Here is a 55,352-nt window from a genome sequence, read left to right as displayed (position 1 = left end):
CTGGCTCGGCCTGGGCGGGGCAGACCTGGAGGAGCGCGCCGAGCACATCACCGCCACACTCGGCCTGGGCGTCGGGCTGGAGCAGGCCATGACGTCGCTGTCCGGCGGGCAGGCCGCCCGCGCGCAGCTGGCCTCGCTGCTGCTGTCACGCTTCGACGTCTTCCTGCTGGACGAGCCCACCAACGACCTCGACCTGGCCGGTCTGGAACAGCTGGAGCAGTTCGTCAACGGGCTGCGCGCGGGCGCGGCCGTGGTCAGCCACGACCGCGAGTTCCTCGCCCGCACCGTCACCCAGGTCCTCGAACTCGACCAGGCCCAGCAGCAGGTGCGCCACTTCGGCGGCGGCTACGCCGCCTACCTGCAGGAAGCCGAGCGCGCCCGCCACCAGGCCCGCGCGCAGTACGAGGAGTACGCCGACCGCAAGGCCGCCCTGCAGGAGCGGGCGGCCATCCACCGCTCCTGGGCGGACAAGGGCGTGCGCACCGCGCAGCGCCGTAGCCGGGACAACAACAAGTTCGCCCGCAGCACCCGGATGGAGAACAGCGAGAACCTGGCCGCCCGGGCCAAGCAGGCCGAACGGCTCATCGAGCGCCTGGAGAAAGTGGAGGAGCCGCGCAAGGAGTGGCAGCTGCGCATGCAGATCGCCGCCGCGCCCCGTTCCGGGACGGTCGTCGCCACGCTGCACGAGGCCACCGTCCGGCGCGGCGACTTCACGCTGGGACCCCTGACCTTGCAGGTCGACTGGGCCGACCGTGTCGCGATCACCGGTGCGAACGGCACCGGAAAGTCGACGTTGCTGGGCGCCCTCCTGGGCCGTGTCCCGCTCGCCGCCGGCCGCCAGTCGCTCGGCTCAGGGGTGGTGATCGGCGAGATCGACCAGGCCCGGGCCCTGTTCCACGGAGCCGAATCCCTCCAGGACGCATTCCGGACCGCTGTCCCGCAGACGGAGCCCGCCGAAGTCCGCACCCTGCTGGCGAAATTCGGCTTGGGCGCCGACCACGTCCTGCGCCCGGCGGACACCCTGTCCCCCGGCGAAAGGACACGGGCCGCACTCGCACTGTTGCAGGGCCGCGGGGTGAACCTGCTGGTGCTGGACGAGCCGACCAACCACCTCGACCTGCCGGCCATCGAACAACTCGAATCCGCCCTGGACTCCTACACCGGCACTCTGCTGCTGGTCTCCCACGACCGCCGACTGCTGGAAACGGTACGGATCACCCGACGCTTCCACCTGCACGACGGGACCCTCGCCGAAACCTCAGGGTGATCCGCACGCTGCACGCCTGTCCCGGCCTGCTCGGCGGCACTTCGGGTACCGCGACTACTCACGCCCGGGATCGTGCCCGTCGGCTGCTCGGCGCGTCCTCGCGGCCTGTTCCTCCATCAGGCGGCCGACTCCACCCGGCGCCTCGGGTGCCGATAGCCGGCCGGCCGCCGAACATTGCGGACCACGACCGCATCCGGGGCGCCCACCAGCCGGAACTCCCACCCCGCCTCGGGGCAGGCCGCCCCCGTCGCGGACGGCGCTGGTCGCCGGTGAGCCCCTGGCGAGCCCGAGTCACCGGTGCCGGACGAGCGGCGCACGATGCCGGCGGCTGGGGTCAGAGGTGGGGGAGGGCCTCCAACGTGACCAGAAGGTGAATAAACATGCTTTCTGGTTTTTGGGCGGTTTCGCTGTTGAGTCGTGTTGGTGCTGGGCCGGGTGTGGTGGTGCGTGTTTGTCTTGCCGCGCTCTCAGTTTTGAGGGGTTCGTTCATCGAGTCACGGAGTTCTGGATGCGACGCCTGGGTGTCATTTCGGCTACCGTTGCTTTTGCTTCGGCTGTGGTGTTGTCGTCGCCTGCGGTGGCGGACATGGTGGTGCCGCTGGATCAGCCCGGTGCGGTGGTGTTCAACAACGGTTCCGGGAACGTTACGAACATCGGTGACGGGAACAGCGCGGCGGGCCGGGACAACCTCGTCGGAAGCGGACACGTGGCGGGTGCGGGACACCTGGTGGGCCTGACCGCAGTGAGCCACAACTGGGTCGTGCGGAACAACCTCAATGTGTCTCTGACCCTGGCGTCGGTAACCGGTGTCGCAGGCTCCCCCGCTGTGAATTCGGTGATCCCCGCAGGAGGCACCAGCGGCGCATTCGCGCTCATCCCTGGAACTACCGGTGTCGCCGTGTACCGACAGACGGACAACCCCACGTTTCAAGTGACAGTGAACTTCGGAAACAACAACAGCGCGGCTTGCGTTGACAACAACTTCCCCCAGGGCATCGCCTGCTTCAGCACGTACGGCACGATCTCCATCCCCAACACCCTCAACGTCAACCCGGCGAATTGACGCAAGAGGAGCGGACACCCCGACAGGCCGAATTCCTCGATCCTGAGGACCAAGCTCCGGTGGGGCCCGGCGGTTGATCTGGACGATGGGCGACCCGGGACCACCATCACCTGCACCGGACCGGGCACCCCGTACCCACCGGAGCCCGGGAAGCAGCCGTCCCCGACGTGCCCTGGCCTGCGGTCACGGAACTCACCGGTTCAGTAGTGGTGACTACCGATCAGCCCGCGGCAGCGCCGTCCGGGTCGCCGACCGCCCCTGCGGGGACGGGTGAGCGGTGACGGCTCCTGGGCGGCTCGTACCCCGGCAGCCCATGGCCGTCGTTCAAGCCGGTGCCGAAGCCGTTGGCATAGGGGTCCCCGGTCCGGCGCCGTTAATACTTCCCAGGTTCGCCGAGGATGCCCAGCGAGCCGCTGCTGCCGTGGCTGGGGTTGTTGGCAAGCCCAGGGCTCGTAACGGGTGGTGACCAGTACAGCCCAAGATCGTTCACTGGTGTATGAACAACACCAAGCGCGTACTCGTCGCCCTCGCTCTTTCGGGAGCCGTCCTGACCATGTCGGGAGCTGCCCAAGCCGGGGCCGCGACGGCCGGCAGCACCAGCAGGACCGTTCCGGCTGACGGGATCAATTTCGGCCACATCCTCCACGGTCTGGGCCTCGGCGTCGGCGGCCAGCTTCTCGGCGACGCCAGGGGCCAGAACCACGCCAAGGGTCATTTCCTTCCCGCCGGCCACTCCGCGGTGGTGCCGGCCGCCATCGTCGGCGGTCTCCGGTAGCAGCAACGGCGAGCTCCCCTGACAGGACAGCCCTCACCGTCGGCTGGGACCGACCTCCAGACCTGGCCGGATCGGGTCCGGAACACAGGTGCGCAGCGGTGATGAGCGGCTCGCGTCACCACCCCGCGTAGGGTCCTGTGGCGGTTCGCGGCGGGGTTCGGGCCGGGCGTGTGAACGTTCTCGCTATCCCCCAGGAGTAAGTGCACGTAATTCCCCAGGCCCTGGTCTCAGGCGGGCGTTAGGTTGGCCAGCGTGAACGTGCTGGGGTGGAGCTATCGGTATGTGGGACCGCCCGATCTGCGGGCCCTTGTCCGGCCGGAGGCTGAGGGCCGATGCATCCACTCGGCGGCGGACTTCGAAGACTGGGCTTCGGCTCTGGCAGCGGTGGAGCTGGCCGAACCTTTCACGTTCGTCATCGACTCGGAGGGTGTGCTGCGGCTCGCCCCGCGCCGGAGCGAGCACGTGGTGTGTGCTGGCGGTGGCCCTGTTCAGAGCGCCGGGGAGATCAGCTTCCGCGAGGAGTCCGGGCAGTGGGTGGTCGCCGAGGTGACTAACCAGTCGACCGGATTCTGCCCGGACATCAGCTCGTGGCCGGCCGTCGCGAAGGCTCTGGACGCAGCCGGGATCAAGCACCCTTCCGGCTTCACCCACGAGGTGATGTTCCGGCGCTGTCCCTCCTGTACTCAGCTGAACATCGTTCGGGAGGCGGACTTCGTCTGCGTCTTCTGTGACCAGGACCTGCCGCGGGAATGGAACGTGGACGGGGCTGGGCGTTAGCGGACCGGGGGCTTGTCGGGCTTGTCGGTGGGGTTCTTGGGGCGCCTGCTGGGGCGGTAGCGACGACCGGGTCCGGGAAGGGGGATTCCCGGTCGCCGGGCGCACGATTGCTGGTGATGATCAAAGACCGTCCTCGCTGTTCGCTGACCAGTTCATAGAGGTCATAGGCCTGGGACGCTCCTAGCTGGCGCATGGCGAAGTCGTCGAGGATGAGCACGTCGAGCCGTACCAGTTCACGGATCCACTTGTCCCAGGCGCGGTCGGCATGGCCGCCGGCGAAGTCCGCGAGGATCCGGCTGGTCTTGGCGAATCGGACGTGCGCGCCCTGGCGGACCGCGAGATGACCGAGGGCCTGGGCGACGTGTGCCTTTCCGACCCCGACCAGGCCGAAGAGGATGGCCGACTCGCTGGAATGGAGCCAGCGCAGGGCTCCGAGATCGCGGATCTGGGCGGCCGGGAGCTTCGAGGAGGGCCGTTCCGTCGCTGCGGGGTAGACGCGGCCGGCCCCGGCGTCGCCCGGACGTCGTGCTCGGTGACCGCGGGTACGACCACGACAAGTCAGCCGTCGCGTGTGGGAGCTTGGGGTGCAACCGAGGGTCGTCTGCCGCGGGACCGAGCACGGTTCCGGGCTCTGCACCCGCCGCTGGGTCGTGGAGCGCGCATTTCGCACATCTGCACTGGTTCCGCCGCCTGCGGGATCCGGCGGGAGATCCGCGACGACATCCATGAAGCCTTCCTCAAGCTCGCCTGCTGCATCGTCTGCTGGCGGCGCCTGACGAAGCTCGTGCCTCAGTCCCCGCGGTCCGAGCTGAAGCCGCGGTCCTGAATCACCGGAAACGTCTTCTCCGCAGCGGCAAGCCACACATCGATCTCGTCGTGGCCGGACCGGATGGCGCAGATCAGCTCCATGAGGGCATCCAGCTTCTGCCTGCCGACGTTCAGGCGCAGCTCCTCAAGCGAAACTTCCTGGTACGGCATGCTCAGCTGCCACCAGAAGCGCATCAGGTAGCGACACTCCTGCGGCTCCCGGTCATCCGCGAGGCGACTGTGAACCACTGCTTGGACGCACTGCCGCTGCCCATCATCGCGAAAGCCATCCCGCAGGTCAGTCAAAGTCACGGACGGACAGTACCAACCGCGCTCACCAACAGGCGCCATGAGGTCATTCCGTTAGGAATTCTGCTCAAGTTGAACTCGTCTTGTCGTAGGTGCTGACGGACCCCTTGATTCCTGCGATATGACGTCGGGGTGCGATGCGCGCAGGGGGCGGGTTCACTGTGGCCAACGTTGCCTTCGCCGACCCGGACCACCTTGTGCAGACGGTCAGACGCGGCCTACGGAAGATCCAGTACCGGCCGCGGCCCATCGGCGGCTGCCTGGACGCGACCGGGCTGACCACTTCGTTGCCGTGATCGAGTTCGACACCGGCAGGTCGTGGCCGCATCAGCGGCCGCGTGGTCCGCGAGCGACGATCGGAGGAGCGTCGCCCTCTGGCAGGACGACCAGGAACCGCCAGAGTTCGTGGTCAACGTTCGCCAGTCCGATGGTCGCCGCTGACGCGAAAGCCTCGGCAGCGGGCCCGACACCCTCGGTCAGCTCGTCGATCCTCGCGTAGAACTGTGCCAGATCTGCGGAGCGGCCGTTGATCCACGAGCGAACCGTCGCCCCCGAACGAAGGGCGGCGAGTAGCTCATCGCGCATCGTGCCTGGAGCCGAATCCAGGACTCGGCCGTGAAGGCGCTCCTGGGCACATGGCTGGGTCGGGGCCGCGTCGGCCTGCTGACGGCACCGTCGACACGACTGCAGCGCGTCGGGAACGAAAAGATGCAGGTAGAGAGTGGTATGCCGTGCCGATATGCCACACAGCGTCCCGCGCGCGCCTACCGCGTGCTCGACACCAGGGGCCCCGTTCACCTCGCAAGCACCGAAGCGAGCCGGCTCCCGTGCTGCTGCGAACGACCAGCCATCATTTGGGACCTGGATCACGCGGACGAGCATGCCACAGCCGCTCCTCCATCCCGTCCTGCCGCCGACATCACGAGTTCAACCTGAGTATCGGCGTCTCATTTAGGGTGTCCGGTGTCCGGTGTCCGGTGACCGAGTTCGAAGTCGACCTTCTGCGCATGCGTACCCGCGAAGGCGTGGCAGTGGCGCGGGCCAAGGGCAAGCTCATGGGGAAGCAGCCCAGGCTCACGCCCGCCGGCAGTCCGGCCTGGTCAAGCAGCACCAGTCCGGCGAGCACACCATCGCCGGCCTCGCCGAGCTCTTCTCTGTCAGCCGCGCCACCGTTTACCGTGTCCTTGAGCGCCACCAGGTCACGAAGTACGACCCGGCTGACCGCGACCAGAACGGCCACTACGCGGGGTCGGCTTGGAACTCGTCCGGGCCATGCTCCGCGACAACGGCGCCTGGTGCCGCCTGGAGGCGGCGGGAGCGTTCACGGTGCACGTCGGCTGGGACCAACACCTCTACCTCGGTACCGCACCAGGGGCCGGGCTCCTCGCTGTTACCTCGCACGCGGAAGCCGTCGCGTGCGGGTCAGCGAAGTGCGGTAACGGCGTTCATGACCAGCGCGCGGGCGTCTGCCCCGTAGACCGCCATGCGGCCCAGCTGCTCGAATGCTTTCAGGTAGAGCCCCACTTCCGAGGGCTGGGTGATGTTCACCTCGGCGGAGAGCAACTCCACGGAGACGAACTTGTCGTCGTAGACGTGGAAGGTCTCCAGCGGCCACACCGTGCGCGGCTCGACAGAGCGGGGAATCACCCCCAGGGACACCGCCGGCAGGGCGCCGGCCGTGAGCAGGTACCCGAGCTGGGCGGCCATCGCGTCCGCGTTGCCCATGCGGTAGTAGAGGGCGGATTCCTCGACCACGAGGACGGCGCGGCGGCCCTGGTCGTGGATGATGCGGGACCGGTCAACGCGCGCCTGCGCAGCCTCCTCGCCCGCCTCCGGGTAACCCCGGAACCGGGCGATCGTGCCCAACAGGCCACCCGCGTACCCGTGCGTCTGGAGCAGACCGGGCACGAGCGTGGACGAGTAGATCCGGAACAGCCTCGTCTCCGCGAAGACCTTCGGCCACGAGTTCTGGAGCTTGCTCAGCTCCTGCACCTGGTGACGCCACTCGCTGTACATCGACTCGGCGTTCATGGACCGCACGACGAGATCCGGCGCCTCATCGGGGCGGCCGCAGGCCCGGCACCAGTGCCGTATGTCCCGGGCCGAAGGAGCCGTACGGGCGTTCTCGATCCGCGACGTCTTCGAGTGGTGCCAGCCACAGAGCGTCGCCAGCTCGGCGACGGTCAGCCCCGCGCCCCTGCGGAGATCGCGCAGCCGGGCCGCCACGGCGACGCGGGCGGCCTGCGCAGAGGACGAGGGGGATGCGGGCATGGGTGAGACCGTCCGTCAGATCTTGTACTCGGCGTGCGGGATGGCGCGGGTCCATACCGACTCGAAGGCTTCGGTGCACAGCTTCGCCGAGACCGGATCGTTGGTGATCTCCTCGCCGAGCGACGACCCGTCGCCCGCGAAGTGGTTCCAGTGGACCCACTTCCCATCGAAGAGCCAGAAGTCGTTCCCCGGCAGCGCGATGTCCGAGGCCCGGCGGCGTGCGAGCCACCGGACCTGTTCGCCGACCGCGACGTTCGTGAACGTCCCGTCGTACAGGAAGCGGGTGTACTCGCTGACCGGCTCGGAAACGATCCGGGCCCGTCGAATGTCCACGCCGCGGGCGACTTCGCCGGCGACCATGTCGAGCCACGGGCGCCACCATGAGGGCCGGTTGGCCGGATCATGGCGGTAGCCTGCCCGCCACTCTGCGAAGGGTCCGGCCTCGTAGTCGACGGCGTACGAGTCGCGCATCTCCAGGTGGTAGGCCGTGGTGCAGCCGGCCATCAGTTCATCGAACGTGGGACTCCAGGACATCGCACGCCTCCCTGACGATGTGCAGCATGCGGGCCGGGATGCGGATCACCGCTTCTCCTTCGGGGATTCCGACCGCGTGGCCCGGTACTTCGGTGGCCGCGCACTCGGCCTCCAGCTTCGGGCCGGGCTTCCAGCCCTGGAGCACGAGTTCCCCTTGCTCGATGTCGGCCCAGACGGTCGGGCTCTGCTTGTCGCCGGTGTTGGGGTCGATCCCTACGAACAGTAATGGCATGCCAGCCTCCCGATATCGGCCTGTGCACTTCTGTGCACCAGCGTTGGGGCCATGAGGCGGCCGGTCAAGGCTCCGATGTGGCCAACTACCGGGGCCGAATGGCTAGATGCACAGATCTGCACATGGCTGGCTGCGCGACCACCGGTTCCGTCACGCTCGGTGCACCACCAGCTGACGACGGTAGGGAGACCCGCCATGGAAGTCCGGGAGTCCGGCACCCTCATGGGGTTCGATCACGAGGACCACCCGCTTCTGCACGAGCAGGTCCGCGACGCGGCGACCGGGGCTCAGGGTGAGTTGATGGCCGTCGTCCGGGAGCCGGTGGGCTTCGTGGCAGGCAGGCAGACGTGGGCTCGCACGGCGTACATCCGGGGCTCGGACGGCCGGGAGGTCACTGCGGCCCCGCAGATGCTGGAACTGCTGTGACCGCGGGCCGCATCTGCGCGAGCTGTCAGCGCGCGCTCGGCTCCGACTTCGAGACGATCACCGGTCACTCGATGTCCGGGGCCCGACCGGATCAGCACCGGCACCGCCGCGGCGACCCGAAGTGCCGGCCGCTCACCGAAGCCGAGCGCGAGCGCGGCTACTGACGCCCGGCCGCCGGTGCTCCGCCGTATCCCGGCGGCAGGGTCCCCCCACCACCGTCCACACCTTCACCCCCTCGACCCGGCCGTGGTGGGCGGCGTAGTGCCCGCGCCTGGATGGGAGGAGCGGACGGCCGCCGCGATCGAGCGGGCCGGCTTCGTTGTCGACGGGGAGCTGTGGACGTGATCACTACCGTGTTCTGTGAGACGGCGACGGACGTCACGACCTGCGAGGCCTGCTGGCGGAAGCCGGTGGACACCGCCCGGGCGGGACCTGCTGTGCATCCCGTGTGCCGAGGCCGGATACCTCCCGCGGGTGGTTCTGTTCCCGCCGCTGGGCCTCTACGGGCTGACGGCGCGACGTCTGGCTTTGTAGTCGGGTTTCGAGAACGTCTGTTGTCCGGCCGCAGGAACACTCGCCTCATCCGGAAAGTGATGTCGTCGCATTCCGGGAACCTCGGTGCTTGTTTCGGGATCGTGGTTGTGCTCACGTGCGCAACGCAACGGCCTTGGCAGGACACGCTCGATCCACAGCCCCGCCCGGGATCGGCCGGACAAGTCCTGGCTAGTCGTCCACGGCCCCCGGGGCCAGGGCCGGGGCCGGGAACGCGAAGCGGGCCTCGGCGCCTGACCACCAAACTCCGATGGCGAAGACGGCGGTGGCCTCCAGGAGGGCAGCGCGATCGAGCCCGCCGCAGGGCAGTGGCGTGCAGTCCATGGAGGTGATGATCTCTGTCACCCGTGTGGCGGCGCCGGGATGGTCGGTGCAGAACGGGACCGCCAGTGGGGACCCTTCGAAGGCCGGCCGGTCCAGGGTCCAGATGCTCTCGTGGCACACCCCGAACGCTTTCACCACATGGGCGTCGGGGGCGGCGTCCGCGATGAGGCGGGCGACGGAGGTGGTGCCGCCCGTGGTCAGGGCCGGACCGTCCTCGCCCGGCGCCATGGGAACGGTGCAGTCGATCACCGTCCGCCCGGCGAGCTGGGGGGCAAGTTCCTTGGCCAACTGCGGCGCGGCGCCCGCCGGCACGGCGAGGAGTACCACGTCCCCGTGGGCCGCGGCCTCGGCGAGGTTGCCGTGCTTGGAGGCGCCGGTGAGCAGGGCGGTGCGGGAGGCCGCCTCGGTGTCCCTACCGCCCACCCGAACGTCATGGCCGGCGCGTACCCAGGCCGCGCCGAGGGCAGTGGCCATCGCCCCTGTACCAAGAATGCCGATGCGCATGTGCGTGCTCCTGTCGTCCGTGTCGCGAGATGTGCGAGGTGTGACGGAAAGGACGCTAAGCGCGCCGATGCACACCACACGGTGTGCATCAGGCCGGGCAGGATGATCGCATGAGCGACACGGCGGCAGAGGCAGACGGACAAGACCTGGGCGAGGACCTGGGCGGCGGCGAGTACGCCGCGGACTGCCAGGCGAGGGTGGCCTTCGAGGTCCTGTCGAACCGCTGGGACAGCGTGATCGTGTACATCCTCGGCGAGAGCGGGCCCATGAGGCCCCGCGCGCTGGTCATCCGCATCGGCGGGATCAGCCCCAAGGTCCTCAACGACGCCCTGCGCCGCCTTGAGTACAACGGCCTGGTCGTACGCCAGGCGTACGCCGAGGCGCCACCACGCGTCGACTACTCCCTCACCGAAGCGGGCCTCGCGCTGCTGGGCCCGATCCGTGCGATGGGCGCGTGGGCGGGACGCTACACCGAAGCCGTCCTGGCGGCCCAGGCCCGCTTCACCCCCCGGGAAGATCGCCTGGACAGGAGCTAGCCAGGACGTTTCACTACCGGGCGGCCCGCAGCTTCCGCCGGACCCCGGCCCGCCGCTCCCCGGCGCCGCCGCCCACCCCGACCTCTGGCCGTCCGCCCGTGTAGCGGCCGAACTCCCCGAGCAGCACGGAGCCCCCGACGTGAACCGCATGCGCCGGGGGCTCTTGTACACCTCGTTGCAGAGCCGGTTGGTTCAGTGCCCGCAGGATGGCTTCGACCACCAGCCGCATGTCTCGCAGTAGTCCGCGCGGAGGATCCTCAACAGGGTGCTGATCACTGGCCGTTCACTTCCTCGCGAACCACGTGGACCGTGCACACAATCCCTTCCGGGCCCCTTTCGACCCGATCGACCCCGGCGGACGACGAAGACACCGACGAGTGCGTCCCGTTTGCCGTTTGCTCAGCTGTGGGTCTGCGCGTGGAGAGCACGCGCCATGGGCGAGGACCCGTCGGTGACGAAGGAGCGGATCTGTGCCAGGTAGGCGTCGCGGTCGATCTGGCCGTCACCGTCCTCGTCCAGCGCGTCGAAGGCCGCACGGGCGTTGTCGGCGGGGTTGCCCAGGGCATGGCGCAGCCGGGTGAACTCCGCCCGGTCGAGGTGTCCGTCGCTGTCGGTGTCGGCCAGGTCGAACAGCGATCCCAGAGCCTGCCTGCACACCTCGTCGAAGGCCTCCCCGCCCGCCCACGCCTCGTACTCCGCGAAGGTCACCCGTCCGTCCCGGTTCGCGTCCATCGACGCGAACACCCGCTCGTGCGCGGTGCGCGCCAAGGACAGGAGCGGGTCGTCGCCCGCCCGGCCCAGGGCCGCTGCCGCGCGTTCGGGCCGGGCAAGGTACTCCGGGCGGGAGATGACCCCGTCGCCGTCGACATCCAGCATCGAGAAGATGTGCCGCTTGGCCGTGATGGTGTCCACCCGGACCCTCGTTCCTACGCGAAGCCGAAGAAGCAGCGGGCACTGCTCCCACCCCGGAAACGATCATCCTGGCGCCAGGTCACCACCGCTGCCGCGCCGGCCGATGGGCGCGAGTCCGGCGTCGCTTCCGGGCGGGTGGTCTGACGGCGTGGCGGCATGAGCAAGAAGAAGCCCCAGGGAAGGCCGGGGCGGCCGGCGGTACGTCATCGGTGGCCGTCGGCAGGCCCCGGTGGGCACGGCGTCCCGGGGCCTCCACTTCGCTGACAGCACGGCCCTCGGGCGGGTCTACTTCTGTGCGCGCATCGTGTCGATGCGGCGGATGGCGGTGGTGTGCAGGAGGTGTACGAGTGGCTGGACGCAGTAGAGCGTCTTGCCCAGCCAGAGGGGTGTCAGCTGTGGCTCATGTGTCGTGAGGAACGTGTGAGCCCGTCCTAGTGCGCGTTTCCAGTGGTCGCCTGCGAGGTTCCGTTCGGCTGCCGCGGCGAGGCCGATGGCCGAGTAGGCGGTTTCCTCGGCTGTCGAGGTACCGGCTCCCCAGCCGCCGTCGCTGTTCTGGGTGCGGGTGATCTGTGCCGATGCGTCGGTGGCCAGGGACCGGGCCACTGGGTGATCGATTCTGGACATGACACGGGCCATCTCACCCAGGGCGTAGGTCGGTGAGAGGTGCCACTTGCAGGCCCTGGCGCGCTGCTGTGTGGTCTGGGACTGTAGCCAGCGCAGCACCGGGAGCAGTCGGTCACGGTCTTGTTCGAGGTCGAGGAGCGCGGCCATGTGGATGTTGGTGGTCAGGGAGGGGTCGTGTTCGAAGAGGAAGGTCCGGTAGGCGTCCGAACCGGGCTCGATCATGAAGTCGAGGGTTGCGGCCTTCGGTGCGGGCCGGCCGGTGATACGGGCGGCGACGGCCGCGCATGCGGTGCTGTCGGTGTCGCCGGGGATGGTCGTGCCGGAGCCGACGGTGCACAGCAGCCCTGAGGGATGGTGCAGGTCGCGGGAGAGCTCATCCAAGGCCTGGGGTGGGCAGGGCGGGTCCTGTGAGGTGCCGAGCTCGTGGTGGAACATGACCGTCCACGCGGTGACGAAGTGCGGCACCCGGTCCAGGTAGGCGGTGTCCGCAGGAACACGCGAGTGGAGGTATTCCCGGAGCTGGGCCAGCCGGCGGCCGTCGAGCGGCCGGCCGCGGCGTTCGCATTCGAGGAGGAAGACCGCGGATGCGCCGGGGGAGTTCGCGATGGATCCGTTGGGGGCCTGGAAGGCCTCCAGGAACCGGGCCAGGTCGACGGCGGGATCGTCGTACACCCGTTCGGCGCAGTAGCCGGCGATGGACAGCGACGGATTGTAGAAATCCGGCCACGTGCGCATGCGTTCCCACTTGGCGCGCTCACGGTCGATGACGGCGCGGACGGGGGCCGGGTGGACGGGGGCCCTCCAGCCCCGTGCGGTGCTGATGCGGTCGAGTACGTCCACGAGCCCGCCGAACGTCAGCGTTTCCGGCCCCGGCGAAGGCGTTGCCGCCACCATGCCCGGCAGGGAGCCGTCCGCCCGGTCGGCGATATGGTGCCGCCCGGCGTTGCGGAGCGCGACGGCGGCGGCGTAGGTGGATATGTAGGCGTCGAACCAGGACCGGTGCGGCGGTGCTCCCCAGGTGTGCGGGGTCGTGGTGTGCGTGAGCAGCCAGTCCACGCACGGCGCCTGCTGGGGTCCCGGGACCAGGGAGACGGCTGCGATGTCGTACACGGACGGTGACAGATCGACGAGTTGCGTCACTTCGCTCTTCACTTCGCCTGCTCCGTCCCCTCTTCCCGGACGCATCCCGTGTTCGCTTCGCCGCCGGCCTGAGTGATGCCGAAGAGATCATCGAGCGTGTGGAGGTTCGCGGCGATGTCCGGCCCGTGGTGGTAGCGCTCGCAACTCAGGTGCCAGTCGTAACTGCCGCGTACCAGCGTCCGTAGATGGGTGAGGCCGTGTTCGGCGCCGCGTGCGGCATCAGGCGGGAGCTGCAGGGAACGGACGAGATCGGGCAGCTCGCGGCCGGCCTTGAGGAAGTCCGCGACCCTGTCGTCGATCATGGCGTGAACTCGGTCCACCGCCTGCTGGGGGGCCAGACCCCGCTCGGTCTGGAGGACGATCGCCAGGTTGTTCAGTTCCCCGAAGGCCGCCTCCCTGGTGTAGCTGAACAGGTCGTTGGTCCACATGAGGATGTCGGCGGCGCTCCACAGCAGGGTCTGGTAGGGGGTGCTGCAGTAGACCGTGTCGGGAACCCATACGCGGTGGATGTGGTGCTGAAGGTCGTGGGTGAAGGTGACCCAGCCGGTTTTGGCGCGGAGTTCGATGCAGGTGGCGATGTCCATCGGAGTTCGGGTGGCCCGGTGGATGGAGGCCCGCAGCTCGGCGCGGAACTGATCGGAGACGTGATCGTAGAAGCGTTGCCGCCACTGGGGCCCACTGTCAGGTGCGGTGCGTTTCCAGAGGTCGGCCAGTGCCGCCACGGCGGGGTTCGGCGGGTCCGGCATACCGGGGTCGTCACGGAGGATGGCGCGGAATTCGTCCAGGACAGGGGCCAGGAGGTCGGGGCGCAGACCTGCGGTGGCTTCATCGATCTGGTCTTCGAACACCACGGCCCAGGTGATCCAGTCGGTGAGCAGCTGCAGCGCGGGCCCGCTGTCGACGGTGGGGGCGTAGTAGGAGCACAGTTCGAGGCGGTAGCGCCTGAGACGTTCCGCGGCTGCTTCGGTGGTGACCAGGCCGAAGCGGCGGGCCCACTCCAGCGTGGCGGGGTACAGCCGGTCCTGCAGGGGGTGCTCCTGCGAGACGGCGAAGGGGAGATCGATCCTGGGGATGGTGATGTCCGTGGTCATTCGGCCTCCTTGCCACAGCCTTGCGGGCGGTTGGGGTGCACGAGGTCCCTTCTGTCGAGCTCGTACGAGGCGTGCAGGACATGCGGGTCGCTGACGGGAACGGTGCCCGGCCGCCCGCACCGGCGCCGACCAGGGCGCAGCCGGGTACGCACGGCGCGGCGCTGTGGCCGGGTCCTCATCCCTGCTGGTGCGCCGGCGGTGCCTGGCCGCTCGTTCCGGGGGTGGGCGGCGGGGAGGTGACGCGCAGTCGCAGACCCGTCGGTTGGAACGTTGTGCGCGGCTTGGGCGTCCGGAAGGCTGCCGGGTCGGGGTGTTCCAGGTGGTGGCGTTCGACGATGGTGGCCAGCGCGAGGACGGCTTGGGTGAGCGCGAACTGGTCACCGATGCATTTGCGGGCGCCCCCGCCGAAGGGCACGAAAGCGTGGCGCGCGGCCGGCTGCGCGGGGCCGCTCCACCGTCCGGGGTCGAAGCGCTCGGGATCGGGATACAGGTCGGGGCGGTGATGGATGAGGTAGGGGCTGAACACGATCGTGGTGCCGGCCGGGATCCGGTGGCCGGCCAACGTGGTGTCAGCGGTGGTGAGCCGCATCGAGAGCCAGATCGGCGGGTAGAGGCGCAGGGCCTCGGTGACGACGACGCGGGTCAGGGGCAGTTGGTCGGAGCCGGGGCTACCGGCATGCAGCGCGCGGCTCGCCTCATCGCGCACCTGGTGCTCGAGGTCGGGGTGCGTGGCGATCAGGTGCAGGGCCCAGGCCAGCGTCACCGCGGTGGTCTCGGTCCCGGCGAAGAAGAACGTCATGACCTGGTCGATGCATTGGGAATCCGACATGCCCTGGCCGTCGCCCTCGCTGTCGCGGGCCTCCAGCAGCATCGAGAGCATGCGGCCGGTGTCACCGCGGGTGCGCTGCTCGGCGACGTATGCGGCAATGGTGGCGTGAAGGCGTCGGGAGGCGCGGCGGTGCCGGGTGTTGGCCAGGGTGGGGAGGGCGTTGAGCCAGTCCGGCTGGAGCGTCCGGCGGTAGGTGCTGGCCACGAGGGTGGCGATGTCGGCGGTCGCCTGGTCCATGGCGGTGGGGTCCGGCCCGCTGCCGAACAGCGTCGCGATCAGAGCCCGGGAAGCGATGCGCGTGGTCTCGTGCAGGACGTCGATGACCTGGCCCTCCTGCCAGGTGCCGATGACCTCGTCGATCTGAACGGCCATCGTCCGGGCGTAGTCGGCCATGAGGCCGGGGCGGAACGCCGGCTGCAGGAGCCGGCGCTGCCGGCGGTGCTCGGCATGGGGGCAGCTGGACACGTTGTTGCCCAGGAACTCGCTGACCCGGTCGTAGATCGGGCCGCCCTTGTCGAATATGCGGTCGTTGACCAGGACCTGGTGCAGCAGCTCGGGGTCGCACACGACGATCGCAGGGTGGGAGCCCAGACGGATGGCGACGAGGCCACCGACCTGCGGGAGGGAGCGCAGAAAGCCCAGAGGGTCGCGCAGCAGCGGTACCGCGTGCCCGAGCAGCGGCAGCGCGCCGGCGGCACGGGGGATGGGTGTGGTGGGGGTGTCGGTCGCGGTCACAGCGCAGCCCTCAAAGTTCCGGTGCGGACAGGATCGGGTGCTCGGACGAGGAGTGGTGCGGCGGATGACGATCCGGGACCGCGGCCAAGCGGCCCGGGGGGACGACTGCGGGTGCCCGGCCGGGCCGGCCAGGCACCCGCAAGTGCGGGCGAGGGTGCGCCGGTGGTCATCGAACCGGGCCGATGAGGGAGGCGACGACCGAGCGCAGAATGGTTCCCGCGGCCGGGGGGAGGACGGAGCCCTCCAGCGCCTGCAGGGCCTGGCAGCGGCGTTCCTCGATCAGCTCCTCGATCCCGGTGCGGGCGCCGGTGCGCTCCAGCACGGCGCGGATCCGCGCCACCTGCCCCCGCCCGAGACGCGTTTCCTGGCACAGGCCCGTGAGCAGATCGCGATCAGTGCCGGTAGCCCGGCGCAGGGCCAGGGCCAGCAGCGCGGTGTGCTTGCCCTCGTGTAGATCCTCCGCCGCGGGCTTCCCCGTCTCCGGCGAATCGCCGAACGCGCCGAGCAGGTCGTCGCGCAGCTGGAACGCCTCACCCAGCGGCAGCCCGAACGCGCTCAGGGCCGCACACACGGCGCCGTCCGCTCCGGCCAGCACCGCACCCAGCTGCAACGGCCGCTCCACGGTGTACTTCGCGCTCTTGAACCGGGCGATGCGCAGCGCCGCCTCCAGGTCAGCGCTCGGCCGGCCGGTGGCGAGCAGGTCGAGGTACTGCCCGTACATCAGCTCCGTGCGCATCCCATCCAGCACCCCCGCCGCCGCGGCGAACCGTTCCGCACTCAGCCCGGCTGTGTGCAGCAGCTCGTCCGACCACACCAGGGCCAGATCCCCGAGTAGCACGGCCGCATCCACGCCCAGCTGAGCGGCCCCGGGGCGCCCCATATGACGGGCGGCGATGGCCTCGTGGGCACTCGGCCGACCCCGGCGGGTAGCGCTGCGGTCCATGACGTCGTCGTGAACGAGCGCGAAGACGTGGAACATCTCCAGCGAGGCGGCCACCTGTAACACCGCGTCCTCATCACCATCTCTCCCGGCCGCGCACCAGCCGGCAACGCACAGCACCGGACGGATCCGCTTGCCGCCGCCCAGCACCAGATCCCGAAGAACGTCGGTGACCTCCGCGGGAAAGCCCTGCGCGATCGCCTGACGCGCCTTGGCGTCCAGGAAGGCTGCCAGCCGCTCATCGACAGCGCTCCGCACACGGCCAGAGTCGAACGCGCGGGCAGCAAGCCCGACGGTGGTCCCGGACAATCGATTCTCCTTCGACGATCCAACCGGCGGGTACACGCGCAAACCCGATCAGGCGAACATCCCCTTCAACGCCACACGAAACGCTGGCACCGGGGGGCGCACGGAAGCACAGGGGTGCCTGAAGCGTTCACGCGACACGCGTGGCGTACATGCCCGCAGCCGGCGCGATGGCCGAACTTCATTGCGCACGCGCGACGGACGTGACAGTTCGACCGGACACGCTCGTGGGCACCTTCACGCCGTGATGAGCATCATGATCAAGGCGAACGTGAAGCCGAGGCCGAAGCACAAGCAGACCAGGGAGAGGAGGACGTACACGGCCGTCCGACGCCCTGAGCGGTGGGTGACCACCCTCGCGGGGTCCTGAGGGTCATAGGCGACTTGGATGGTCTCGGCACCGGTTCTTCCCAGAGCCATGCTCCGGCTGACGCCCGCCGTGTCCGTGTAGATGTACGTCCCCGACCCACGGAGCTCGCCGGGTGTCTCAGCCGCGTTCTCCGCCTCGACGGTGATGCCGCGCCGGGTCAGGTACCACCCCCTGCACGCCGACCACAGCCCCGCAGCACCGCCCGCGATTCCCACTGCTGAGAACAACCCGCCGAGCAGAGTGGCAACCGCCAGCATGAAACCGTCAATCCCGCCTACGCGGATTCCGAAGGCCAAGGCCACAGCGACGAGCACCAGGGCAACGGCAAGCGCTCCCCACCTGAAGGCGCGCCGCCTCCTCTCAGCCTGGGACTCGGTCAGAACGCGCGTGACGACCAGGCCGGAGCCGTCGACCACGACGTCCCCTTCGGCACGCTCGGGCAGAGCACGGTTCACGGCATCTGCGAAGGCCCTGGCGGCTGCCTCGCTCACACCGCCGACCCGGTGGACGGCCGGCGTCGCCCCCACCGCGGCGGTCAGCTCGACGGCGACGGACCGGCCCACGGCGCGTACCCGTTCGATCGCCGCCAGCGGAATGCTCAGCTCCTCATGCGGGCGGCTCAGAAGCAGCGCCCCACCGACGGAGCGGAGAACGGTCTTCTTGCTTCCCTGCAGAACAGGTATGGGAGATGTGATCGACATGATCATGATCGTAGGGCGCAGCGCAGCCCGCGGCTTCGGTATCGCCGTGATCGGGATGGCCCGGGCACCGCCCCGGTCGTCTGGAGGCTCACCTCGCCCCAGCGCCGGATCGACACGAGTACGAGGCGAAGCCGCGCGGACGTCGGTCCCGCACGGTTCCTAGGGTACGAGCACGATCTTGCCCTGGACCCGTCCGGTTTCGCTCAGCTCGTGGGCCTTCGCGGCCTCGGTGAGCGGGAGGGTCGCGGAGATCGTGGGCCGTATGCCGTGCGCGTCGACGAGCTCGGCGAAGGCGGTCAGTACGGCGGGGGTGGGTTCCAGGAAGAACTCCACGAACCGTACGCCGAGTTCGGCAGCGCGAGCCATGACCAGCGTGCGGTCCACGCCGACGCCGACAACGTCGACCAGGATGCCCCCCGGCTTGAGGGTGGGCAGGGAACGCGGGCCGTAGTCGTTGCTGACGGTGTCGAGCACGGCGTCGATGTCGCGCAGGGTCGAGAAGTCCCGGGCCGTGTAGTCGATTGCCTCGTCGACGCCGAGTCCGCGGAGGTATTCGTGCTTGGTGGCGCGGGCGGTGCCGATGACGTACGCGCCGCGGGCCTTGGCGATCTGTACCGCGAGGTGCCCGACGCCGCCGGCCGCGCCGTGGATCAACACCCGCTGGCCCGGCTGTACGTCGGAGAGGGTGATCAGGGCCTGGTAGGCGGTGAAGCCGGAGATCGGCAGGGCGGCGGAGCCGACGTGGTCGAGAGTGCGCGGCTTGGGCGCGATGCGGTCTTCGGTCACCACCACGTGGTCTGCATGACTGCCCTGCGGCGGGACGGTCCATCCGTAGACCTCCTCGCCCATCGCGAAGCGGGTCACGCCCTCGCCGACGCCCTCCACCGTGCCGCTGAACTCGTGGCCCAGGACGAACGGCGGCGGGCCGAAGAAGTCCACCTTGCCGATGCGGACCTTCCAGTCCGCGGGGTTCATACCGGTGGCCCGTACGCCCACGAGCACCTCCCCAGGGCCGGGGGACGGAGTGGGTGTCTCGGCGAGCTCCAGGACGTCGGAGCCGCCGATGGTCTGCTGGGTGATCACGCGTGTCATCGTCATGCCGAGCATTCTGCGCCAGATGATCATGAGAGGGAAAGGGTTTCGCCGCCCGGCGGTGTGCTGGCGTTCCTCGCATCACGACCCGGTGAACCTGCAGGTCACCGCAGTACTGACGGCAGCCTAGACCCGCGCACTCCTGGCGTAGCGCCGTCGCGCCACGTAGCGGAGCAGGGCCCAGATCGCGGCGCCGTTGACGAGGGCGCCGACCAGGACCGCACCGTAGAAGCCGGCTTCGGACCACATGTCGAGCTTGCCGACGGAAGTGTCAGGTGCCACCCAGTCCGCAGGGAGCGGGTCCGACTCCGAGGGGTAGTCCGTGGGCAGCTTCGTGGGCGGCTGCGAGCCTTCGTAGAGGGGCCCCTCGACTGGGGCCGGCTCGTCCAGGGCGGCCGCGGCGGGTCCGAAGGTGCTCAGCAGGAAGAGGCTGACCGGCGCGGTGGCCAGGATCGGCCAGACTCCGAAGAACCCGACATCCCCGGTCCGGCTGACGACCGCGACGTAGACCAGCATCGCGACCACCAGCGCCAGGTATCCCCCGGGCACCCACATCTCGGGCTTCGACCAGCGCCGCACCATCACGTTCCCCGTCCTGTTCCGCTTCGTTCGTCCTGGTGCCAGTCTCGAAGCCGCCGGGGCGCGCCACCTGAGTACGCCTACTTATCCTGGTGGGCTCTACGTACCTGGTCAGAGCCGTGCACGGCGATCACGCCTGATGCCCCGGCGGAGGCCACAGAGCCCATGAGGTCCATCAGCGCGGGCGGGTACACGTACGTCGGGTCGTCGAGCCGGCGCTGTGCTTCCAGGGCGCCCCGGCCATGGTGTCGATCGCCCGGCCCCCAGGTGGTGCCCGCCTGCGCCCTGGAGCCGGGCGCGGACGGGGCGGGATGCTGAGTCAGCCTTGTACCGGCTGTGGGCGGACGCGTCGTTTGTATTCGACGGTTTGTGCGGTCAGGACGCAGGTGGCGAGGACCGCGAGGAGGGCGCCGGTCCACATGGCGGCGGCTGAACCGCTGTCGCCGGCGCCGCTGATGGCGACGCCGCCGATGGCGCTGCCGGCCACGACGCCGAGGGTGATGACGGATGTGTGCACGGTGTTGACCAGGTTTCCGGCTCCGGCGACTGCGACGACCCGGACAACGAGTGCGGGGTTCATCGTGACGCCGACGAGGCCGACCAGGAGTACACCGGGCAGAGCGGCCCAGGGCAGGTGGGCGAAGAGGGCGAGGAGCACCAGCGAGCCGGCCAGGACGAGATGGCCGATGCGCAGCAGGGTGACCGCATGACGGTCCGCGTAGCGGCCCACCAGGTTGTTGCCGATGACGGTGCACAGGCCGTAGCCGAAGAGGATCGCGGTCGTCGCATGGGAGGAGAAGCCCGCGTCCTGCTCCAGCAGGGGGGTGAAGTAGGAGAACGCCCCGTAGGTCGCGCCGATGGTGAGCAGGCTGACGAGGTAGCGGCTCCACAGGCGGGGCGAGCGGAACTGCTGGAGCTCGTCGGCGGTGGCCTGCGCGGAGGCCGCGGGCAGGACGGGCAGGGTACGCAGGTCGAGCAGGCCGATGAGCAGGCCGGCGCCGCCGAGGGCGACGAAGCTCGTCTGCCAGTTCCAGGCGCTGGCGATGGCGTGGCTGACGGGCAGGCCGAGGACTGCACCGAGCATGAGCCCATTGAGGACGATGGTGATCGAGGACGCGATGCGGTCGGGGCTGGGGGCGAGCCTGGCGGCCATGGTCAGGGTGAGACCGAACACGGCGCCGCCGAGAGTTCCTGTCAGCAGGCGAAGCGCGGCGATCCACCAGTAGTCGTGTACCAGGGGGACGGCGGCTTCCATCACCGCGTAGGCGGTGACGACGCCCAACAGCGCAGTCTTGGGCGGGACCTTGCGCAGGGCCCAGGCGATGAGCGGGCCGCCGATGGCCATGCCGAAGGAGTAGATCGAGATGAAGGCGCCGATCGCGGCGGTCGAGGCACCGAGGCTACGAGCCATGTCGGGCAGCATGCCCATCGTCTGCAACTCGCTCATGGCTACCAGGAGCAGGGTGAGCATGAGCCAGTGGAGAGGTCGTTTGTTCACAGCAGGAACTCTTTCTGTATTTTGAAGTCCAAAATTTGGGCATGCCGAGACCAGGGCTTGCCGCCCTCTTCGCTCAGACCAGCAGGGAACGAAGCCCACCGAGCGCGATCCGGCGCAGCATCGCGGGAGTGACTCCGGTCTGCGCGGTCACCCGGAGGCCGGCGATGAGAGTGTTGACCAGGACCGCGCCTTCACCAGCGTCAGGGCCGTCAGGAATGCTTCCGTCCATGCGGCCGGCCCGGATGGCGTCTTCGAGCAGGCCGAGTCGCTCACGCAGGTCTCGCTCGAGGATCCGTGCGATGCGTTCGTCGCGCGCCCGCAGGTCGGGATTCATCAGGGTGTGCACGCCCATGCAGCCGGCGGCATGGCCCTCGTCGCGAGCGACGCGCTCCTCGTCGACGATCGCATCGACGAGCTTCCGGAGCCGGTCGCCACCACTGAGGGAAGTGTCGGTCAGGATCCCCGCCTGAAGCTCTCGCATGGTGGTCGCATAGTGCTCCAGCGCCCGCACGAAGAGTTCATCCTTGGACGTGAACGCGTTGTACAGGCTGCTGCGCCGCACATCAGCGGCCTCACAGAGCTGCTCGGTCGACGTATCGGCGTAGCCGTGGACACGGAACTGAGCCGCCGCCGCTTCGAGCACCGTCGTCTCGTCAAAGGATCGTGGTCTGGCCATGCGTGGACGCTACCACGTTCTGTATCTCGAAATACATAATGCGTCGGCGGAACCACCTGACGCTCCTACGCGGCGAGTCCCGCCGCAGCGGTGCCTACGAGGTTGGGCTCCCTCCAGACGCGGGAGCCGGCACTTGCCAGGGCGGTGACGGGGATCGATCCGCTCGGCGACGTCGACGGCGTCGTCCTGGGCGTCGGCCAGGTGCGGTGGCCGGTGGCCGGAAGCCGTTCCAAGAGGAGGCGGGCTTTGGTTTCCAGATGCTCGGCGTGGGAGGCGGCGGTGTGGCTTTGTGCACGGGTTGTGGTTCTGGCTCAGGTTCGCAAGCGTGTGCTTCTGGCCTAAGAACTAGCTGGTCTGCGGCTACTTCAGGAGCCGGAAGCCGGGTTGCCGACCCCACGCTCTGAGGAATTCCGCTGAACCGTAGGCGGCAGGCCACAGATCCGTCATCATCGCGATGACGCCTGGAAGGCCGGTCACGATCGGGACTTGATCCTCAAGAAGTTCGGCATTGGCGACGCCACCGATCACGTCCATGACAGCAGCGGTCAGCAGGGCCGTGACGACGTGGTCGACCGGCCTGTTGCAGAACGCCATGACGTCGACGGCGTGGGTCGGGGTGAAGCCGATGAGGGGTTCCTGGTCGACTTCGTCGGCATGCTCGGCCTCGAAGATGCCCTCATCGCCGACGCCGGGCCCCATGAGAGAGACCATGACAGGCCGGCGTCCGTCGATGTCCCCGGTTTCGGCAATGCCGAGGCTTTCCGCGTGAATGTTCAGGTCGTACTCGCCGACCCGCTTCTCCTCGAAGTGAGACGAGGAACGGACAAGGAGTTCCCGGAGCCGCTGGACGGCTACGGGTGGGACCGGCTCCGCCAACTCAATCACCAACACCGGACCGCTCATGGCGAGAGCCTAGCCAGCCTGGGCTTCCATCCCTCAACCGGTTACTCAGCGTGCCCTCACCACACAACCTGAGCCAGAGCCAGAGCCAGAGCCAGAGCCAGAACCCGTTCCCGTGAACAAAGCCATGCCCTCCACCTGCGAAGCGCCGCCCGACCGGGTGCCCAGGGCCGCACGGACCGCGACGCCTCCGGGCGCCGTCAAGTTCGGATGCAATCCGCCGCATGCCTTGACGGACGAGACCTGAAGCCGTGCCATGGGAGGACACGCCGCGACGGGGGATGACACGATGGTGGACGAGGGACACGACGGCGCCGGTGGCGAGCCCGAGAGCCACAATGAGGTTCCGCGGGGCGGAACACCGAAACCCCCGAAGGGAAAAGACAATTCGCTTGCCCACGTAGCGTGGATTGTCCTGGCGATCCTCGTCTTAGGGATGATCTTGAGCTCGTTCGGCGATTGCACCGGCAACTGCGTCAGCGACTTCGTACGGTGATGAGCTCTCCGCCGCGGCACGCGCGCCCGTCGTTGGTGCCGCAAACAGCTGACCGGTCAAGCTCGCCTGGCAATCGGTCAAGATCACCTGTTAAAGGATCCAAGCATCCCGGGACACGTCTATGCATTCGAAGGGGAGACCAGGCATGGCGTCCATCCCGAACGACGTGGCAAGGGGACGGGCTCGCCGGGTGAGGGAGTCCCGCCCTTCCCGAACACGCCACCGCTTCCTCCGCCCCCGCCCGGTGTGATCACTGGCTAGGCGCAGCGGACCTTGCTACCTCGACTCCCGCATAGGCCGGCGGGCACTCGAGGTCCGCACAGCGCACCGCTCCCGGCACGGGTCGGAACCTGGCGCCACAGCGGACGCGTCGTGCCTCAGCCCCACCGTCCGGTGTGTCAGCGCCTCACCTGGACAGTGGTCGTAGCCGGCCCGGCTCCCGCCTCGGATACCGTGTTCCTCTACGGGGTGCCATAAGGGATGTGACGCCCCCCACCGGAGGTAGTCAGCGTATGAGTTCAAAGCGCAGCAAGAATCCAGCCCTGCCCGTACTTGACGACGCATTCCGACTCACGTCGGTCAAGGAGGCCGAAGAGTCCACCCGGGACTTGGCGGCGCGGCTGGCCACCACCGAGCTGCGCCGCGCTTCCCACCCGGGCCGGGTCACCTGGGAGCCCACCGATCAGGCCGAGCCCGTACCGGTCCCGCCGACTGTGGTCGACGGTGACGGGGACCTGTGGCTGCGGGACCGGGGCACTGGCACCTGGACCATGCCCGAGTTCAACCCGAAGGAATTCCCTGCCCGCTGTGGCGAGGTTCTGACGTGGAACCAGCTTGCCTGCGAATTCGGCCCGCTGACCGCACTGGCCGACGACCGCCGCATCGGCGGCGGCCGGCGCTGACCGCGCCCCTGAATCGCCCGTTACGGCCAGTTGGGAGCTCCAGCTCACCGCCGACCTCGACGATGGCGGCGAGCAGGTGAGGGTAGTGGTGGCGTGCGACGGCTTAGAGCAGCGTGGTGCGGGCCTGGGCGCCACCCGATGTCCTCGGCGGGGCTGGCGCCGGTGGACCAGCCGGTTACCGGTCGGCCCTTAGACGTCATTTTCTAGCGGCTGAGATGCGGAGCGGACAGTTTCAGGGAAGCCCAGCTCATCCAGCAGCGCGTCGAACAGCTCCTCCACGAAGGTCTCCTGCGCGCGCAGCAGTTCCTCGATCCGAGGCTGCTGCGCCGCAGCGTGTACACCAGCCGCTGACGCCCACACGAGAGCGCTGTCGATACTTGAGGATTGGTTGACCTCGGTCAGAGGTGCGAAGCGCGGCGAGATAGAGGCTGGAGGTTGCGCGTGTGAGGCAACATCCAGACGACATCTGGCGCCGGATCGGTTGAGGCCCCGCCGTGCTGCACGACGCCCCGACAGAGGCACACCGTCGATCTGTGCGCGAGCTCGTGCGGCGGTACGAGACCTGAAAAGCTGCATTGCATGGCCATAGCAAAAAAGGGAACGCGGGTTGTTGTCGTCGACGGGGAGCGCTATCGCTGGGTGGTCGCGCCCGACGACGAGTCCGGCGTGGCGATCGTCGTCCTGCATGAGGAAGTTGATGGACAGCGCATGGTGACGTGGGTTGAGCACGGCGTGGTGGTCGCACCGGGGTTGGTTGCCGGAGCCATCCGGGACGCGTTGCTTCACCACGGTTGGACACCTCGGCTACGTCGCAGGCAGCTCACGTTGCGGTGTCTGGGCAGGAATCCGGCCCCTGCGAATCTGAGGCTGATCGCCTGGCCGCCCGCGGCGTGAGCGAGCGGCTCGTCAACGGTCGAGCTCGGCCAGGCAGCGGCAGGCGCGGGCCGCTCGACCAGCTGACCACGTTCAAAGCGGGCTCCGGCGCGGACCAGGGCGACGAGGTGGGCGCCGTTGACCGAGCGCCGGCGGGCTTGGGCGGATTCGACGAGTTCGAACACCATGGCGAGGGCGGCGGCGCGGGATCCGGCGCCCTTGGTGGCCTTGGTCCGCAGCCGGACGGTGGCGAAGGGCCGAAGCAATGGGGTTCATGATCCGCAGGTCGTGCTGTGGGGCCAGGTGGATGAATCCAGAAATCAGCTGTGGCGGTTCGAAGAAGTCTAGCCCTGGCTCGGTGCGGCAGGTTGCCGGCAACGGAACCGCCGCCTGAAGTTGAAACGGAAGCTTACGCGATCCGCGACCCCCGACCCCCGAGGGTGGGGGCTGGCGCGGAGGACGTTTCCTCCGCGCCGGCCTGCCCGGGAGCGAGGGCGGCGGGTGGTTCAACTACGGCGCCACAGGGCGGGGACGTTCGGAGGCTCCCAGCCGGGAACGGAGGTGTGGGCCTGGATGCAGGTGTGCGCCGCCCCTCCGTAGGTGACCCGGTCGCCGGTCCGGTATGCGGTCCCCGGCGCCCAGGTGCCCCCGGGCGGGGTGCTCGGGCCGGGAGGCGTGACGGTGGGGGACGGTGACGGCGTCTGTGGTATGTCCAGGACGAAGTCGAAGGTGCCCTCCCTCGCCGAGCCGTTCTGACGCACGTTCATGAGCAGCCGGACGTCGAAGATCGAGTCCGTGCTGTTGCGCGGCTCCCCGGGGAAGTACAGCTGGGTGGTCAGCACAGGTCGGCCCGGGGCCTGCACCTTGACGTGGAGGTGCCGGGTGCGTCCCGGATAGAGCCCCGGCACGATGGTCGCCAGCCGGAACGCCCCCTGGGCATCGGTGAACTGGTGGCCCCGGAACGCGAATCCGGTGTTGTCGTACGCGCCGTTCACGTCCGCCTGCCAGAAGTCGAGCAGGGCCCCTGCAACGGGCAGGCAGGCCCGACCGAAGACGTATCCGCTGACCGTGAGCCGCGTGCCCGGGGTGGACGCGGTCACCAGGGAGGTGCGCAGCGGGGAGTTCGGCTTGAAGTAGGGGCCTTCCGTCTGGGGCACGGTGGGGTGGTCGCCGTCGTCGCAGCCCGGGGTCAGTCCGGGCGCGGCGCCGGCCCCGCGCTGCTCACGGGCCAGGGCCGCTCCACCGCCGATGAGCAGCGGTGTGCCGGTGGCGAGGGCGGCGGCCTTGAGGAAGTTCTTGCGGCTCAGCCGGCTCGGCCGGCCGGTGGGGGCGGGGGCGCCGTTCGGCAGTGCGGACCGTGACGGGTTGGTGGTGTGCTCTCCGGGGCTGGGCACGGGTCGGACTCCTTCTCACTTGTGGGGCGGGGAAGGTGGAGTGATCCGGGCCCCCGGGCCGTGGTGGGGCGCGGCCAGGAGACGGGGGCGCGCACCGCTCGCCCGGACCCCCTCGGCGTCAACCTACGGTTCGCTTCGCGGCGGCCGCGATGGACGGGACCCGGGGATCATGGTGAATTCCTCCGCCTTGCGGGCTGCTCCCCGGGCCGATCGCCGCCCGGTAGTCCCCCGGAGTCAGACCGGTTTCGCGCCGGAAGAAGCGGCAGAAGTACGCCGGGTCGGCGAAGCCCGTGTCCCGTGCTACCTGCCGGATCGTGAGGTCGGTACGGGCAAGCAGCCGTTTGGCCTCCAATGTCTGCCGGCGGCGGATCAGCCGCCCGGGGGTCTGGCCGGTCGCCTCCTTCACCAGCGCGTGCAGGTGCCCGGCGGACACGCCCAGCTCCTTCGCGCAGGAGGCCACGGAGGAGTCCGTACCGCCCGGGGAGGCGATCAGGCGGGTGAACGCGGCGGCCAGCTCGGCGGCACGTCCCGGTGCCGCGCTTTCCCGCCCCGGACCCGGCTCGCGGTTGCGCAGGGCCCGGACGATCAGGATGTGCAGGTAGGCGCGCAGTACCCCGGCGTATCCCGTGCGCAGGTTCCGGTACTCGTGTTCCATCTCCGCCAGCAGATCCGGGATCCCGTCCTGGCGGTCCCTCAGGCGCAGCCATGGCCGGTCGGCCAGCAGGTCCAGGGCGGCGGCGTCGTCGGGGTGGGAGAGGAGGAAGTCCTCGTTGAAGAGCATCACCCGACCGGTGAGTCCCTCGATGTCCTCCCAGTGGTGGACCTGGCCGGGTGTGATCACGCAGAGGTGCGGCGGGTCCAGGGGCCGGTGGGCGAGGTCGAGCACGTGCGCACCGCGACCGCCGGTGACGTGGACGATCTCGTAGAACGCGTGCCGGTGCGGGAAGTTCGCGCGGGAGAGCGGCCCGATGGAGTCGAAGGATCCTATGGCGAAGGGCAGGAGGTGCGGGAACGGGACCTCCAGCCGGTGCAGCGGCAGCTTGCCGGTCCGGTGCGTGCTCACGAGGTGATCCGTAACGGGTTCATCGGAACAGTCTGCGACCGGCTCGCCCGCTGGTCCAGACCAAAGGTTGCCGTCCGGGTAGGCCGCGGGCCGAGACGCGCGAGGACGTGCTGGCCGAGACGCAGGTGGGTCTCCTGGTCAACTCCCGCCAGTGGCTCCTGTTGCCGCTGCGGTGTTCCGGAAGGGCGCCAGCCCCGCGTGCAAGCCGGGTTCGAAGGCGGGCTGGGTGTCAGACGGGGCGGAGGGTGGGGTAAGGGGTGAGGGCGAGGTAGTGGCCTGCGGCTGCGTGGGCTGGGGTGGTGGGCAGGGGGAGCATGTGGCTGGTTCCGTGACCGCCGAGTCCCCGGCCGGTCCGGCCGGCCAGGGGGTTGCGGAGCTTGGTGTAGAGGTGATCGGGGCAGAGGGCTCGGGCGTCGTGGAGGTCTTCGGTGCCGGTGATGATGTTGAGGAACGATTCGTGCAGCCGCAGGGGACGTTGGTCGCGGTGGCTGAGTTGCTGGGCTTGCCGGAAGTAGGCGTCGCGGCCGTCGTGGATGCGGTAGAACGCGCCGACGAGGATGAGCAGGCGTTCGTAGGCGTTGCGGTAGGCCGTCTGGTAAAAAGCCCGCGCGGCCCCGTCTTCGACTTCGCCGCGCAGGACGGCGGTGATCGCGGCAGCGGAGAGCAGCCCGCTGTACATGGCCAGGTGCACACCGGTGGACAGCAGCGGGTCCAGGAAGCAGGCGGCGTCTCCGGCGAGGTACCAGCCCGGCCCGCAGAACGCTTCGGCGGTGTAGGAGTAGTCGCTTTCGGTCTTCAGCTCGGAGTCCTGGCGCGCCCCGTGGAGGATCCGCCCCAGCAGGGGGCACCGGCCGAGTGCTTCCTCGTAGACGGCGTCGATGGAACCACGGGCGTCGCGGGCCTGCTGGAAGGAGCGTTTGTCGGTGACCAGGCCGACGCTGAGGGTCCCGTCGTGGAGCGGAATGGCCCACAGCCAGCCGTGGGCTGGTCGAATTCGGAGCGGATGACCTGGAAGCTGTACTGGGCCTCTCTGCCAGGGTCGTCGAAGCCGAGCGCCCACTCCTGGCCGCCCCACCCGTAGAAGGCCCCGCTCTTGCGGACGAATCCGTGCTGCTCGACCGTCTCGCGGACGCCCAGGATGTCCAGCACCGGCAGCAGCGAGGGCAGCAACGACTCCCCGATGTGATATCGCGGGAAGCGTTCGCGTTCCAGCAGCACCACGTCGAACCCCTGCCGTGCCAGCAGCCCCGCGGCCGTCGCCCCCGCCGGTCCGCCGCCCGCGACCATCACCTGCCTGTCCTCACGCACGCACATCCCCCGTCCACTCGAGGTAACGGCTGATTTCGCCTTCTGCCTCACGCTCGCTGCCCGTGCCAGCATGGCCACCATGACGAGTACAGGGCACACGCCGGCCGTCACACAATCACCCGCCCCCGGCCATGGCCGAACCCCGCCCCCTGCCGCACGGCTGACCCCCTTCCCCCCGCTCACCGTCGGCGCCGAAGAAGAGTTCCTCCTGGTCGACCCGCTCACCCGAGAGCTGCGCCCCCACGCCGAGAAGGTCGTGGCCGAAGCCGCCCGTGACCTCGGTGACCGCGTCGGCCCCGAGCTCACCCGCTACCAGGTCGAGACGCGTACCGACCCCCACACCCGCCTCGCCGACTTCGCCGACCAGATCCGCGCCACCCGCCGCTCGCTCGCCCAGGCCGCCGCCCGCCAGAACCTGCGCATCATCTCCACCGGTACCCCCGTCCTCTCCCCGGCCGGCCCCGCACCCCTGACCGACGGCCCCCGCTACGCCGCCAGCGCCGCCATGTTCCGGGCCCTGGACGACGAGCAGATCGCCTGCGCCTGCCACATCCATATCGGGGTACCCGACCTCGCCACGGCCCTGAAGATCAGCAATCACCTGCGCCCCTGGATCCACGTCCTGATCGCCCTGTCGGCCAACTCGCCGTACTGGCAAGGCCGGGACACCGGCTATGCCAGCTGGCGCACCACCACCTGGGGACGCTGGCCCGTCGCCGGCCCCCCGCCGTACTTCGAATCCCCCTCACACTTCGAGGACCTCATCGCGGACTTCCTCACCAGCGGCACGGTCCTGGACCGCGGCGGCCTGTACTGGGACATCCGCCCCTCCCACCATCAGCCCACCCTCGAGTTCCGTGCAGCTGACGCCGCCGCCACCCCCGAGGACACCGCGCTGCTCGCCGGCATCGTCAGAGCGATGACCGCGACCGCCATGACCGCCATCGACGCGGGCGAACAGGCCCCGAAACCCGCCCCGGAGCTCCTGAGGGCCGCCAGCTGGCGAGCAGCCCGCGACGGCATCACAGGCCACGGCCTCGACCCCCTCACCGGCCACCTGAAACCAGCCACCACGCACATCGACCAGCTCCTGGCCCACTTGCAACCCGCACTCCACCACTACGGCGACACCCACCTCGTCCACACGCTCTGGTCCCGCCTGCGTACCCAAGGCAGCCGCCCGGAGGCGCAACGCGCGGCCCATCGCCACCGCGCCCGGCTCACCGACGTCGTCGACCATCTGATCGCCACCACAGCCCCGCAGCCCTGGCCAGCTGCGGATCTGTGCTGAAGAGGCGAAGCCCTCTGCCGGGCGCGTCGCGCGGCCCGCATCTTCATGGGCAGCCACCAAACACGTACCGACCGCGGCCGCAAATTCGGCGTCGTCGACGTCGTCTCCACCCGCAACCAGGAAGGCACGAGCTGGAAACTCGTCTACCAGTCGCTCGACCCGGCGATGCCGGCCGGGCGCCGGCGCCGGTCGTACGGGTGGGCGCCGCCGTGGCCGCACTCGGCTCGCTCCTCGCCCTGATCCTCGGGGTCTCGCGCACCACCCTGGCGATGGCCCGCGACCACCACCTCCCGCACGCCCTGGCCGCCGTCCACCCGAGGTTCCAGGTACCGCACCGCGCCGAACTCGCGTCGCCAGTACTTCCGAGATCCCCGCATCAGCCCTCCGAACCACCCAGAACTATTCGGCCGCGGGCACTCCTCTGGCTCACAGCTTGTCACCCATGAGCCAGTCCGAGGGAAGCAAAGGAGGGTCATCCAAGAGGTACTGGCGGGGACACCCCCCGCCTCCTGCGGCGCCTCGCCCTCGCCCGCGAGCACCTTGACCGCAAAAGTGTGCGGCCAAGTCATGGTTGCGTCGTTAGGGTCGACCGGTCCGCGCTCCGGGAGCCGGCAAGGACGAGGCTGCTCACCCTTAGGGCAAGCGTCCAGGCGCGTCCATTGGTGCAGAAACGTCACCTGCTGGAAGCGATCGCCGGATACTCCTGGTCCGGACCCCTTCCCCTGGAGCGATCCTCATGCGCGCGATGTCTCTCATCACCCTGGCATCCGCCGTACTGTTCGTCGCTGGGCTTCCCTCTGCGGCGGCGGCATCGGCACCCGAGCCTGACGCCACCCGGGCCACGGCGGAGTCGGTGGACGTGTTCCAGACCGGAGGAGACGCTGTCCACTACTCCAGCACCCCGCCGCCTGCGATCTCCGCGCACGGCTGGTGGCTCGACAAGGACAGCGGCGGAGCCAAAGCCAAGGTCACGGTGGAGCTCCAGATCCTGACCGGCGGCCGCTGGCACACCGTGGCCTCGGGCTCCAAGATCGTCAAACAGGGCGGCGGAAGTTCCCGCAGGGCCAACGCCCGGAAGGCGTGCGTGGGTACCAAGGCCACGACGTGGCGCAGCCGAGTCGACGTGGACATCATCGGAGTCGCCGACTCGCCCAACAAGCTCGAGACTCCTGGCAAGACCTTCAACTGCGGTGTTTGAGGGAGGAGAGCGATGACCGAGGAAAGCCCCGTGCTGACGACCGAGATCTATGGTGTGCTCACCCAGCACCCGTGGATTGGACAAGTCAGCGCCGACCACGACCTTGACGAAGACCTGTTCAGTCTGGCCGTGAAGCGAGCCGGGGCGTACGGGTGGAGCACCACCCTCCTTGGTGCGCAGAACACGCTGGAAGGGCAGCGCTGGGAGCACGCCGATGCAGGGGGCGACTGGTCTCAGGACGGGCAGGAACGGCAGGTGGCCTGGCTCACGGTCTACCCCGCCGCGAGCCTGAGCGGCCAGCACCTGCCGGTCCTGCCCATGGTCCGGACCCTCACCGACGCCCTGCACCGCGTGGGACGGCTGCGCTTCACCCAACTCCACGTCCACGCACCCCTCGCCCTGGCCCGGGACGCGGGATTCGATCTACGGGCGGCCGCCGACTGGTTCGCGCTCTCCTCACCGGACGCCCGCACGAACATCATGCTCACCGTCCGTACCGACCCGACGCCGAACCCGGAGCAGTTGTCCGCCGCCGTCACCCGCAGCGGACACGGCCTGCTGCGCCTCCACCCGAGCCCCGGCGACGGCCCGGGGGCCATCATGGCGGGGGACATGCCCGAGTGGACGCCGGATGCCGCCGCCTGGGCCACCGCGTCCGTCCTCGAAGTCCTGCGCGCGAGCGACGTCCGGGCACCGGCCCGGATCACCATTCGCGCCGTGTGAGGAGCCACGCCTCGCCTGCCCGGTGTCTCGCCTCATCTTGCGGGGGCGCTGCCCACCGTCGGGATGCATCTGAACTGGAAGATCCGCAGGTGGGCGGTGAAGAACAAGGTCGAGTTGTGCTTCACACCCACCTACGCGTCCTGAGCCAACCCCATCGAGGCCCACTTCGGGCCGTTGCGGACACAACAACGCCCGCACCCCGACGTCTTGGCCGCCCAGCGACGCGAACGCGCCCGCATCCGCAGCGAACGAGGCGTCCGCTGGGGTGGCAGACCGCAGCCTGACATCACCGCCCCGACCACCGGAACTGCTCGTCCTCCGGTTCCTCCCGTCGCTCCAGCACCCCTGCGGCGACCAGCTGAAGAAGCACCTCATGAAGAGCGTTCCCCAACGGTTTGTCGGTCCAGAACACGCCTTTGACCTGCGTGAACGTCACAGACTCGTCAAAGATCCCCAGCGAACGGCCCACCACGAAGGCAGCACCGTCCCAATCAGTCCAGCCAGCCATGCCCCCGGAAAGATCCACAAGCCGATCCTGCCAGCACACGCTCCAACTCGGTGAACCGTCCCGGTCACAGCACTAGACGGCGAGCGCGGGTCCGGTCGAGCTGTTGTGGGACAGCGGCCTGTCCGCCCGCCAGGTGTTGGCGGTGCTGTCGATGGTGGTGTGGAAGAGCCGCTGGTCGTTGCCCACGCCCCACGCCCCACGCCCCACGCCCCACGCCCCACGCCCCACGGCCCAGGCCCCACGGCCAGGCCTGTGTCGACGCCTGGCTCGCCCACGCCCTGGCCGCTCACCGCGGCACTGCCGCGACCCGGCGGGCCGCGAGGCCGCCGCCGGTCTTCTGATCCCGCCGGTCCTCGCACACGCCGCCCTGCTCGGCGAACTCCTCCGCCTGGTCCCCGGCGCCGACGCCGACCCGGTGGATTTCGCGGACCGGCTCGTCGCCACCGAGCCGGCTGGTATCTGGCATAGGCCGTTCAGGGGGCGTGCGTCGGGGCATGGAGGGCGCATTCCACATAGAAGATCAATTCGAGTGCGCCCCTCCGGGGTAACGCGCGGCTTTACAAGATCGCCCGGTTGTTAGCTTTCTGGTCATGACTCAGTTGCTGGAGTCCGGCCAGGAGCCGGACTACTTCGTGCTGCCCTCCGCGCGTGAGGCGAGCGAATCGTTTCGTCCCCTGGTGCTTGACCCGGCGATGTCTGCCGACGCCGCTGTCCTGGCCGGGCTGCGGGCATCGACCGGCGTGCGTGAGGTCTGTGACCGTATCGAGGAGCAGGTCGAGGAACTTCTGTGCTGCCGGGCGCCCCATGATCCCTTCGGTTCCCGTTCTCGCTCCCGCGCGATGGCCGAGGCCATGAACGGCCGGCCCGAGGCATACGGCAGGTGGGTCTGGTACCCGTGGTCCGGGCGCCTGGTGCATGTGCTGCCGGAGGCGGAGTTCCGGCTGGTACGTACCGATCGCAACCGCGACAAGATCACCCGTGAGCAGCAGCAGGTCCTGCTGCGGCGCCGGGTTGGCGTCATCGGGCTGTCGGTCGGCAGCAGCGCGGCGCTGGCCTGCGCCATGGAGGGGGTCGGCGGGGCCTTCCGGCTGGCGGACTTCGACCAGCTCGGCCTGTCGAACCTGAACCGGTTGCGGGCGGGCGTCCACGAGCTCGGGGTGGAGAAGAGCGTGCTGTGCGCGCGCCGCATGTACGAGCTCGACCCCTACCTGGACATCGAGGTCTTCCGGGGCGGCATCACCGAGGACACCATCGGAGACTTCTTCAGCGGTTCTGCGGGCGGTGACGGCCTGGACCTGTTGGTCGAGGAGTGTGACACCCCGTGGGTCAAGGTCGCTGCCCGCGAGCATGCCCGCCGTCGGCGGGTACCCGTCCTGATGGACACCAACGACCGGGGCCTGCTCGACATCGAGCGCTTCGACCTCGAACCGGACCGTCCGCTCTTTCACGGCCGCGCCGGCGACGTGCGCGCCGACGACGTACGCAGCCTCGACGGAGACGAGGCCATCCGCTTCCTGCTCACCATCGTCGACCAGGAGCGTCTGAGCCCTGCCATGACTGATGCCCTCACCCGCGTGGGACGTTCCCTCTCCAGCTGGCCCCAGCTGGCCAGCGGGGTGATGCTCGGTGCGGCACTGATCACCGACACCGCCCGCCGCATCCTGCTCGGCGAACCCCTGCCGTCAGGCCGGCACTCCATCGACTTTCACACCCTCGTGGCCGCCGGCACAGCCCGGCAAGCAAACCCTGAAGCCGACCGGTGAACCGTGTCCCCGAACTGCGCGGCGAGCACCTGTGGCTGCGGGAGCTGCGCGCCGACGACCACGAGCCCTTCACACGGATCCACACCCACCGTGTGCTCACCCGCTACCTCGGCATCGACCGCATGGACGCCGGCCAGGCCCATGACACATTCGCCCGGGCCCTGGCACAACCCCACATCCATCCCCGCCGCAAGTACACCCTGGCCATCCGCACCCCCGACGACGACGCCTTCGTCGGCACCATGGGGCTGCTCGTCGAGGACTACGGAAACAACGCAATGCTCACCAGCCTGGTCCTGCTGCCGGGCGCTCCGGTGAGCGGCCACGGGCAGGAGGCGGGACGCTTGCTGATGGCCTACGGCTTCGGGCACCTGGGCCTGCACCGCATCTGGGCCGGCCACCGCAGCGACCACCACCACATGGCCCGGATCATGCACGCCGCCGGACTCTGCCCCGAGGCCACCCTTCGCCAGCTCTTCCGCACCCAAGGCTGCTGGCACGATGTCACCACCTACGCCGCCGTCGCACCCGAGTGGAAGCGCCAGGCCACTGCCCGAGAACTCGCCATCCTCGACGGTGTGGACTCCCTATCTCCCGGGCCCGGGCGGTAGCGGGGCGCCGGAGCCGGAAACGGACGGGGAATTGCCCCGACGTTCACGACCGCGCGGGGGGCGGGGACAGGACCAGGTTCTGCTTGTCCAGGCCCTGGCAGGCGAGGTATCCGGCGTACAGGCCGGCGCACATGCGCACATCCAGGCGCCCCCACTGGTTCTCTTGAGGGGGAGGATGGTGTCCTCGTCGTGATGAGGCCTTCTGACTGGGGTCGCGGCGGGTGATTTCGACGTACTTCGCCGCCTGGCAGAAGGACCGCGTATTCGACCAGCTCAACGGCCTGCTGTGCCGATCGGTCCGGGGGCCGCAGGCCGGGATGCCGAGCCGAGCGCGTGCGTGCTGGACGCACAAAGCGTCAAGACGTCCGCCAACGTACCGGCTGGCGGCCAGGGCATCGACGCGGGCAAGAAGATCGCCGTACGCAAGCGCCACATCGGCGTCGACACCCCTCGGGCTCCTCTTCGCGGTCTGGGCCACCGCGGCCAGAGCGGCACCGTAGACGCCCCCCGCCCCGGAGTGGGCGGCATCGTCCAGACGTGCATGGGCGACCAGACGGCCGTTGGTCTGTGGGTACGCGTCGGGTGACCGGGACGGGTCGGGCTGGTGGGCGGGTCGCTCCTTCAGGCCGATCCGGCTGCATTTGCGCATTGATCCGCTCTGGCTGAGCAGAAGACACGGAGCGAGCCGCCTACCGCCTTGGAGGGCATAGACGATGGCAGACGACACGCGGACGGGACATGTCTCACCGGACGGTATTTCCGCGGGTGAGCAGATCATTGCCGCGCTGGACAGGCTTCCTCCACCCATGGTGGGGGCCCTGAAGCAGTTGATGGTCTCGTTCGGTTTTCCGGCGTCGGGCACCGTCAACGAGATGCCTCCCGGGGTTGCCCCTGCGCTGACCGCGGTCGCGGACGCGTTCTGCGGGAGCATCCCAGGCGGGCAGGGGACGGGCTCGCCAGGTGAGGGAGTTCCGCCCTTCCCGAACACGCCACCGCTTCCTCCGCCCCCGCCTGGTGTGATCACTGGCTAGGCGCAGCGGACCCCTTCTACCTCGACTCCCGCAGAGGCCGGCGGGCACTCGTACGGCGCGGAGTGGACGGCGACGAAGCTGCGGTGGGGCCTGGCCGTCGATGAGCTGGAGCGCGACCGGCTGCCAGACATCGCGGCGGGCTGCGGCGACACGAAGGTGGAGTTCACCCCGGCCCCGCAGACGGCCGGCTGGCTGAGGGCCGTCACCCTGCTGGGGTGGCGGCCCTTCGCCGTCAGCGTGTTCTTCTGCCCGATCTCCAAGGCGTACCGCAACCGGCAGGGGAAGGAGGGCAAGGGGCACAAACAAGCTGTTATCGCCCTCGCCCGCCGCCGCGTGAACGTCCTCTGGGCCATGATCCGCGACCACACGCCCTTCCAGGTCACCACGACGTAGAACGCTTGCCCGGGAGCCCCGACCGAGAGCCTGTCCGTAACGAACTAGTCCTTCAGGTCGCCCTTCTCGTCAAAGGAGATGGTGCCGATTGAGGTCTTGAAGGTGCCGCTGTGGAGCTCCTTGGCGACCTTGTCGGTGTCCTCCGACTTGGCCGCCTTGATGCCTTCGGTGATCAGCTCGACTGCGGCGTAGGCAGGGAAGACCAGGAGCCCGTTGGGGTCTTTGCCGTCGGCCTTGATCGCGTCGACGATCGCCTTGTTCCCGGGGTCCTTGGCGAAGGAGTTGCCGGCAGCCGGATCCTGCGTGCTGTCGACGGCGACCGTGCGGAAGATGACCCGGTAGCCGCGGGCGGTGATCTCGGGGTCGGTGACACCAGGCGTGATCATGATGACGCCCTCGTCCTCGTAAATGTCCGAGGCCGGCTGGGTGGTGACCGAGGCCATGTGACCGATGACGAACTTCACGCCGTCGTTGACGATCTTGTTGGCCACGGTGACGGCCTGCTTGGCGTCTCCAGCGTCGTCATACTCCTTGGCCTCCACCATCTTGCCGTCGATGCCGCCCCTGGCGTTGATGTCCTTGATGGCCTGCTTGACGCCGATGAACTGCATGTCGGCGTACCGGGTCTCCGTGCCGGTCTTCGGACCGACGATTGCGATCTTGATCGTGTCAGCCACTGCGTCTCCCACTGGAATAGATGGTCGGCAAATAGCCCGCAACCGGGCGTCAGGCCAGGGCAACCTCGCACCCTCGCAAGGTGGTCATTGCACCCGGTCGCAGTCCATCGCCATGATCAACCGACCGCTCGACACCATGCCGGGAACGGAGAGCATTCACTCGAACGAGCAAGCGCGAGGATGGTCGGAAGTGAGATGAAGGCAGCCTGGCGAGGTCCCGGCAGACCATCTGCCGACCCGAATCACTCCACCCAAGTCACAGGGGCGGCTCGACGCCGCGATTGGGAAGTTGCCACCTGATGCCGCGTATTGCATCGGATGTGAACGGGTGCTGCGCTCGGGCCGCCAGTAGATCGGCCGGGGCGCAGCAAAGGCCGGGAGCGGCCCGTTCAAGCCCTTGCTTCTGGGGCGTGGTCCAGGGTGCCAGACGGAAAGGCACCGCAATGTGCCTGATCACGGGCATGGATGGCGGCCAGGAGCAGCGGACTGTGCAGGAGGAGGTGTCCCTCGCCTGCACCGGTGGAGTTGGAGGTTCGTCAGCGGGCGGTCTGCACGGTCTGCCGGTGGGGTGGCATGGAGTTCGAGTTGACCGGCTATGACAACGCTGGTCCTGCTGACCGGGCGCGCGATACCGGTGCGGGTACGGAAGGGTGGCGGGCAAAGTGCCGCCCTTCCGTAAGACCAATGATCGCTGATGGACAGCCCTGCGGGCTGGTCCGCCCCTGAAGTGCCCTGCGGGCACGGGCGGACAAGAACCTGCCCTGCGGGCAGGCCGCTGCGCGCCGGGGCCCGCCCCTGCGGGCGAAGGAACAACCCCTCTGTGCTCCCGCCGGGGGTCAGGGTGTGGTCGGCCCGCGCCGGTCGCCGGTACGGCGGTCCCGCTCCCCGGGCGCGCGGAAGCGGGACCCCGGGGAGCAGGACCGCCGTACCGACGGCCGGCTGCGCACGGTCGGCCGCGCTGTACCCCTGCGCCCGGACCAAGCCCGCCAGGTCGCCGGCCACCTCACGCCCGCCGGCCCGGGACACCCATGGGGGGCGCCCGCTTCGCGGCCGCGTGGGGGTCAGGTGACCTGCTGGACGTCGTCCTGGTCCGCCCGGACACGGTCGCAGAGATCAGCGCCGGCCCCTCCCACCCCTCCTGCCCGCCAACGGTCCTGAGGGCCTCACCCACCGCTTGTCGGAGGGTTCTGCGCACCCCCCAACTATCGCAACTATGATAGTTGGGGGGTAAGGTGTGGGGTATGGAGCCGAAGACGTACACGACGATCGACCTCCGCAAGCAGATGGGCGAGATCCTCGACCGCACCCGGATCGCGGGGGAGCCTGCCGCCATCACCCGCAAGGGCAAGACACTGGCCTACCTCGTGCCCGCCGAGTGGTTCGAGCAGTACATGGCAGGGCAGCCGTCCGCCGGTGCGGACCAGGACGCGGCCTGAAGCCGACCGCAGGCCGACCGCAGCAGACCAGGAGTCCCTTCTCATGACAGCGCAGCCCATCCACTACGACGGCCCAGGCGGGGACCGGCCCCGCCCGGTGCCCCCGATGCCCGAGCGCACCCCTCAAGCGTTGCGTCTGGCCATCCAGGACCACGCACCGCATCTGCTGCCGGATTTCGAGGCGCACTGGCGTCGCGCGATCGGCGACGCCTTCAACCTCACCCCGGTGCCGGCGTTCATGCGCCTGTGGTGGACCCAGTACGCCATCGCCCGAGACCCAGGCCTGGAAGCCCACCTGCGCGACCTCGAGGCCCGCGCCGCGAAGTCCGAGAACCCCGAAGAGTCCGCGCACCTCCTGGCCGAGTACAGCCGGCTGCGCCGCCAGGCAGCGACCGTGGAGCCCGGCCGGTGACCGATGAGCTCCCCCGCCCACCATGGCAGATGGACTGGACGGCCGAGGCGCTCCAGGAATTCGAGAACATGCCGGGCGACGGCAAACAGCTGGTGCTGTCGGCCCGCGCCGAGCTGATCACCGCCGTGGATCCCTACTACCGCGGTATCGACGCCGATGCGTCGCTGCCCCACTGGATCACCGTCCGCCCCCTGGCCTCGACCAGCCCGGGAGGCTCCCACATCGCCGACCTCGCCGGCGGCCGCGGCTGGATTGTCTTCACCTTCATCCGCCGCCACGCCGCCCCCCAGATCACGGTCACCGACGCCTTCTGGGCCTGACACCACGCCGCTGCCGGTGGCCGGATCCCTCGGCCGGTGGTCCCTGTTGGTCGGGCGGCGGGGTTCTGCTCCTGCTGGGGGCCGGTGGTGTGGTGGGTGGGTGAGGCTCGGCCAGATCCAGGGGAATGAGGGCCCGGTGGCCAGAGCGCTCTGGTGGCAGTAGCACGGGCCGCCCAACCACCCCGCGGCCGGCGTAGGGACGTGCGGCCTTGTGGTCCGGGCTACCTACCCCGCCGAACCCGCGAGCGCCTGCCAAGCCTCACCCTGCTACGGACGGCGGGCCGGGGTGCGGCCTCCGCTGCAGCCCTGATGGCCACGGCCGCACCCCGCAGCAGTCTCTACCCCGACGCTCCGCTCACGTGTGCGTTCATGTGTGATCAAGCACGTCAGCACCCTGGGTGCTCCAGTGAAGCCGGGTATGGCGACCGCCAACTGGCGTTGCTCAGTGGAGGGTACTGCGCTTGGTGGTGTCCGTCCGACCGCTTCCCGCGGAGGGATGCGGCCCGTTGATCGGGGTGTTCACCATTCCAGCGCGGTGATCTGCACGATGTACACGCGTTCGCGGCGGACGACGACCTGGTAGGTGATCATCCCGCCGGGGAGGGTGAGCGTGTCTCCCTTGGGGTTGAGCCCTTGGTGGTCGCCGGCATGGAGGTAGGTCACCTCACACGCGCGTACCAGCTCGTCCGCCTTCTTCTCCACTTCCCGCAAGAAGCGGCGGGTGCGCTCCTGGCTGCCGCTTCGGCGCTGAAGGCGTATTCCGATTTCCAGGTCAACCACGCACCGCCTGCTGGGCTTCGTCGAGTACGGCGCTGATCTCGGCGAGGGCCCTGTTCACGGCTTCTTCGTCATCGTGCCCGTGCTTGTCGTACGTGGCCAGGACGTCCTGCGCGTGCTGGTAGCGCGAGCGCAGGTCCAGGCTCCGGGCGATCTCGATGTTCTGGGCCCAGACCAGCAGCCAGGCCTGGATCGGAGCGAGCGACTTGTGGTCGATGGCCTGGGCGAAGGCCTCGTCCGTTGTGCGCTGCATCTCTTCCAGCCGGGACGGATCAACCCGTGCCAGAGCCGCGCGCAGGGCGCCCGCGGTGCGTTCCGGCCGGGGGATCAGTTCGTCCGCGGTGTCGTGTTGCGGTACCGGTGCCACGGTGTGCTCCTTCCGTCAGGAATCGGAACCTACCGGCCCCATCATGATCATTTCCCCCTTTGCTCCTCTAGCGCTTGCCTCCCGGATCCACTACGCGACCGCCTGAGCGTTTCCGCCCTGAGGTCTGCCGATTCCCGGGCCGGGTGCCGCCGGGCGGCCGTCGCCCTCGGCTGCCTTGGCCCTGGTCGCCGGCGCCGAGTGGCGTCCTCGGCGTCGGTCAGGGGGCTTGGGCGTGGGGTTCTCGGGGGAACGGCCCCGCTGCGCTTCCTCGGACTCCCCGAGCACAGGTGACGGATCGCGGATTTCGGGTGAGAGGTGTGCCGGGGCCGTGCGCTGACTGACATGGGAGTGGTGTCCGGGGTTGTGGCGCTGATACGAGGTGGTGTCTTGTCTGGTTGGGCCCTGCCATGAAAGCGGTGCTTCGCATTCTGTATCCCGGCTTCCACGACGCTTGGGGCCGGTTTGCCCTGTTTCCAAGAGGGGGAGGTTTTTGCCGTTCCGAGTGATCGACTCGGACGTACGGGAAGGTTGTGGGAATGCCGCAGCAGGGTGTCGTGAAGTGGTTCAACGGCGAAAAGGGGTTCGGCTTCATCGCCGTCGATGGCGGGGGGCCGGATGTGTTCGTGCACTACTCGTCGATCCAGGGTGCCGGTTTCAAGGAGTTGCAGGAGAACCAGCGGGTGGAGTTCGAGGTGACCCAGGGCACCAGGGGTCCTCAGGCCGATCAGGTGCGGGTTCTCTGACTCTTCGTAGGGGCCCGCGGCACGCGGGCCCCAGGCCGACTCGCACGCTGTAGAGGCTGACACCGATCGTGATGAGCGGCACGGGGTTTTCACCCGCTGGTGACGATGGCCTGCACCGGCGGGTGGGCCCTACTGAGTTGCCGCCAACTTGAAGTGCCAGGTCAAAGGGCTGGTGTGATCGGTCCTCTGGGAACTCGTGCTGGTCGTGGGCATGAGTCCATGGAGAAGATCATTCGTCAGCACGGTTGAGTCGAAGAGAAACACGATGCAGCGACGTCGGCGGATGTGCGAGCCTTCCTTTCCCAGATGCCGACCGAGAAGACTCTGATGACCCGCGATGACGCCCTCAAGCAGCTCAGCCACATCGCGCGCGAGCGGGCATTCGGTAGGCACGTCGGGTCCGACCGGCTCATCCGGGCAGGGCTTGACGCACTCATGGCCCAGGTCGAGAGCCCCTCCCTCGCAAGGTTGGCCGGCCTCCTCCGCAGCGAGGAACCCGAAGCCCCAGCGCTCTTCGACCAGGTGGTGGAGGAGCTGGAACTGCTCTTCATCCCGCCCGCTGATCCTCGGGCCGCAAGGTGGGCGATGGCCCACTGGATCGCCGGTCAGATAGCCGACGGAACCCTGGACCCCGCCACCGGCACCCACCTCATCTGGGCGGACATCGCCTGGGACCTCGGCTACCCCGAAGAGCTGCAATCCCTCGTCTCGTGCCATTTCAACCTGGACGGATGGGAGGAGAGCTGGGGCGTCTCCGTCGAGGAGCTCAACAGGGAAGCAGTCGAGGCGGCGAAACAGTTCTTGATCAAGCGGCCGGCAGCAGAGGCCGGGAGCTGACCGCCGGTTCTTGCCCGCGATGGCTGGGCGGTCTTCCACGATCCGGTGCATGTCGGATCCCGAACTGCCGGAACGGATCACCGCACGGCGCGCGGAACTGGACGAAGTCGAAGAGCAGCTGGCCACACAGCTGGCGGAAGTGCGGGCCGAGCGGGACGAGCTCGCCGTCGCCGAACGTGTCCTTGAACGGATGACCGGGCAGCTTGCTGAGGAACGTGCCTCGGCCGCGCCCATGCCCGGGCAGGTGGCCGGACGAGCGGTGATGCTGATTCCGCACCGCGAACCGGGTGTGGAGGAGGGCTCGCTTCCGTGGGACTACCAGCGCATCATCACCGCGGTGCGGCAGGCCGCCGGACCGGTCATGGCCCGCGAGGTCGGCGAGGTGGTGGGGGTGGGGGTGGACGTTAGCGTGAAGGCCAAGCTGGAACCGCTGCGCAGCAAGCTGGTCAGGCTCGTCGATCGCGGCTGGCTGCGGAAACTGCCCGACGGCCGCGTTCGGGGCGGTCACAGTGACCGCGCCCCGAATGGAGGCTCTCCGCGGCGCGGGGCAGACCAGCCCCTACGCAGGCGAGTCCGGTGCCCCGGCAGCACTAGCGCTCCTGAAGTCCACCGCGTGCCGGCCCCTGGGGCCCGCAATGATCTCGAACTCCAGGGCTTGGCCCGCCTTCAGAGTCTTGTACCCATTCGTCTCGATGGCGGAGTAGTGAGCGAACAGGTCCTCTGTCTTCCCGTCCTCGTTGATGAAGCCGTAGCCCTTGTCGTTGTTGAATTCCTTGACCTTGCTCCTTGCCATGACGCTTGCCTTCCGGTCGACAGTCACATGCGAGGCAGTCGCCTCGAAAGGATCATGTCCCCGCCGGGGAACGCTCATGCCAGGCGAAGATCGCGGCCCCCGGTCCGCGCAGCCGCAGGTACAAAGGCCGCCGTCGACCCACGCCGCGCTCGCCGTCGCCTACGCCGACGACGGGCCGGCCGTCGCCCCTGGTTTCCTCACCGCCCTTTGCGCAGGGAAGCTTCCTGGCCAGGCCAGGCATAGTTTAGGAACAGGTACTGATCAGGATCTGGCAACCGTGGTTGCCGCCGTCGGCGGACGCGCTGTGCCGTTACGGCTCGGAGTGGACCGCGACGAAGCTGCGCTGGGGCCTGGTGGTGGCCGAGCTGGAGCGCGGGACCGGCTGTACGGGATCGAGGCGGGCTGCGGCGGGACGGACGTGGAGTTTCACCCCGGCCCCGTAGCCGGCCGCCCCGCAGAGGTTCGAGGGCCGTCACCCCGCGCGGGTGGCGGCCCTTCCGCATGGCAAGGGCACGCCCTTCGTAGGGTCTGCTGCTCACCCTCTGACTTCCGGTTCCGTCGTGCGGGGGGCGAAGGGTCGCGTCGGCGAGGGTGATCCGGGGCCGGGGGCGTGAGGGCCGAGCCGCCCGGACCGGCCTGCCTGCGGCCCCATCCATCTGCTGAAGGCCTTGGCGGCAGGGCGTTCGATGAACCGGTGCACCAGCCAGGAGATCGCGAGCAGGACGGGTACCAGCACGCCGAGCAGCGCCCAGGGCGCCATCAGGTGGTGGAGGAGCCGGATGGCTTCCCAGCCGGGCTTCTCGTGCAGGAGGTACAGGGGAAAGGTGAGTGAGCCGGACCAGACCAGCCACGGCCGCCGGCGGGACGAAGGCCTTCCCAGCGCCAGGCCCAGCACGACCAGGTAGAAGACGGTCACCATGCCGAGGGAGACGAGGAAGGAGAGGGGACCCTTCACCGATCCCTCGGCCGCGGCCACCTGCACGTGCAGCTGGTCCCGGGCCAGCAGCCAGGAAACACCGAGCAGCAGCCAGGTCGCCGGGGTCGGGCCGAAACGGTGCATGAGGTACATCAGTACGCCGGCGGCGAAGAACGGAGCCGCGCCGGGCATGGCCACCGACGTCAGCAGGGCGCTGCCGCAGTGGGGGGCGATCGCGGCCGACAGGAGCCACAGGGCGCAGAACGCGAGAACCCGCCGGTAGGTGAGCCCCATCGCGCAGACGACGGCGAAGAGCAGGTAGAAACGCAGCTCGGCCCAGAGCGTCCAGTACGAGGGGTCGATGTTCCGTACGCCCAGCGGCTCCTGGAGCATCGTCAGGTTCGTCAGGATCCGGGTGGTGGTGAATCCCGTGTTCCCGTCCCGGGTGAAGAACAGCACCGTCGTCGTGAACAGCACGGCGAACCAGTAGGCGGGGTACAAGCGGACCAGCCGTGAGACGGCGAAGTCCCGGACGCTCCGGCCCCAGCACGACATGCAGATCACGAATCCGCTGATCAGGAAGAAGAGTTCGACACCGAGCCAGCCGTACGAGGCGAACGGCTGGAATGCGGGGAAGACCTCCGCGGTGGCGACGCCCCATCGCGGTGAGGACCAGTTGTCGAACGCGCAGAAGTGGAACGCGGTGACCATGAGCGCCGCGATGAGACGGAGTCCGTCGAGAGAGTGGAGCCGACCGCCGCCGGTGGATCCGGCCGGACGTGGCGGAGGGGGCGCCGGGCCGTCCTGCGGACTGTCGAATGCGCGTGGGCTGGTCATGGATCCGGGTTCTGTGGAGCGGCCGCAATCCCCGGGAGTGGCAACGGAGAACCGCCGGGCAATGCTCGTGACGGTGGGGGGCGAGGAACTGTGCAGCCGTGGGTCCCTCGTGACCGGCGGGCCTTTGGACGGAAGCGTTGCGCATGCTACTCACTTCCCGGGCGTGAATCCGGCAGCTGTGCGGACGGATCCCGATGGAGTCCGTCCTTCGTCGGCGTCTCGGCGCAGCCGTTCGGGTGAACCGGGGCCGGGTGGTCGGCCAGGGCGCGCGGGGTGGTCCGAAGAGCCGCGGGCGCGATGGCGCGGTCGACCGGCTGCCGACGCGTCCTGCGAATGCCCGGTCGGTGAACGGCCCCTGCTCGAATCCAGGTTTGTCCTGATTCCGGGGCTTTACTACGTTCCTTTCGTGATGCAACGACTGAGGGTGATCCGGCCGACCTTCCGGTACCCGCGCTGTTCGACGCTGCCCCTCGCCCTCGCCCTCGCCCTCGCCCTCGCCCTCGTCGCCGCCGCACGAATCCACGCCGGTTACGCCTGCGGTGGCGTCGTCGCGGCCGCCCACGGCGCGGCCCTGACCCGCTGATCCGCCTCTACTCCTCCCCGCCCCGTCCTTGGGGTTCGGTTTTCCGAACCCCAAGGACGGGGGCGGGCACGATCGACCCCCTGGCTCCGTCCGCCCAGGATGAGGGCATGGCTGAAACGAAGACGGAGATCGGGGCGGGCCCCGCCGCCCGAGCGCACGACCTGCACCGTGACCACGGGCGCGGCGCCGGCGTGGTGCGGGCGTTGCGCGGGGTGTCGGTGGACTTCGCGGTGGGGACGTTCACGGCGGTGATGGGGCCCTCGGGTTCCGGTAAGACCACCCTGTTGCACTGTCTCGCGGGGATGGACAGGCCCACCCGGGGGTCGGTGTGGTGGGGTGCTACGGACGTGTCCCGGCTTCCGGAGCGGCGGCTGGCCGCACTGCGGCGGAGCCGGGTGGGGTTCGTGTTCCAGGCGTTCAATCTGATGCCCGCGATGACGGTCGCGCAGAACGTCGAGCTGCCCGGTCGGCTCGCCGGCGAACGGCCCGATCGGGGACAGGTCCTGGAGGCCCTCGACCGTGTCGGGCTCGCGGGGCGGGCGGGGAACCGGCCCGGGCAGTTGTCGGGCGGGCAGCAGCAGCGGGTGGCCATCGCGCGGGCTCTGGTTTCCCGGCCGCGGGTGCTGTTCGCCGACGAGCCGACCGGCGCGCTGGACCGGGCCACCGGCCACGAGATCCTGGCCCTGCTGCGTGAGGGGGTGGACCGGGACGGCGGGACCTGTGTGATGGTGACGCACGATCCGGTCGCCGCCGGTTACGCGGACCGGGTGCTGATGCTCGCCGACGGTGTGCTCGTGGAGGAGCTGGAGCGGCCGGACGCGGCGCGCATCGGCGAGTGCCTGAGCCGGCTGGGTGGGCGAGGCCGGTGATCTCGATCGCCTTCGGACAGATGTCGCGGCGGCCGGCCGCATTCGCCGGCCTGGCTGTCGCACTGTTCCTGGCCGTCGCCACCCTGACGTTGTTCGGGGGGCTGTTCGCAGCCGAGGTGACCGCCTCCGAAGCCGTCCGGAAGGAGGTGGTGGGACCGGGGGTGGTGGTGATCGCCGGTGCCTTCGGTGAGATCTCGGTCCTGGTGGCGTTCTTCGTGGTGGTGAACGCGTTGGGTTTCGCCGTACGCCGGCAGTCCCGGGAGCTGGCCCTGCTGCGGACCGTCGCGGCGACACCGCGCCAGGCGCGGCGGCTGGTCCGCGGCCAGGTGGTGGTGACCACCCTGCTGGTGGCCGTGCCGGGCTGGGCCGCCGGCTCGGCAGGGGCCCGGCTCGCCCTCACCGCCTTGCAGGAGCAAGGAATGGCGGCACCGGGACTGCGGGTGCCGGGGACACCGGTACCGGTGCTGGTCGCGGTGGCGGCCGTACTCGCCGTGGGTCTGACGGCCTCGGCCCTCGCGGCACGGCGCGTCTCCCGGATCGCGCCCGCGGCGGCGCTGGCCGCGACGTCGACCGATCACGCACGCACCGGCGCCGCACGTCTGCTGGCCGGGGCGGTCGCGCTGGCGGGGGGCGTCCTGCTGCTGCGGCTCGCCGCGACGCGCCCGCCGGATCAGATCGACAAGGCGGGGCAGGCCGCGCTCCTGGCCGCCCTGACGCTGCTCGTCGCGGTGGGCCTGGCCGGACCGCTCGCGGCGCGCGTCCTGGCAGCCGTACTGGGCGGGTCGGTGCGGGTGCTGTCGCCCGGTGCGGGCTGGCTCGCCGACGCCAACCTGCGCGGCTACGCCCGCCGGTTGTCCTCCGCCGTGGTACCCGTGGCGCTGCTCGTGGGACTGTCTGGGACCATGATCGTCATGACGAGTACCGCCGCGCATGCCACGGGTGACACGGGCACCGGGATCGCCTCGGCCACGGACGTCTGGCTGCGCCAGGCGGAGTTGGCGCTGCTGACCGGCTTCGCGGCCGTCTCCACCGTCAACACGCTGGTCGCCGTGACCGCCGAGCGGCGCCGCGAGTTCGCGCTGCTGCGGCTCGTCGGCGCCACGCGGGCGCAGCTGCTGCGCATGCTGGTCGTGGAGGCGGGTCTGACCGCGGCGGTGGGGGTGCTGCTCGGCGCGGTGGTGGCGGGCGCGGCGTCGGCGGCGTTCAGTACGGCGGTGACCGGCTCGGCGCTGCCTCAGGTCCCGGGTGGCGACTGCGGGTGGATCCTCGTGGGCGCGGTCCTGCTGACCGCTCCGAGCATCCTGGCCACGGGCGTGTGGGCGGTCCGCGGTCCGGCGGCGGAACTGGTGGGCGGCGGCCGTGCCTGAGCGCGCCGCTGTCCCGGTGCCCTCCCCGGGCAAGGAGGCGGCGCCGGATGTCCAGGACCGGCAGCCCGTCGCCGGACGGCGCGGGTACTTCTCCCTCCGGGCCGGCGAGTGGGCCTTCGCCGCCGTCGGGCTGCCACTGGCACTGCTCGGCGGGGTGTACGCCATCGCCGTCGTGTACGCGGGTGTACTGCTCTCCCTGACCGTGCTCGGTCTCCCGTTCCTGGTGGTGGCGCTGCTGGGCGTACGCCGCTGGGGCGCCCTGCACCGGTGGCTCCTCGGCCGCCTCCTCGGCGAGTACGTCGAGGCGCCGCCCGCCCTGGGCCGCCGGGCGGGCGTGGTCGCCCGAGGTCGTGCGGTGCTGGCCGATCCGGTCGCCTGGCGGACGCTGCTCTACCTGGTGGCGCGGTTGCCGCTCGGTGTGCTCGGCTTCGTCTGCGCCGTGCTGCTGCCCCTCGGGTGTGCCTGGCTGATCGGGTTCCCGCTCTGGGGGCGTCTGCTGGAAACGGGCCCCCGGCCCGTCGCGTGGCTGGATCCCGGCTGCGTGCTGCTGGGCGCGATCCTGCTGTCGGCGGTACCGGCTGCCCTTCGCGGGGTCGGCGGGGCGGACCGGTGGCTCGCCCGCCAGCTGCTCGGCCCCGCCCGGATCCAGCGGCGTGTCCGGGAGCTGGAGGCCGCCCGGGCCGTCCTGCTCATGGAGAACACCGACCGGCTCCGCCGCCTGGAACGCGACCTCCACGACGGCACGCAGGCCCGGCTCGTCGCCCTGGCCATCACCCTGTCCCTGGCCGAGGACGCGCTCGCGCCCTCAGCCCCCGACCCTGAGCGGCTGCGCACCCTGGTGGGCCGGGCCCGCGGCCAGACCGACGAAACGATCATCGAGCTGCGCAGGCTGACCCGGGGCCTCCACCCGGTGGCCCTGGACGAAGGCCTCGAACAGGCCCTGCCGGGACTGACCGCCGTCTCGCCGGTCCCCGTCGCCATCCGGCTGGAACTGCGGGAGCGCCCCCATCCCGTGGTCGAACGGGCCCTCTACTTCTGCGCCGCCGAGCTGCTCGCCAACATGGCCAGACACAGCGGTGCCCGCTCGGCCGAGCTCACGGCGGTGGCCGCGGGCGGGCGCGTACGTCTGACCGTGCGCGACGACGGGCACGGCGGCGCGTCACCCGGCGCCGGCGGGGGAACCGGTCTGGCGGGCCTGGCCGAACGGCTCGCGGCGGTCGACGGCTCCCTGCGGGTCGACAGCCCGCCCGGGGGGCCCACCACCATCACCGCGGAACTTCCGGCGCGTCCGTGACACGGGACGGATCAGCCCCCGGTCTCGGACAGGTAGGCCAGCACCGCCTTCACCCGCCGGTTGTCGGTATCCGTGGCCCGCAGGCCGAACTTGGTGAAGACGGCGGCCACATGCTTCTCCACCGCCCGCTCCGACACGACGAGCAGAGCGGCGACCGACCGGTTGGAGTGACCTTGGGCCATCAACTCCAGCACCTCGCGCTCACGCGGCGTCAGCGCGTCCACCCGGCCGCGCTGCCCACCCCGCATCAACAGGGTGACCACCTCCGGGTCGAGCGCCGTACCCCCGTCGGCGACCCGGTGGAGCGCCTCCACGAACTCCGAGGTCCGGGCCACACGTTCCTTGAGCAGATAGCCGACGCCCGCCGCACCGTCCGCCATCAGCCGGGCCGCCCAGGAGGCCTCGACGTGCTGGGAGAAGACCAGGATGCCGGTGCCGGGCGCCCGCACACGCAGCTCGACGGCGGCGCGGATGCCCTCATCCGTATGGGTGGGCGGCATGCGGACGTCCACCACCGCCACGTCCGGCCGGTGCGAGGCCACGGCTTCCAGCAGGGCGGGACCGGTACCGGCCGTGGCCACCACCTCGCATCCGCGAGCCCCGAGCAATTCGACCATGCCCTCGCGCAGGATGACGGAGTCCTCGGCCAGCACCACGCGCAGCTGTCTGTTGATCATGCCACCAGTATCCGGCCGGCCAGGACCGGCAGGCCCCTCGGAACCTACGCACAAGGGCACGGGGGCGAGGAACTGCCGGAAGAACAGCCGCAGCCCCTCCGCGACGGAGCGCCGCCGACGCGCCCATGCCCGGGCCGGCGCCACCCTGCCCGACGGCCATGAAGGGCGGAAGCGGGCGCGCTGGGTTTTGCGCAAGTGGTGGCGTGCTTCGAGCCGGACGACACGGTCGTAGTGGTGTGGGGGGAGGACGGACGCGTCCGTCAGTCCGCGTACTCGGCCTGGAGCCGCTGGCGGCAGGCCGGGCAGAGCGGGGCCCCGCTCCGTAGCGGCAGGTGGGCGGATGGCTTCTCTGCACTGGTCAAGGCGAGCCGATCTGAACGGCATCCGTCGTAGCCGGCGAGCGGCAGCAGACGGGCCGCGGTCACCAGTCGCGGACGGAGTCCACGCCTTCGATCAACGCCGCGCGAGCAGTGCTCAGGTCTCGGCCGACAGCGGTCTGCGCTTCGTCTGCCAAGAAGTCCAGAGCGTCGAACAGCTCCTCGCGTTCGATGGTCTCGATGAAGGGCGGGCGGCTGTCCAACGCGTTGAGGGCGGCTCCGAAGGCGCGCCCGATCTCCGTGATGTTGGCAGGCTGCTCCCCGCTGGTGACTTCGGCGAGGAAGGCGTGCCGGGTTGCTGTGTAGTGGGCAAGGGCCTTGCGGTACCGGGTGCGGGGAATGTGCTCACGGCCGTCCCAGTCGCGGAGCGGGTTGGTGGCGTTGGCAGTGACCCATTCCGGCTTGCGGGCACCGCGGACGTCGAGCTCCACTCCGTGCCGCACGTGCGGACGCCAGGTCTTGCGCATCGCGGCAGCGTAGTCCGCCGGAATGCTGTACAGGGACACCTCCTCCAGGTCCGGGACATGGCGCGGCAGCAGACCGTCGGATGCGTCCATCCCGAACAGGTCGCTGATTCTGAGCCCTTGCAGCCGCGGCAGCTGGTTCAGGGCTGTCGCCGAGGTGAGCGTGCCCAGGTTTCCCGACAGCGACAAGCGGGTCAGGCCCGGGAAGGCGGCGACGAGCCGGGAGCAGTCGAGCCGGGTGATCCCGTGGACGGTGAGGTGTTTGACGTCCGCTCGTACGACGCTGCGAGTGTGTTCGGCGGCCAGCTCGTCGGCTGTACAGGTCAGCACGTAGGGGGCGGTCCAGTCCTCACGGTCGCCACTGTCCCAGTGCCGCTGCATGGCCAGTTGTTCGCCCCGGCCCCACGTGCCGTAGGCGTACGAGGGTCCGGTCACCAGTGGGGGCAGCGAGCCGATGACTGTGAAGCTCTTCGGGAGGACCCACCCCTGGTTGCAGTGGGAGAGCTTGCCGCTCCAGCTGTGATGCGTGAGCCGGAGCGGCCGCACTTCGCCGAGGTCGGCCACCGTCGCAGGCTCGGGCCCGGACCAGTCCAGTTCAAGGACCGCAGCGCACTTTGCCGCGGCGTCGATGCCGGTGACCTGCGAGGCGGTCCAGGCACCGAGCGCTTCGGAGTACACGGCGACGATGTCGCCGGCGGCGAGCGCCCTCGGTGGTTGGTCTGGTCTCATGCCCGGAGGCTAGCTGGCTGCAACGCAGCCCATGCGTCCGAGGTATGGTCTCGGCGCCATGCGGCGGTGAGGATCAGCCACCGTCGGTCAGGCGCGGGCCGAGATCGAGCCTTCAGGTCGACGAGCTTCAGGGCGTCGGGGCCGATCCGCAGGATCGGGCCGTCGGGCCGTGCGGAGTCCCTGACGGCGATGGCGTCGTGGCCGATGGCGGTGAGAGGCGCGATTTCCATGCATTGGCTCTCATTCGCCCCTGAGTGGCTCGACTTTCGCCAGGGGAGCGCGGCCTGTGCGGCCGGGGGGAGCGTGGTCATGTGGTCAGCCTTTCGCTGTGGCTGCCGCCGGTGGGGATGGTGCGACGGGCCGGTGGGTGAGGCGGTCGGGTCAGAAGACGGGGGGTCGGCCCGCGCGGGTGAGGCGGGCCACCGTCTTCCACGACATGGGCCGTCGAGGTCCTTGTCCCCCGGTCAGTCCTTCCCGGAATCCGGCGAGGGAGACCTGGAGGGCCTTGCGGTCGTGTGTGCGTGCCAGGGTGAGGAGCCACCATGTGGCGAGGTTGAGGGGGATGAGGGGGCGGGGGAGGTTCCGGCGGGCGACCCATACGCGATTGCGGGCGTTGAGTCGGTGGAAGGTGTCGTGGCGCGCGGGGTCGGTGGCTGGGTGGTGGACGACGATGTCGGGCAGGTATCGGCCGTGGCAGCCGAGATCCCACAGTCTCCAGGCGAGTTCGACCCCTTCGTGGAAGAGGAAGAAGTCGCCGGGCCAGCCGCCGGCCCGGTTGTAGACGTCGCGGCGGACCATGACGACGCCTTCGGCCATGACCGTGACGACGCCGGGGCGGTCCGGGTCGGAGGCGCGCAGGCGCGGTACCCACCGGCGCAGGGTCGTGCCGGTGACGGGGTCGCAGATCCGGGGTTGTGCGTAGGCGAGGCGGGGGTCGCGGGGGAATTCGGCGACCAGACGCGCGAGGGTGTCGATGTCGGGGAGGTGGGCGTCGTTGTCGAAGAAGAACAGGTAGTCGCCCTTGACCTGGTCGACGCCGATGTTCCGGCCCTCGGGGATGCCGACGTTCTCCGGCAGGTCGACGGTGCGGACACCGGCGGGGACCTGCGCGGGGACGCAGCCGTTACCGACCACGACGACGTCCAGTTCGATGCCCTGCTGGGCGAGGAGGGAGGCCATGGCCCGGGGGAAGTCGTCCGGGCGGTCGTTCATCGTCAGGACAACCGCGCCGACCGTGGGACGGGCGGTGCCACCGCTCACAGAAATGCCTTCCGCTTTCGTATGGTCCTCAACCCTGGCTAGGTTAGAGAGGGTGACAACCGATCCCGTGGCTTTCGTGTCCGCTCTCGTCACCGACGTCCTGAACGCGGATCCGGACGCGCGCGCCGCGCTGCTGGAGCCCGCGCTGAGGGCCAAGTACGCCGCTGCCTTCGCGATGGGACGCAGGGAGGCCCGCGCCCTCAGCGCGCCGGATCGCGAGCGCTACCTCTGCGCCTTCGTCCCGCACTGGACCGCCAAGGTGGCCGCAGCCTTCCTCGACATCGGACCGGTCGCCCTGACAACCGCCTCGGCGGACAAGCCCACGGCGCACCGCGTGAGCGCGACGGCGGCTCGGTCCCCCGGGGACCCTTCCCGTAGGCAGGCCGTGACCTACCGGCTCAAGTCGGACGCCGACGGCACGTACCTGCGACTCACCGACATGCACGTTGACGGAGTTTCGGTGCTCGGCACGGAGAAGGAGCTGATCCAGAGCATGCTGCGGAGCGACGGCTTCGAGGCGGTGCTGGCCTTCCTCGAATCCGGGAGCCGGCACGAACGCGGAGCGCATGTCGCGAAGAGCGAGTAGCGGCAGCCGGCGGCCACTCCGGTGCGGCGTCGCGGGCCGAGAGGGTCGTGCTGAGGGTGAGCGACTGCCCCGTACCCGCCGACAATCAGGGGCGGCGACCATCGCGAGGACCGCGCCCGTCGGCGGGTGCTGCCGGCCGGCGCGCGTGAGCAGTTCCCCCGCCATACGATCTGTCCCACCGTGGCCTTGGACGCGGCGCCGTCGTAGACAGCGCTGCACGCCTTCTTGGTCCACCAAACTCACCGCTATGGCCTCCGCATGATCCTGTATCTCTTCGAGGATCCAGGATCATGCGGAGGCGGGGTCGCTGTATGGGGAATCCCCATGTAGGTGACCTGTGGTCTCCGTCGGATCGGCTACTGCGGCGAACAAGGATCGTCCGTCGGCCGTCTCCGCTCGCCCTCGGGAGTGAAGGCCAACGATCCGCGGAACGAGCCGCCGCGGAATCGGACCGCGAGGAGCAGCGGTTGGCCGTGCTCGGGCGGCCACGATTCGGCCCCTGGTTCGCTGCCGTTCCAAAGGTGGAAGACCACCATCGGCTGCTGCGGAGCCGCAGTGAGGTAACCGAGCGTCTTTCCGTACAGAGGATTGCTTCCTCCGAACCGCACAGAGGGAGGGCCGAACTCCGCTGTCACGTCAGGCCAGGTGCGGTCAACCGCGGCCCAGCGCCGGACCCGGCCTGCGAGGGCCTGGTACTCCTCCCCGGTGAGAACCCGATCGGGCTTGAGCCAGCCGCGTCGCTGGGCGAACTCGGCGTACACCGAGGCGACCTCGCAGCAGTCGGCCTGTGCTGGGAACACGGCCTGGAAGGCCCCCGCGGGGCCGATGGAGGTCCACAGCCCCTGCTCTTCCCACTCCTGCTTCAGCTCTGCCCATGCCTCGGGCTGGCGTTCCACGAACAGCAGGTGGTCAATCAGAACCCGAAGAGCCACCTCGCCCCCGAACATCCCGGGTCGGCGAAGGGCCAGGTTGAGCTGGTCAACGAGATGAGCGTGGATCTCTTCAGCAGCGGCGAGCGGAGTCAGAAGCGTCACGCACACAGTCTTCCGCACGATGATCACCACCGACCATGTATTCAGAAGACGATCACCAATGGTTAAACGTCAAGCTGAAGGACGAAGAAGCCTGAGCGTCCGGGCAAGCCTTAGCTCCGCAGCCTCACCCCGTACCGCGCGCGCAGACGGGCGATCTCCCACCACGCCACCGCCGAGACCGAGGCCGGTCCGCCGAGCAGGGCGCAGATCTGGATGAACGGCGGGCCGGGCGGCATTCCGGTCACGGCCAGGTTGATGGCCGCCAGCTCCCACACCAGTACGCCCGTCAGCAGGGCCGGAAGCGCGGCGTGCACATCGGAGGTGCCGAACGCGTGGCGGACCACCGTCAGGGAGGCGAAGCCGACGAAGAGCAGCATCCACAACGGCGCCACGAGCAGGGCGAGCGTGAGCAGCGGGGAGGGCAGCACTTCGCCGAGCAGGGTCACGCCCACGAAGAGCAGCGGCGCGGCCGTGAACGCGCCGAAGTACCAGAGGGCCGAGCGCACGGCAGGCCGCAGGCGGCTCCGCATGCCCGGCCTCGCGGCCTCGGGTGCGAGCCTGAACAGGAGCAGGATCACCACGGGCGCGGTGAGGAGCAGCAGCCACGGCGTGATGGCGAGCCGCAGCATGTACTGCCCCTGGAGCTCGGCGAAGTCCGCCTCGGTTCCGTAGACGACGAGGATCAGCAAGGACGCGACCAGGGCCGCCACGGCCCTGGTCTTCTGCACGCGCAGCACCTGAGGGTCGGGGATGCGGCGGTAGGCGTGCGGCGGGAACTTGGCGTGTGCCTGAATGCGGGCCGAGCGGGCCAGCGGATAGAGGAGGAGGAACAGCAGGACGGGCGAGAAGCAGAACAGGACCGCGACCCACGCGCACCCGGGGACGCGCGCGCGTCGCAGCAGCTCCCGCAGCGTCGGCCAGTCCCCGTCGCGGAACTGCTGCCCCAGCGGACGGGGCTGGGGCGGCCCGTAGGGGTAGGTAGGCGGTGTCCCCGGGTACTGGTACTGGCCGGGCACCGTGTACGGGTACGAGTAGTACGGGTAGGGGCCCGCCTGCGGCGGCATGCCCGGCGGTGGCGGTGGCGGTGCCTGGCCGTCGTGCGGGTACCACGTCTGGCCGTACTGATCCTGGCCGCCGAAACTCACGCCGATTCCTTCCTCACCTGCGGGACGCGTGCGCCGCGGAGCGGGCCGGCACGGCCGACTGCGGGCGGGAGGCCTCACACGTGGTTGCGTGCGAAAGCCCTGTACTCGCCCCGGAATCGCCCTGACCGTGCCCCGTCCCCCCGGAAGGATCACCTTATGCGAACCGTGTACGCCCTTCTCGCCCGTTTCGAGATGCGGGCGGGCGGGGCACGGTGACGGCCGTGTCGGCCTGGCCCTGCCCTGGAGTTCAGACGTCGTGGCAGGCCACGGCAACCGCATCAGAATGTTCAAGCGGCAGATGTGCGGACGTGCTGGCTTCCTTGTGCCACCGTCCGACGGCGTACCCGACGCTGAAGGTCCTGCAGTGCGGCGACCCGACCGGTACTGGTGAGGGCGGGCCCGGGTACTAGGCACTGTCTTCAAAGGGTTCTGCTGGGGGATCATGTGCCGCATGGTGCGTCGTCATGAACTGTCGGATCTGGAGTGGGAAGCGTTGTCCGCGCTCTTGCCGCGGTCGTCGTCGGGGCG

58 protein-coding genes and 7 pseudogenes (1 of these 65 running past the window's edge) are annotated in these 55,352 nt (G+C 69.6%); 28 read left to right on the top strand and 37 right to left on the bottom strand.

The window, feature by feature from the left end; translation table 11 throughout:
- The 4 genes from AC07B0_RS37415 to AC07B0_RS37400 all read left to right on the top strand — a co-directional run.
- On the top strand, positions 1-1,267 hold the 3' portion of the coding sequence (locus AC07B0_RS37415) for an ABC-F family ATP-binding cassette domain-containing protein (RefSeq protein ID WP_478900236.1). The gene continues 377 nt to the left of window position 1, outside the view; the window shows 1,267 of its 1,644 coding nt (coding positions 378-1,644); its start codon lies beyond the left edge, outside the window; its stop codon occupies positions 1,265-1,267.
- A 508-nt stretch (positions 1,268-1,775) separates the two neighbouring features.
- The gene (locus AC07B0_RS37410) at positions 1,776-2,330 is read left to right on the top strand and encodes a hypothetical protein (protein WP_478900235.1); all 555 of its coding nucleotides are present in this window, start codon (positions 1,776-1,778) and stop codon (positions 2,328-2,330) included.
- Positions 2,331-2,826: 496 nt separating this feature from the next.
- Complete coding sequence (locus AC07B0_RS37405; RefSeq protein ID WP_469382694.1) at positions 2,827-3,105, top strand: hypothetical protein; 279 nt, start codon at positions 2,827-2,829, stop codon at positions 3,103-3,105.
- Between the two features lie 252 nt (positions 3,106-3,357).
- On the top strand, positions 3,358-3,882 hold the full coding sequence (locus AC07B0_RS37400; RefSeq protein WP_469382695.1) for a hypothetical protein: 525 nt from the start codon (positions 3,358-3,360) through the stop codon (positions 3,880-3,882).
- Here the strand turns inward: AC07B0_RS37400 and AC07B0_RS37395 are convergent.
- Both AC07B0_RS37395 and AC07B0_RS37390 read right to left on the bottom strand, forming a co-directional pair.
- A pseudogene (locus AC07B0_RS37395) lies at positions 3,879-4,351 on the bottom strand (ATP-binding protein); the annotation flags it as partial. The gene AC07B0_RS37400 and the pseudogene AC07B0_RS37395 overlap by 4 nt on opposite strands.
- A 320-nt stretch (positions 4,352-4,671) precedes the next feature.
- The gene (locus tag AC07B0_RS37390; protein WP_469382696.1) at positions 4,672-5,001 is read right to left on the bottom strand and encodes a hypothetical protein; all 330 of its coding nucleotides are present in this window, start codon (positions 4,999-5,001) and stop codon (positions 4,672-4,674) included.
- A gap of 967 nt (positions 5,002-5,968) precedes the next feature.
- Here AC07B0_RS37390 and AC07B0_RS37385 point away from each other — a divergent pair.
- Complete coding sequence (locus tag AC07B0_RS37385; protein ID WP_478900233.1) at positions 5,969-6,475, top strand: helix-turn-helix domain-containing protein; 507 nt, start codon at positions 5,969-5,971, stop codon at positions 6,473-6,475.
- Here the strand turns inward: AC07B0_RS37385 and AC07B0_RS37380 are convergent.
- The 3 genes from AC07B0_RS37380 to AC07B0_RS37370 are packed head-to-tail and all read right to left on the bottom strand — an operon-like array spanning position 6,421 to position 8,035.
- Positions 6,421-7,269 (bottom strand): helix-turn-helix domain-containing protein, encoded by an 849-nt coding sequence (locus AC07B0_RS37380; RefSeq protein ID WP_478900232.1) that lies wholly within the window; start codon positions 7,267-7,269, stop codon positions 6,421-6,423. The two genes, AC07B0_RS37385 and AC07B0_RS37380, sit on opposite strands and share 55 nt — an antisense overlap.
- Positions 7,270-7,284: 15 nt before the next feature.
- Positions 7,285-7,803, bottom strand: a complete 519-nt coding sequence (locus AC07B0_RS37375) for a DUF6879 family protein (protein WP_469382699.1) — start codon at positions 7,801-7,803, stop codon at positions 7,285-7,287.
- Positions 7,778-8,035: a hypothetical protein gene (locus AC07B0_RS37370; RefSeq protein ID WP_469382700.1), complete on the bottom strand. Its 258-nt coding sequence runs from the start codon at positions 8,033-8,035 to the stop codon at positions 7,778-7,780. The genes AC07B0_RS37375 and AC07B0_RS37370 overlap by 26 nt, the downstream gene beginning before the upstream one ends.
- Positions 8,036-8,230: 195 nt before the next feature.
- On the opposite strand from AC07B0_RS37370, the gene AC07B0_RS37365 reads away from it, so the two are divergent.
- On the top strand, positions 8,231-8,461 hold the full coding sequence (locus AC07B0_RS37365; RefSeq protein ID WP_469382701.1) for a hypothetical protein: 231 nt from the start codon (positions 8,231-8,233) through the stop codon (positions 8,459-8,461).
- Positions 8,458-8,625 (top strand): hypothetical protein, encoded by a 168-nt coding sequence (locus AC07B0_RS37360; protein WP_469382702.1) that lies wholly within the window; start codon positions 8,458-8,460, stop codon positions 8,623-8,625. Before AC07B0_RS37365 ends, AC07B0_RS37360 begins: the two co-directional genes overlap by 4 nt.
- Before the next feature lie 559 nt (positions 8,626-9,184).
- Here the strand turns inward: AC07B0_RS37360 and AC07B0_RS37355 are convergent.
- Positions 9,185-9,916: an NADPH-dependent F420 reductase gene (locus tag AC07B0_RS37355; RefSeq protein WP_478900248.1), complete on the bottom strand. Its 732-nt coding sequence runs from the start codon at positions 9,914-9,916 to the stop codon at positions 9,185-9,187.
- A 35-nt stretch (positions 9,917-9,951) separates the two neighbouring features.
- On the opposite strand from AC07B0_RS37355, the gene AC07B0_RS37350 reads away from it, so the two are divergent.
- Positions 9,952-10,377 (top strand): winged helix-turn-helix transcriptional regulator, encoded by a 426-nt coding sequence (locus AC07B0_RS37350; protein WP_478900231.1) that lies wholly within the window; start codon positions 9,952-9,954, stop codon positions 10,375-10,377.
- 399 nt (positions 10,378-10,776) lie between these two features.
- Here the strand turns inward: AC07B0_RS37350 and AC07B0_RS37345 are convergent, their stop codons facing one another.
- From AC07B0_RS37345 to AC07B0_RS37295, 11 genes are all read right to left on the bottom strand, one after another.
- Complete coding sequence (locus tag AC07B0_RS37345) at positions 10,777-11,289, bottom strand: EF-hand domain-containing protein (RefSeq protein ID WP_478900230.1); 513 nt, start codon at positions 11,287-11,289, stop codon at positions 10,777-10,779.
- A gap of 285 nt (positions 11,290-11,574) precedes the next feature.
- Complete coding sequence (locus tag AC07B0_RS37340) at positions 11,575-13,065, bottom strand: hypothetical protein (RefSeq protein WP_478900228.1); 1,491 nt, start codon at positions 13,063-13,065, stop codon at positions 11,575-11,577.
- A complete protein-coding gene (locus AC07B0_RS37335) occupies positions 13,062-14,144 on the bottom strand; it encodes a terpene synthase family protein (protein ID WP_478900227.1) in 1,083 nt (360 codons plus the stop codon). The genes AC07B0_RS37340 and AC07B0_RS37335 overlap by 4 nt, the downstream gene beginning before the upstream one ends.
- Before the next feature lie 175 nt (positions 14,145-14,319).
- Positions 14,320-15,708: a cytochrome P450 gene (locus AC07B0_RS37330; protein ID WP_478900225.1), complete on the bottom strand. Its 1,389-nt coding sequence runs from the start codon at positions 15,706-15,708 to the stop codon at positions 14,320-14,322.
- Positions 15,709-15,874: 166 nt separating this feature from the next.
- Complete coding sequence (locus AC07B0_RS37325; protein ID WP_478900224.1) at positions 15,875-16,957, bottom strand: polyprenyl synthetase family protein; 1,083 nt, start codon at positions 16,955-16,957, stop codon at positions 15,875-15,877.
- Positions 16,958-17,191: 234 nt separating this feature from the next.
- A complete protein-coding gene (locus AC07B0_RS37320) occupies positions 17,192-18,025 on the bottom strand; it encodes a hypothetical protein (protein ID WP_478900222.1) in 834 nt (277 codons plus the stop codon).
- 159 nt (positions 18,026-18,184) lie between these two features.
- On the bottom strand, positions 18,185-19,123 hold the full coding sequence (locus AC07B0_RS37315; protein ID WP_478900221.1) for an NADP-dependent oxidoreductase: 939 nt from the start codon (positions 19,121-19,123) through the stop codon (positions 18,185-18,187).
- Between the two features lie 120 nt (positions 19,124-19,243).
- Positions 19,244-19,699, bottom strand: coding sequence for an SCO4225 family membrane protein (locus tag AC07B0_RS37310; protein WP_478900247.1), 456 nt, complete (start codon positions 19,697-19,699; stop codon positions 19,244-19,246).
- A gap of 316 nt (positions 19,700-20,015) precedes the next feature.
- Entirely contained in the window at positions 20,016-21,194 is a 1,179-nt protein-coding gene (locus AC07B0_RS37305; RefSeq protein WP_478900220.1) for an MFS transporter, read from the bottom strand.
- Positions 21,195-21,267: 73 nt separating this feature from the next.
- Positions 21,268-21,870, bottom strand: a complete 603-nt coding sequence (locus AC07B0_RS37300) for a TetR/AcrR family transcriptional regulator (RefSeq protein ID WP_478900218.1) — start codon at positions 21,868-21,870, stop codon at positions 21,268-21,270.
- A gap of 360 nt (positions 21,871-22,230) precedes the next feature.
- Entirely contained in the window at positions 22,231-22,773 is a 543-nt protein-coding gene (locus tag AC07B0_RS37295) for a DUF6368 family protein (RefSeq protein ID WP_478900217.1), read from the bottom strand.
- Between the two features lie 1,005 nt (positions 22,774-23,778).
- On the opposite strand from AC07B0_RS37295, the gene AC07B0_RS37290 reads away from it, so the two are divergent.
- Positions 23,779-24,168, top strand: a complete 390-nt coding sequence (locus AC07B0_RS37290; protein ID WP_356877662.1) for a hypothetical protein — start codon at positions 23,779-23,781, stop codon at positions 24,166-24,168.
- A gap of 189 nt (positions 24,169-24,357) precedes the next feature.
- Here AC07B0_RS37290 and AC07B0_RS37285 read toward each other — a convergent pair whose 3' ends face one another.
- From AC07B0_RS37285 to AC07B0_RS37260, 6 genes and pseudogenes are all read right to left on the bottom strand, one after another.
- Positions 24,358-24,957, bottom strand: a complete 600-nt coding sequence (locus AC07B0_RS37285; RefSeq protein WP_478900215.1) for a hypothetical protein — start codon at positions 24,955-24,957, stop codon at positions 24,358-24,360.
- 152 nt (positions 24,958-25,109) lie between these two features.
- Positions 25,110-25,310, bottom strand: a pseudogene (locus tag AC07B0_RS37280) (IS256 family transposase); the annotation flags it as partial.
- Between the two features lie 237 nt (positions 25,311-25,547).
- The gene (locus tag AC07B0_RS37275; protein WP_478900213.1) at positions 25,548-26,435 is read right to left on the bottom strand and encodes a dioxygenase family protein; all 888 of its coding nucleotides are present in this window, start codon (positions 26,433-26,435) and stop codon (positions 25,548-25,550) included.
- A 118-nt stretch (positions 26,436-26,553) separates the two neighbouring features.
- A complete protein-coding gene (locus AC07B0_RS37270; RefSeq protein ID WP_356877664.1) occupies positions 26,554-27,498 on the bottom strand; it encodes a helix-turn-helix transcriptional regulator in 945 nt (314 codons plus the stop codon).
- 229 nt (positions 27,499-27,727) lie between these two features.
- Positions 27,728-28,558, bottom strand: coding sequence for an NAD(P)/FAD-dependent oxidoreductase (locus tag AC07B0_RS37265; protein WP_478900211.1), 831 nt, complete (start codon positions 28,556-28,558; stop codon positions 27,728-27,730).
- Between the two features lie 41 nt (positions 28,559-28,599).
- Positions 28,600-28,785 (bottom strand): annotated as a pseudogene (locus tag AC07B0_RS37260) (tryptophan 7-halogenase); the annotation flags it as partial.
- Between the two features lie 100 nt (positions 28,786-28,885).
- Here AC07B0_RS37260 and AC07B0_RS37255 point away from each other — a divergent pair.
- The 5 genes and pseudogenes from AC07B0_RS37255 to AC07B0_RS37235 all read left to right on the top strand — a co-directional run.
- Positions 28,886-30,097, top strand: a complete 1,212-nt coding sequence (locus AC07B0_RS37255) for a carboxylate-amine ligase (protein ID WP_478900209.1) — start codon at positions 28,886-28,888, stop codon at positions 30,095-30,097.
- Between the two features lie 182 nt (positions 30,098-30,279).
- Positions 30,280-30,444 (top strand): annotated as a pseudogene (locus tag AC07B0_RS37250) (amino acid permease); the annotation flags it as partial.
- Positions 30,445-30,833: 389 nt separating this feature from the next.
- The gene (locus tag AC07B0_RS37245) at positions 30,834-31,295 is read left to right on the top strand and encodes a hypothetical protein (protein ID WP_469382719.1); all 462 of its coding nucleotides are present in this window, start codon (positions 30,834-30,836) and stop codon (positions 31,293-31,295) included.
- Between the two features lie 12 nt (positions 31,296-31,307).
- Complete coding sequence (locus AC07B0_RS37240) at positions 31,308-32,018, top strand: hypothetical protein (RefSeq protein ID WP_478900208.1); 711 nt, start codon at positions 31,308-31,310, stop codon at positions 32,016-32,018.
- 48 nt (positions 32,019-32,066) lie between these two features.
- Positions 32,067-32,291, top strand: a pseudogene (locus AC07B0_RS37235) (IS630 family transposase); the annotation flags it as partial.
- Between the two features lie 13 nt (positions 32,292-32,304).
- Here AC07B0_RS37235 and AC07B0_RS37230 read toward each other — a convergent pair.
- Both AC07B0_RS37230 and AC07B0_RS37225 read right to left on the bottom strand, forming a co-directional pair.
- Positions 32,305-32,544 carry a hypothetical protein gene (locus AC07B0_RS37230; protein ID WP_356877735.1) on the bottom strand — a complete coding sequence of 80 codons (240 nt, stop codon included), beginning with the start codon at positions 32,542-32,544 and terminating at the stop codon, positions 32,305-32,307.
- 268 nt (positions 32,545-32,812) lie between these two features.
- Complete coding sequence (locus AC07B0_RS37225) at positions 32,813-32,992, bottom strand: hypothetical protein (RefSeq protein ID WP_478900206.1); 180 nt, start codon at positions 32,990-32,992, stop codon at positions 32,813-32,815.
- 124 nt (positions 32,993-33,116) lie between these two features.
- Here AC07B0_RS37225 and AC07B0_RS37220 point away from each other — a divergent pair, with 124 nt between their 5' ends.
- From AC07B0_RS37220 to AC07B0_RS37205, 4 genes and pseudogenes are all read left to right on the top strand, one after another.
- The gene (locus tag AC07B0_RS37220; RefSeq protein WP_478900204.1) at positions 33,117-34,289 is read left to right on the top strand and encodes a ThiF family adenylyltransferase; all 1,173 of its coding nucleotides are present in this window, start codon (positions 33,117-33,119) and stop codon (positions 34,287-34,289) included.
- A complete protein-coding gene (locus AC07B0_RS37215) occupies positions 34,286-34,900 on the top strand; it encodes a GNAT family N-acetyltransferase (protein ID WP_478900203.1) in 615 nt (204 codons plus the stop codon). Before AC07B0_RS37220 ends, AC07B0_RS37215 begins: the two co-directional genes overlap by 4 nt.
- A gap of 233 nt (positions 34,901-35,133) precedes the next feature.
- Positions 35,134-35,385, top strand: a pseudogene (locus tag AC07B0_RS37210) (IS5 family transposase); the annotation flags it as partial.
- A gap of 792 nt (positions 35,386-36,177) precedes the next feature.
- A pseudogene (locus AC07B0_RS37205) lies at positions 36,178-36,324 on the top strand (IS110 family transposase); the annotation flags it as partial.
- Between the two features lie 44 nt (positions 36,325-36,368).
- Here the strand turns inward: AC07B0_RS37205 and AC07B0_RS37200 are convergent.
- Positions 36,369-37,001, bottom strand: coding sequence for an ABC transporter substrate-binding protein (locus tag AC07B0_RS37200; RefSeq protein WP_478900202.1), 633 nt, complete (start codon positions 36,999-37,001; stop codon positions 36,369-36,371).
- A 1,241-nt stretch (positions 37,002-38,242) separates the two neighbouring features.
- Here AC07B0_RS37200 and AC07B0_RS37195 point away from each other — a divergent pair.
- From AC07B0_RS37195 to AC07B0_RS37185, 3 genes are read left to right on the top strand one after another with little or no spacing between them, the layout of a single operon-like run.
- A complete protein-coding gene (locus tag AC07B0_RS37195) occupies positions 38,243-38,437 on the top strand; it encodes a type II toxin-antitoxin system prevent-host-death family antitoxin (RefSeq protein ID WP_469382726.1) in 195 nt (64 codons plus the stop codon).
- 43 nt (positions 38,438-38,480) lie between these two features.
- Positions 38,481-38,849 carry a DUF6247 family protein gene (locus tag AC07B0_RS37190; protein ID WP_478900200.1) on the top strand — a complete coding sequence of 123 codons (369 nt, stop codon included), beginning with the start codon at positions 38,481-38,483 and terminating at the stop codon, positions 38,847-38,849.
- Positions 38,846-39,169, top strand: a complete 324-nt coding sequence (locus tag AC07B0_RS37185; RefSeq protein ID WP_478900199.1) for a hypothetical protein — start codon at positions 38,846-38,848, stop codon at positions 39,167-39,169. The genes AC07B0_RS37190 and AC07B0_RS37185 overlap by 4 nt, the downstream gene beginning before the upstream one ends.
- A gap of 519 nt (positions 39,170-39,688) precedes the next feature.
- On the opposite strand, the gene AC07B0_RS37180 is transcribed toward AC07B0_RS37185, so the two are convergent.
- Both AC07B0_RS37180 and AC07B0_RS37175 read right to left on the bottom strand, forming a co-directional pair.
- Positions 39,689-39,949: a hypothetical protein gene (locus AC07B0_RS37180; protein WP_478900197.1), complete on the bottom strand. Its 261-nt coding sequence runs from the start codon at positions 39,947-39,949 to the stop codon at positions 39,689-39,691.
- Entirely contained in the window at positions 39,942-40,313 is a 372-nt protein-coding gene (locus AC07B0_RS37175) for a hypothetical protein (RefSeq protein ID WP_478900196.1), read from the bottom strand. Before AC07B0_RS37175 ends, AC07B0_RS37180 begins: the two co-directional genes overlap by 8 nt.
- Before the next feature lie 536 nt (positions 40,314-40,849).
- On the opposite strand from AC07B0_RS37175, the gene AC07B0_RS37170 reads away from it, so the two are divergent.
- Together AC07B0_RS37170 and AC07B0_RS37165 are read left to right on the top strand one after the other, a co-directional pair.
- The gene (locus AC07B0_RS37170) at positions 40,850-41,056 is read left to right on the top strand and encodes a cold-shock protein (RefSeq protein WP_356877679.1); all 207 of its coding nucleotides are present in this window, start codon (positions 40,850-40,852) and stop codon (positions 41,054-41,056) included.
- 306 nt (positions 41,057-41,362) lie between these two features.
- Positions 41,363-41,893 carry a hypothetical protein gene (locus AC07B0_RS37165; RefSeq protein WP_478900194.1) on the top strand — a complete coding sequence of 177 codons (531 nt, stop codon included), beginning with the start codon at positions 41,363-41,365 and terminating at the stop codon, positions 41,891-41,893.
- Here AC07B0_RS37165 and AC07B0_RS37160 read toward each other — a convergent pair.
- The 3 genes from AC07B0_RS37160 to AC07B0_RS37150 all read right to left on the bottom strand — a co-directional run bounded on the left by AC07B0_RS37160 (position 41,862) and on the right by AC07B0_RS37150 (position 44,439).
- Positions 41,862-42,401 (bottom strand): hypothetical protein, encoded by a 540-nt coding sequence (locus AC07B0_RS37160; RefSeq protein WP_478900193.1) that lies wholly within the window; start codon positions 42,399-42,401, stop codon positions 41,862-41,864. The two genes, AC07B0_RS37165 and AC07B0_RS37160, sit on opposite strands and share 32 nt — an antisense overlap.
- 51 nt (positions 42,402-42,452) lie before the next feature.
- Complete coding sequence (locus tag AC07B0_RS37155) at positions 42,453-42,764, bottom strand: cold shock domain-containing protein (protein WP_478900191.1); 312 nt, start codon at positions 42,762-42,764, stop codon at positions 42,453-42,455.
- A gap of 457 nt (positions 42,765-43,221) precedes the next feature.
- A complete protein-coding gene (locus AC07B0_RS37150; RefSeq protein WP_478900189.1) occupies positions 43,222-44,439 on the bottom strand; it encodes an acyltransferase family protein in 1,218 nt (405 codons plus the stop codon).
- Positions 44,440-44,845: 406 nt separating this feature from the next.
- On the opposite strand from AC07B0_RS37150, the gene AC07B0_RS37145 reads away from it, so the two are divergent.
- From AC07B0_RS37145 to AC07B0_RS37130, 4 genes are all read left to right on the top strand, one after another.
- A complete protein-coding gene (locus AC07B0_RS37145; RefSeq protein ID WP_478900188.1) occupies positions 44,846-45,022 on the top strand; it encodes a hypothetical protein in 177 nt (58 codons plus the stop codon).
- A gap of 107 nt (positions 45,023-45,129) precedes the next feature.
- Positions 45,130-45,891: an ABC transporter ATP-binding protein gene (locus AC07B0_RS37140; protein ID WP_478900187.1), complete on the top strand. Its 762-nt coding sequence runs from the start codon at positions 45,130-45,132 to the stop codon at positions 45,889-45,891.
- Complete coding sequence (locus tag AC07B0_RS37135; protein WP_478900186.1) at positions 45,888-47,258, top strand: FtsX-like permease family protein; 1,371 nt, start codon at positions 45,888-45,890, stop codon at positions 47,256-47,258. Before AC07B0_RS37140 ends, AC07B0_RS37135 begins: the two co-directional genes overlap by 4 nt.
- Positions 47,251-48,552 (top strand): sensor histidine kinase, encoded by a 1,302-nt coding sequence (locus AC07B0_RS37130; protein WP_478900184.1) that lies wholly within the window; start codon positions 47,251-47,253, stop codon positions 48,550-48,552. The genes AC07B0_RS37135 and AC07B0_RS37130 overlap by 8 nt, the downstream gene beginning before the upstream one ends.
- Positions 48,553-48,563: 11 nt before the next feature.
- Here the strand turns inward: AC07B0_RS37130 and AC07B0_RS37125 are convergent, their stop codons facing one another.
- From AC07B0_RS37125 to AC07B0_RS37110, 4 genes are all read right to left on the bottom strand, one after another.
- On the bottom strand, positions 48,564-49,229 hold the full coding sequence (locus AC07B0_RS37125; RefSeq protein WP_478900182.1) for a response regulator: 666 nt from the start codon (positions 49,227-49,229) through the stop codon (positions 48,564-48,566).
- 421 nt (positions 49,230-49,650) lie between these two features.
- Entirely contained in the window at positions 49,651-50,799 is a 1,149-nt protein-coding gene (locus tag AC07B0_RS37120) for a hypothetical protein (protein ID WP_478900180.1), read from the bottom strand.
- A complete protein-coding gene (locus tag AC07B0_RS37115) occupies positions 50,796-51,110 on the bottom strand; it encodes a DUF397 domain-containing protein (protein WP_478900179.1) in 315 nt (104 codons plus the stop codon). Before AC07B0_RS37115 ends, AC07B0_RS37120 begins: the two co-directional genes overlap by 4 nt.
- Before the next feature lie 70 nt (positions 51,111-51,180).
- Positions 51,181-52,059, bottom strand: coding sequence for a glycosyltransferase family 2 protein (locus AC07B0_RS37110; protein WP_478900177.1), 879 nt, complete (start codon positions 52,057-52,059; stop codon positions 51,181-51,183).
- A 52-nt stretch (positions 52,060-52,111) separates the two neighbouring features.
- On the opposite strand from AC07B0_RS37110, the gene AC07B0_RS37105 reads away from it, so the two are divergent.
- Complete coding sequence (locus AC07B0_RS37105; RefSeq protein ID WP_478900175.1) at positions 52,112-52,645, top strand: ABC transporter substrate-binding protein; 534 nt, start codon at positions 52,112-52,114, stop codon at positions 52,643-52,645.
- A gap of 356 nt (positions 52,646-53,001) precedes the next feature.
- On the opposite strand, the gene AC07B0_RS37100 is transcribed toward AC07B0_RS37105, so the two are convergent.
- Both AC07B0_RS37100 and AC07B0_RS37095 read right to left on the bottom strand, forming a co-directional pair.
- Positions 53,002-53,709 carry a hypothetical protein gene (locus tag AC07B0_RS37100; RefSeq protein ID WP_478900173.1) on the bottom strand — a complete coding sequence of 236 codons (708 nt, stop codon included), beginning with the start codon at positions 53,707-53,709 and terminating at the stop codon, positions 53,002-53,004.
- Positions 53,710-53,789: 80 nt separating this feature from the next.
- Positions 53,790-54,824 carry a hypothetical protein gene (locus AC07B0_RS37095; RefSeq protein WP_478900172.1) on the bottom strand — a complete coding sequence of 345 codons (1,035 nt, stop codon included), beginning with the start codon at positions 54,822-54,824 and terminating at the stop codon, positions 53,790-53,792.
- Positions 54,825-55,352: the final 528 nt, after the last annotated feature.

The organism is Streptomyces sp. NPDC044704, assembly GCF_056433525.1.
The sequence above is the reverse complement of the archived record's forward strand: the minus strand, read 5'-3'. Positions and strand labels throughout refer to the sequence as shown.

Excerpts from the sequence above, each read along its gene's own strand:
- AC07B0_RS37405 (WP_469382694.1), top strand. The coding sequence starts at position 2,827 with ATGAACAACACCAAGCGCGTACTCGTCGCCCTCGCTCTTTCGGGAGCC.
- AC07B0_RS37380 (WP_478900232.1), bottom strand. The coding sequence starts at position 7,269 with ATGCCCGCATCCCCCTCGTCCTCTGCGCAGGCCGCCCGCGTCGCCGTG.
- AC07B0_RS37410 (WP_478900235.1), top strand. The coding sequence starts at position 1,776 with ATGCGACGCCTGGGTGTCATTTCGGCTACCGTTGCTTTTGCTTCGGCT.
- AC07B0_RS37140 (WP_478900187.1), top strand. The coding sequence starts at position 45,130 with ATGGCTGAAACGAAGACGGAGATCGGGGCGGGCCCCGCCGCCCGAGCG.
- AC07B0_RS37255 (WP_478900209.1), top strand. The coding sequence starts at position 28,886 with ATGACGAGTACAGGGCACACGCCGGCCGTCACACAATCACCCGCCCCC.
- AC07B0_RS37150 (WP_478900189.1), bottom strand. The coding sequence starts at position 44,439 with ATGACCAGCCCACGCGCATTCGACAGTCCGCAGGACGGCCCGGCGCCC.
- AC07B0_RS37170 (WP_356877679.1), top strand. The coding sequence starts at position 40,850 with ATGCCGCAGCAGGGTGTCGTGAAGTGGTTCAACGGCGAAAAGGGGTTC.
- AC07B0_RS37295 (WP_478900217.1), bottom strand. The coding sequence starts at position 22,773 with ATGAGCGGTCCGGTGTTGGTGATTGAGTTGGCGGAGCCGGTCCCACCC.
- AC07B0_RS37375 (WP_469382699.1), bottom strand. The coding sequence starts at position 7,803 with ATGTCCTGGAGTCCCACGTTCGATGAACTGATGGCCGGCTGCACCACG.
- AC07B0_RS37195 (WP_469382726.1), top strand. The coding sequence starts at position 38,243 with ATGGAGCCGAAGACGTACACGACGATCGACCTCCGCAAGCAGATGGGC.
- AC07B0_RS37290 (WP_356877662.1), top strand. The coding sequence starts at position 23,779 with ATGAGTTCAAAGCGCAGCAAGAATCCAGCCCTGCCCGTACTTGACGAC.
- AC07B0_RS37310 (WP_478900247.1), bottom strand. The coding sequence starts at position 19,699 with ATGGTGCGGCGCTGGTCGAAGCCCGAGATGTGGGTGCCCGGGGGATAC.
- AC07B0_RS37120 (WP_478900180.1), bottom strand. The coding sequence starts at position 50,799 with ATGAGACCAGACCAACCACCGAGGGCGCTCGCCGCCGGCGACATCGTC.
- AC07B0_RS37320 (WP_478900222.1), bottom strand. The coding sequence starts at position 18,025 with ATGTCGATCACATCTCCCATACCTGTTCTGCAGGGAAGCAAGAAGACC.
- AC07B0_RS37155 (WP_478900191.1), bottom strand. The coding sequence starts at position 42,764 with ATGAGCGTTCCCCGGCGGGGACATGATCCTTTCGAGGCGACTGCCTCG.
- AC07B0_RS37370 (WP_469382700.1), bottom strand. The coding sequence starts at position 8,035 with ATGCCATTACTGTTCGTAGGGATCGACCCCAACACCGGCGACAAGCAG.
- AC07B0_RS37165 (WP_478900194.1), top strand. The coding sequence starts at position 41,363 with ATGCCGACCGAGAAGACTCTGATGACCCGCGATGACGCCCTCAAGCAG.
- AC07B0_RS37315 (WP_478900221.1), bottom strand. The coding sequence starts at position 19,123 with ATGACGATGACACGCGTGATCACCCAGCAGACCATCGGCGGCTCCGAC.
- AC07B0_RS37225 (WP_478900206.1), bottom strand. The coding sequence starts at position 32,992 with ATGCCAGATACCAGCCGGCTCGGTGGCGACGAGCCGGTCCGCGAAATC.
- AC07B0_RS37300 (WP_478900218.1), bottom strand. The coding sequence starts at position 21,870 with ATGGCCAGACCACGATCCTTTGACGAGACGACGGTGCTCGAAGCGGCG.
- AC07B0_RS37240 (WP_478900208.1), top strand. The coding sequence starts at position 31,308 with ATGACCGAGGAAAGCCCCGTGCTGACGACCGAGATCTATGGTGTGCTC.
- AC07B0_RS37245 (WP_469382719.1), top strand. The coding sequence starts at position 30,834 with ATGCGCGCGATGTCTCTCATCACCCTGGCATCCGCCGTACTGTTCGTC.
- AC07B0_RS37115 (WP_478900179.1), bottom strand. The coding sequence starts at position 51,110 with ATGACCACGCTCCCCCCGGCCGCACAGGCCGCGCTCCCCTGGCGAAAG.
- AC07B0_RS37365 (WP_469382701.1), top strand. The coding sequence starts at position 8,231 with ATGGAAGTCCGGGAGTCCGGCACCCTCATGGGGTTCGATCACGAGGAC.
- AC07B0_RS37190 (WP_478900200.1), top strand. The coding sequence starts at position 38,481 with ATGACAGCGCAGCCCATCCACTACGACGGCCCAGGCGGGGACCGGCCC.
- AC07B0_RS37125 (WP_478900182.1), bottom strand. The coding sequence starts at position 49,229 with ATGATCAACAGACAGCTGCGCGTGGTGCTGGCCGAGGACTCCGTCATC.
- AC07B0_RS37350 (WP_478900231.1), top strand. The coding sequence starts at position 9,952 with ATGAGCGACACGGCGGCAGAGGCAGACGGACAAGACCTGGGCGAGGAC.
- AC07B0_RS37335 (WP_478900227.1), bottom strand. The coding sequence starts at position 14,144 with ATGACCACGGACATCACCATCCCCAGGATCGATCTCCCCTTCGCCGTC.
- AC07B0_RS37220 (WP_478900204.1), top strand. The coding sequence starts at position 33,117 with ATGACTCAGTTGCTGGAGTCCGGCCAGGAGCCGGACTACTTCGTGCTG.